Genomic DNA, 56,728 nt, shown 5'->3' with positions numbered 1-56,728 from the left:
TTCCTTTTTAGGCTAGCAAAGGTATATGCATGAAGGGAATTGACTAAACTTAATCCCCCAAGAATTACAACTGAGCCAGAGCTCATGCATTCATGAGCTCTTTCCAACCAGCCGTTTCGAAAACGATATACTCCGCTATAAATTTCTCCATCTCCTCCTTCTTCACAGGATGCAACACCAACTCTTCGAGTAAGGCAAACAACCATACCGTATTCAAGTGAATGAAAAAATTGGTTATTGCTATATTGATATGCGGATATTTCTGTTTCATTCCTTGAAAAAAGACAGAAATCGTACGCGTCATCAAATCCGTATATTCGGAACGGAAGTTCTCCAAAACAGAACCTTGTGCCTGAAAAAGCAGCAGCCGTAAACGGTCACGATGTTCAGAGACTAATCTGATATATTCCCGTACAGATGTTTTCTGGTAATCCGAATCCATAAAGACATCGATTGTCATCTGATCGGCATCATGATTATAAATCATAGCATACAGATCATTCAATACCGGTTTCAGAATCGTACGGAATATCTCATCTTTATTGGTGAAATAATGATAGATATTACTCACCGTCACCCCTGCCCTCGAAGCTATTTCACGCATAGAGGCATCCTTGTATCCCTTTTCCAGAAACACTTCTTCGGCTACCTTCAAGATTCGCTCTTGTATATCTCCCTTCAAAAACTGCATAGTATCACTGCTATTTATCCATTCATATTTGTAACCTGTCTGTTCACCATCCGGGCAAATATACCATTTTTCTTTTTCAATTCCTCCGGTGTTCCCATTTCAGCAACACTTCCATTCTCCAATACTACAATTTTGTCGGCATTGGCAACGGTTCGCATACGGTGCGCAATAATCAGTACTGTTTTGTTACGTACCAATTCCGATATGCCTGCCTGTATCTTGGTTTCATTTTCCACATCGAGCGAAGCAGTAGCCTCATCCAGCAAAACAATTGGAGCATCCTTCAACAAAGCGCGGGCGATGGAAATACGCTGCCGCTCACCACCTGACAATGTTTCCCCGTTCTCACCGATAATCGTCTGATATCCCTGCGGCATTTTAGTGACAAACTCATCACATTGTGCTAGGCGGGCAACTCTCCGGACTTCCTCATCCGTAGCATCCCGTTTGCCAATACGGATATTATCCATGATGGAAGCATTAAAAAGAACTACTTCCTGAAAAACAACGGAATAGTTCGTCAGTAACGTTTCAGGATCAATCCGGCTGATATCCTGTCCGCCGAGGGTAATCTTTCCCGACTGAATATCCCAAAAACGTGCTGCCAACCTGGCTGCCGTACTCTTGCCACTGCCCGAAGGACCCACCAAAGCTGTTTTTTCGCCTTGTCGGGCAGTAAAGGACAAGTTCTTCAATATTTGTTTTCCCTGCTCATAAGCAAAGTCTACCTGCTGAAACTCGATGTCATAGCCTTTAGGAGTAAAATCGGTAGTTCCATGCTGTACCGGCAATGCTTCCATCTCATTCATTCTGCTGATACGCACATCCAGATAGAACAAAGCGGCAATATTATTCATCACCTCGCTGATCGGAGCATATACACGCGAGCCGATCACCATAAATATAAGATAGGTAAACAAATCGATTGTCCCCGAAGCCAAGAGATTGGCACCGACGATAATGACGCTTGCCAAGCCAAGTTTCAATACACTTTGGGAACCGTTTACCAATATGCCGAGCACCAGTTCATTACGGGTCAGTACCTTTTCATAGGTATCGATGCTTGCATCCAATTTCTCCAGATAGTCCCTCTCCTGATTATAAGATTTTATCTCCTGAATAGTATCAAGTCCTTCTTGAATATGTTCAGTCACCATTCGCTTGTTCAGATAATTACTTTCATTGCTTTTCTGTATTTCCTTCTTCGAGAAAAGAAGAATTGCGGCGGCAAGCGGCACTACCCAGAACAAAGCAATCGTCAACTGCCAGTTATAAAATGCCATACCGACGGTAATAAGCAGAATGCTGATAATGGAAGCAAACAACTGGGGAACCGCATGCGAGAAAGTATGTTCGAGATCAGTGCAGTCATCCATAATCGTGGCGGTAAGGTCGGAAAGATTCTTTTCGCCGAAGAAAGCCAGAGGCAACTTGCGAAGTTTTTCCGCCAATGAGATACGCCGGTTCGCGCTCTCATCATAAACGGTGGTATAGGTGCTACGATATTGCAATACCGCAAATATATACATGACTATCATAAAGATAATACCGAGTATGCTATAGTAGAGAATACCATGCGTCACCGAAACCGAAGGCTGAAACACCGGACGAAGATATTCCTCAAGAAAGAGAAAAACAAATACCGCCGGCAACATCAATACAATATCTAGCAGTGTAGTGAAAAACACACCTTTACAGAAATCTTTTGCTCCTTTAGTTGAAAGGGCAAAACGTCTTTTTATTACTTCAATCATTAGAAACCTCCTTTCCTATTGTCCAGCGAACGGATTGCTGGTATTCATTCCACATATTATAATAGATACCTTGTTTTTCAAGCAGTTTGGCATGTGTGCCTTGTTCCGCAATCTTACCCTTGTCAATCACAAGAATATTATCGGCATCCGTGATGCTTGAAAGACGGTGGGCAATCATCAATACGGTTTTTCCTTTTGTCAGTTCTTTCAGGGCTTGCTGAATCAGATGCTCATTTTCGGGATCGGCAAAAGCAGTCGCTTCGTCCAGTACGATGATGGGGGCATTTTTCAGTATCGCACGTGCGAGCACGATTCGTTGTTGTTCCCCGCCGGAGAGATACGTTCCTTCTGTACCGATCTTTGTATTTAGTCCGAGCGGAAGTTTATTGATAATTTCCCGGCATTGTGCCATATCTACTGCCCGTTCCACTTCCTCCATTGTCGCGTTGGGATTACCATATTTGATATTTTCAAGCAAAGAAGTCTTAAATAGCTTTGTATTCTGAAACACAAAAGAAATATGTTTCATCAGTTCTTCAGGGGCGATTTCTCTTACATTGATGCCACCTATTAAAACCTTCCCTTCTGTTGCCTCCCAGAAACGGGGAACAAGACGGGCAATTGTCGTTTTCCCTCCGCCTGAAGCTCCGACAAGAGCTACTGTCCTTCCTTGCGTAATGGTGAAACTGATATCATCCACCGCCTTTTGATTAGCTCCCGGATAGCTGAAGGAAACCTTTTCGAACTGAATACTGAATTCCTTTACCGGTTGTGGATGCGCTACAACAGTCAGGTGCTCATAAGCAACCAGATTTTCAAGACGTCCGATGGCCTCACTCGCCTGCCCCAAAGCCTGATTGAGATACATACTTTTCATGATACTTTGGGAGAATACGGGAGTAATGAGAACAAATAGGAAGAAATTAAGTAATACCGATGCATAATTACCAGAATAACCGATCAGCAAAATAGCCAACGGAGCAAGGAAAAACACAAAGCCATTGATAATAACGGTATAGAGCGACATCGGCTTCTCCCACATTCGTGTATAGCCGAATACCATTTTATTATAATTCATGATACAGCGATGAAAGTTCTTGAAAGAGTAAATGGTCTGCTGGAAAACCTTCACTACGGGAATTCCTCTCACATACTCTACAGCTTCGGTATTCATTTCCTCCAGAGAAGTCATGTAGCTTTTCATAAACTGCCGTCCCTCCGCATTCATCATAAATCCCATAACCAGCATGGCAATAATTACAGGAACGATACATGCCAGACCGAGTATCCAGTCGAACATAAAAATCAGTATGACAGCTACCAACGGCACTAGAAAAGTAGCCGCAAGGTCGGGCAACTGATGTGCCAGAAAACTATGGGTAACCCCTGCATTGTCATCTATAATCTTACGGATACGTCCGCTCGTATTAATGTCAAAGAAACCGAGAGGCATACGCACTATTTGGCGCATGGCTTCTTTGCGCAAATTCGATTCAACCCGAAAAGCTGCAAGATGCGAAGACATCAAGGCGGCAAAATAAAGGACGATACTCGCCACGGCCATGCCTGCCGCCCACCAGGCATACGTCACCACATTACCGGAAGAGGTTATCTCTCCGTATTCAAGCAGTTCTCTCACAATCAGCCAAATAAGAATATAAGGCAACATGCCCGCCAGGGCACTTAGGGCAGACAGTAGCATTGCCGCAGGCAAAAGCACTTTCCGTTTACCCATGTAGTTCTGAAGTTTTTTCAATGTACTCATAACGTACGTTCAATCTATATTAAGTTCGACAATCATTTAACTTATCGCTTGTTTTCAAAAAAGAACAATATTCGAAATCGTTCAAAAAAAAAGAGAGCTTATATTTCTATAAGCTCTCTTCATCCCATTCAATCCGGTGCATGTGCACCTTTGATATATGATTAATCTCGACTCGTCTCTCACTGATTCGCATAAGTTTTCAATTATTTTCTGCAAAGGTACCGCTCACCGGCAAGACGAGCAATACCTAAAAATAATGAAATTTGCTATTCAGACTATAACGAATAAGTAATGATTAAAACAACAGAATAGTTATTCATGTTTCAGCCACGTACTTGGCAATACTTCTTTTTCACCTTTTTCATTCACCAGTTCCATCTGCAATACGCCTCCGTTACAATCGAAGTAACGCACCTCTATCGGATGAAGCCCGGCTTTCAATGCCTTCTGCACAATAATCTCCACCGGCGAATGTGCTCCATCATTATCTCCCAACAATTCACCGTCGAGCATCAATGTGCTACCGTCGTCCGAAAGAAGGGCAAATGTATAGATACCATCGGCAGGAACTTCCAGATAGCCGGTCAACACCAGACCGATATTTCCTTTCACCTCTTCGGGGATAGATACCGATTCCACCACATACTCCCCTTTGACAGGAGCTGCTTCAATATCCGCACAAAGATTACCACGAAAATCGTGCCATACTGCTTTCAAGCCGGACTGCAAAGCAGCCGGAGCAGTCACCGCCTCCGCATAAGGAGCCTTTACATACTTGGTACGCACCACATCCGATGGAGAACCATCCGGACGGAAAGTACGGAAAGCAAAATCGGTAGTCTCCTCCACTTCCAAAGCACCGTCATAAAGAGCTGATTCCTTGGTAGGCATACTTCCATCTGTCGTATAGCGTATTTCAGTGCCGGGCAACGGGCAAGTCAAGTCAACTGCTGTTTCATCAATAAATGCATTCACTTTATAGAATCCCTGCAAATCGGGCACACGATAATTTACCCTCATCACATCCATCCGTTTAAACTGCGGAACAAGCTGACGATAAAACTCTTCGAGACTTGGTTTAGCAGCCGGCTCTGCCCAAGCTATTTCGCTCAATGCAATCATGCGGGGAACAATCAGATATTCAATGCGTTTCATAGTCGGAATCCATTCAGCCCAGAGATTAGCCTGTACACCCCAGATGTATTTCTTCTCTTCCGGTGATAACCGTTCATCCGCACACGGATCATACGCCAGTATTTTCTTTACTGAATTCTGATCCTGCGCATAATCAAAATAGAAATGTTCATTCGGACAAGCAATCACTTTCTGCTTTTGTGCGGTCGCCGTAGGCAACGCGTCTTTCGCCCAACTTCTCCACCATGTAATAGCAGCATCGGAAGATAATCCGTCGGTTACCACTTCATCCCAACCAATAAGTTTCTTTCCGTTGGCAAGGAAGAATTTCTCCATGTCACGTACAAACCATGCCTGAAGCTCTTCTACTGAACCCAGTTTTTCCGTACGAATACGTTTCTGACAGAGAGGACATTTCTTCCAGTTGGCTTTCTCCACTTCATCACCACCCATGTGCACATATTCATAAGGGAAAAGCTCGAAAATTTCTTTGAACACATTCCTACAAAACTCCAGCGTTGTATCTTTACCCGGACAGATAGGAGAAGAGAATGTTTCCCCCCACCCGATTAATCCGTCGCACGCCAATTCCGGATATTGACCGATAGCCGCCAGGAAATGTCCCGGCATATCAATCTCGGGAATGACATCAATTCCTCTTTGTGCAGCATAGGCTACAATTTCTTTGATATCATCGTGAGTATAATAGCCTCCATACAGCGTATCTCCTTCCACAATGCGTATCTTATCTTCCGGAATCAGGAAATCGGTATTATCTTCCTCTTTCGCACGTGCCATACAGGTACGATCCTGCGTATTGAATTTACGCCAGGCCCCTTTTTCCGTAAGCAACGGGTACTTCTCGATCTCTATACGCCAACCTTGGTCGTCGGACAGGTGCCAGTGGAATTTATTGAGTTTATACAAAGACATCAGATCCAGTACATGCTTCACCTCATCTTTATTCCAGAAATGACGGGAAGCATCCAGCATAAATCCACGCCATTCAAAACGGGGGGCATCTTCTATTTGCACGGCAGGAATCGAATAAGTTTGTTTTTCTCCCTGTACTTCTATCGTTGCAGGAAGCAACTGGCGAATAGTAGTAATCGCAGAAATAAAGCCCGAATAGTCAGTTGCCTCTACCCGAACAGACTCCGGTGTAGACTCAAGTTTATAAGAGCCGGGCTTTCCACCGGTATCTTTCAACTGGAAATACATATCTACCTGATTCTGATCGGTAGTGACTTCAACAGAAGACGATATGACATTCCGAAGAATCTCCTGCAGATACCCGACAGCCGGAAACAAGGACTGATCGGAAACTCCAATCTTCATTCCGTCTTTTAAAACAAACGAGCCCGACTGCTCGGTCAGACTAACGGGGGTAGGTAGGATTGCAATCTCTTGCTTGACGGTGGGCGTACAAGAAGAAAAAACACAAGCTGATACAATGAGTAAAGAACTACTTAGTTTTTTGAACATGCGGTTAACTATTTAATAAATGATTTGTCCTGTCTTTAATTGACCATCTATATATAATACAACTAAAACATAGAAACTACTAAAAACCCGGAAAAAGTTTTTTTGCGACTTGACGTCACAGACTCCTATAAATGTTTATCTTTGCTAGCCAATCGCAATCAAACAATTAATTATAAAGAGTCACTTCAATGTCAAGAGAGAACATCTTAATCAAAACCTCATGGATTAGCACCATTGGCAATGCAATCCTGTCCGCATCAAAAATCATCATCGGTTTATGGGCCGGTAGTTTGGCGGTAGTGGGCGACGGTATCGACTCGGCAACCGACGTCGTTATCTCTATCGTTATGATTTTTACGGCACGCCTCATCAACCGTCCTCCTTCAAAGAAATATGTATTTGGTTATGAGAAAGCGGAAGGCATCGCGACAAAGATTCTGTCACTGGTGATATTTTATGCCGGTATGCAAATGCTGATATCTTCCATTCAAAGCATCTTTTCAGATGAAGTGAAAGAGATACCATCGGCTATCGCTATCTATGTGACTATATTCTCTATTGTCGGCAAACTGATGCTGGCTTCGTACCAGTACAAACAGGGAAAGAAAATAGACAGTTCCATGCTGACGGCGAATGCGATAAATATGCGTAATGATGTTGTCATCTCGGCCGGAGTTTTATTAGGGTTGATTTTTACTTTTATATTCAAATTGCCGATACTCGATTCGATAACGGGATTGATAATCAGCCTCTTTATCATCAAGTCGTCCATTGGTATTTTTCTCGACTCGAATGTGGAGCTTATGGATGGCGTGAAGGATGTCAATGTGTATAATAAGATATTCGAAGCTGTCGAGAAAGTGCCGGGAGCAAGTAATCCGCACCGGGTCAGGTCGAGAATGATAGGAAACCGGTATATAATTACGCTCGATATAGAGGTGAATCCGCAGATAACGATTACACAAGCGCATGAGATTGCCGGGGCGGTGGAGAAAAGTATTGAAAGCTCGATAGATAATGTCTATGATATTCTGGTGCATGTGGAACCTGCCGGGGAGTGTCAGACGGATGAGAAATTCGGGGTAGACAAGGATATGGTGTGACACGTGAAAATCTTCGGCAACAAAGAAAGCTATTCCGCTTCTTTTTCTTAACTTTGCATTCATCATTCACATTTTAATAAAAATTTGATATGGAAGAAGGAACATTCAGGCGCTATCCTATCGGGATACAGGATTTTGAAGATTTGCGCAATAATGATTACATATATGTTGATAAGACTGCACTGATTTATCAACTCGTCAATACAAATAAGATTTATTTCCTGAGTCGTCCCCGTCGTTTCGGGAAAAGTCTGCTTGTCTCTACGCTCGAAGCCTATTTTCTGGGAAAGAAAGAACTTTTCAACGGACTGGACATGGAGCAGTTAGAGAAAGACTGGACAGTGTATCCGGTGCTACATATCGACTTTAGCGGCAGTAAATATATGGAAGCAGAGTCACTTCGCGCATCTATCAATGTTCAGCTGTTACTTTGGGAAAACGTCTACGGACGTCAGGAAGGCGAAGACACATTTAGTTTACGTCTGGAAGGTATCATCCGCCGCGCTTATGAGCAAACCGGGCAGCAGGTTGTCGTATTAGTGGACGAATATGACGCCCCGATGCTGGACAGTAACAATAACCATGAGTTGCAGCATGAGATTCGTGGTATCATGCGCGACTTCTTCAGCCCCTTAAAAAAGTCAGGTAAATATCTTCGCTTCCTCTTCCTGACGGGCATCAGCAAATTCAGCCAGATGAGCATATTCAGCGAACTTAACAATCTTCAGAACGTCAGCATGAGCGATAATTACAGCACTATCTGCGGTATCACCGAACAGGAACTGCTGACACAGATGAAAATTGATGTCGAACAGATGGCACAAGCCAACGATGAAACGTATGAAGAGGCGTGTGCCCACTTGAAGAAGCAATATGACGGATATCATTTCAGTAAATCCTGTGTGGATGTGTACAATCCTTTCAGCCTGATTAATGCTTTTGCCCAAAAGAGTTATGAGAACTACTGGTTTTCTACCGGTACCCCTACCTTTCTGATAGAACTCCTGCAACAAATGAACTTTGACATCCGGCTGCTCGACCGTATGGACGCCAAGCCGGAAGACTTCGACAAGGCTACGGATTGTCTCACCGACCCTATTCCGGTGCTCTACCAAAGCGGTTATCTCACAATCAAGTCATACGATACTTTCTTTCGTACCTATACATTAGGCTACCCGAACGAGGAAGTAAGAATCGGCTTTATCGAGTCGCTCATCCCTTCTTATCTTTACCAACCTACGCGCGAAAGCAACTTTTATGTAGTGTCCTTTGTGCGTGATTTAATGAAGGGGAACCTTGAATCTTGCCTTGAACGCACCCGGTCTTTCTTCGCCTCTATTCCGAACGACTTGAACAATAAAGAGGAAAAACATTATCAAACTATATTCTATCTTCTGTTCCGCTTGATGGGACAATATGTGGATACCGAAGTCAAAAGCGCTGTCGGACGGGCGGACGTGGTTATCAAAATGCAGGATGCTATTTATGTACTTGAATTTAAAATGAACGGCACCGCAGAAGAGGCTTTGGCGCAAATTAACAGCAAAGGGTATGCGATTCCTTATGAGGCAGACCACCGGAAAGTGGTGAAGGTCGGCATCAACTTCGACAGTACCACGAGAACGATTGGAGACTGGGAAATCGAAACAGATTAACAGCGTACGCCACTTGCTTGAAGTAGACAAGGATATGATGTGACACATGAAAAAGGCAGCAGTTGCTCTCGTCTGTGAGTAACTGCTGCCTTTTTGCGTGTTCTGTGCTGTCGTAGCCGGGAAATTAGGGTGTATTGCCACAGCTTGCTGTGGTGCGTTTCCCTAACTTGTTGTGGCATGCTCCCCTTGCCTGCTGTGGCATGCTTCCCTAGCCTGCTGCGGCACGTCTCCCCAGCCTACTGCGGCACACATCCCTTTCCGCCGTTCCGGTTTTACGTATTCAATAGGCTGTTGCTTTGATACGCAGCTTGATGGCATTTTCGGCTGTATCCAGTACCAGTTCGCAGTTTTCAGAGGTTACAGAACTACCGGTGACGTCCATTTCCAATGAGGTGATTTTCTCAAGATCGAGTTGGGTTAAGGTGTATCCGTCTCCTTTCACCACCGTGAATCCACCTTCGGGAAAATGGGATGGCCGCATCTTCCATTGAGCCACAAACGTCAGTTTGTCCTTGTCAAGGGTGATTTTCTCTACCGGTGTAGAGTTGTCTTTGTCGTCGCCGCCGCAGGCGGTTACCAACGTTGCTGCCACAAGGCAGAGGAAAAAGATTCTTAGTTGTTTCATGCGTCTTTCTGTTTTCTTTAAAAGGGTAAATTATGAAAGGCTACCGCTTTTTTTGTTTGCCATGAGGGCGGATGCGCTGTCTGCAGCCGGACTGTCCGCCCTCATTCGTGACCTGCTTCTTTATGCAGCCGGGTCGGGGGCTTCCCCTCCTCCGGGGATTTCAGGGTCGGGCGCTTCGCCGCCGCCACCGCCGCCACCCGCGTTTTCGTCACCCAGCAGAATCGGGAAACGGTAAGAGCGTGGCGTTTTCAATGCCTTGTTGCTTCCGCTATATTGTGTCGTGACGCTTAGCGCATAGAGCTTTCCGGCTTCTATGGCAGGTAGCATGATGGTGAGTTGTGACGGTGCGTTGTGAACGATGACGGACACTTTCAACGGGACGGCTCCCTCTTCGTCTTTGGTGAGATAGATGCCGACCGAAGGGTCGTCACCGAGGATTTTAATGTTGCTTCCGCTGATAACGGCAGGACCGCCGGAAGTGATGACCTGGCTGATACTCTTCGTCACGGAGTCGGTGATGGAGTTGATGACCGGCCCCGTCTGTGCCAGCCCGTTGCAGATTACTTTTACGGCTTTGAGCTGGTCGCGCAGCAGTTGTCCCGGTGTGTAGGACACACCGAGCGAGTGCTTCGTGGCGTCAAACTGGGCGTTCTCCCCGAGGAACGAACCACGTACGGTGACGATGTACTGTCCCACACCGTCTACCACGCTCTTCCCTTCGGCGATGGCTTCCACCTTCTTCTGGTCGGCAAGGTCGAGGATGTTCTCGATGGTCTCCTGCCGGTACTCGGTACGCTCCTTGATGATGCGTGCTGCGATTTCTTTGTTGTGCAGACTGCCTGTGATGCGTGCGCGTCCGGTGTAGTCGCCTTTTTGCTCGGTCATGATGTTGTCGTAAAGGTCAACATTGAGCGTGATTTTTTCGTTTGTTGCCATGATAATGATTGTTTTAAGGAAAGTGAATATCTATTTATTAGTTACGTTCTGTGCTGCTTGTCATTTCGCACGCATCTTGATAGCATTACCGTCCAGATAAAGTTCGAAAAGACCGACATATGCCATGCCCCCAGTAGTATTAGTCATCAGATGGAACTTCATAAGATCACTGTCAGTCAAGGTGTAGCTGTCGGTTCCCTTAACAACGGTTTCGGCTCCTGGCCGGACAGTGGAACGACTCAACACGTAATCATATAGATCTAATCTAAAATCAGAATCCGCCGGAAGTTCGTTTTCAACCGTAACGGTGGGGATGGTCACTTGATTGCCATTAATCGCAGCTTGCAGACAGAGGCTCCGTTCACTCCCATACGTTCCCTCCTCCCTTGCTTTTATTTTTCCGCCTTTCAGTTGCAGTATTCCTGTAGGGGCAACAAGCACTTCCTGCCCCTTTATGCTTTTGGAGATTTCAGCATCGCCTTCCATAATGAGTGTGGCATTATCACCGACAGAGATACCAATTAGCTGGTCATTATCATTCCCATTGCCGGAAGATAGTTCGAAGCCGTTACCCAGCGTTAGTTTGCAAGACGCCCTAACAAATATGCAGGCGACATCAGCTGAATGGGCATCAGCATTTCCATAAATGTTGAGGTTGGTCAGCTTCAATGACGCGCCGTTTATAAGCTTAAAAAGGCTTTTGTCGCTAGCGGTACGGGAAATATTATAATTTCCGCCGATAGGACTATTTCCGCCGTCGATAGCAATGTGTTTGCCGTCTATTGAAAAGGCAAAATGCTCTGCATCCGCAGCAACCTCAATATATCCACCGAGGATGATTTGTGTTGGTGCATCCGCAGTGCCGTCTGCCGTTTCAATAGCGGTTTTCAGTTCGGCTACGGTAGTAACAAGCGTCTTGTTGCTGACCGTCACAAGGCAGGTGGCGGACTTTTCGCGTGCGGTGGCGGTGATGGTGGCTGTTCCTTCAGCTACGGCGGTCACCAGTCCGTCTTTACTTACGGTGGCTACGGAAGTTTTGTCACTGCTCCATACTACGGATTCGGCAGTCACCCGGTCGGGGACAATGGTGGGAACCAGCGTTTCGGTCGCTCCCGATTTCAGGGTCAGAGTCTCATGATTGAGGGTGATGCTCTCTACGGGCACGGAGTTGTCGTCATTGTTGTCGTCGCCACAGGCGGTTGCCAACGTTGCTGCCATAAGGCAGAGGAAAAAGATTCTTAGTTGTTTCATACTTCTTTTGTATTTCTAAAAGGGTGAATAAATCGTGTTCTCTTTTCGGACAAAAGTAATATGCAACAACGAAAAGGTATAGCCAAAATCCTGCATTGTATAGCCAAAATCCTGCAAATCTTGCAGGATTGCCGGAAATTCCATTGTTCGGAGAAACTTCTACCTATGCATTGATGGAAACAACAGCATTTGATGATAAAAGAGTATCGCCTTCTCCTTTAAAGTACAGACTTTTGTTGGCGGAACTCAGTAGGAGTCATTTTTACCAATTCGCGGAAATTGCGGTTGAAGGTGCGCATTGCCTTGAAGCCCGACGCTCCGGCAATGTCTTCGATTGTGTGGTTCGCGTAGTCCGGAAGCAGGAGCAAGTCCATGGCATGACGGATGCGCAGGCGGAGAAGATAATTTTGCAAGGTCAGTCCTGTGGCACGCCCCACAGCGGCGGAGAGATTACGCTCGTTTGTGCCAAGAGCTTTAATCAGGTCGTCACGCTTGAAGTTGTAGTCGAGGTACGGTTGTTCTTTCTGCAGATAGGCTTCGAGCTCTTCAAACAAGTGGTTGCTATCGCCGGATTGCAGGTAACAGATGAGGTCGCCCATATCGGCTTCGAGCGGTGGTTGGGTCAGTTTCCCATCCTGTTCGACGATAAAACGGCGTAGCATCTCGTAAGTGTAATGATAGTTAGTGTACAGCCATGCAAAAGCAGGATAGAAAACCACGATAAGGAAACTGAAACTAAACTCGGGTATCGGTCCCGGACAGACAAGTAAAACCCATGCGCCAATGCCGATACTCAACGCATAAAGGAAAGCGCGCATCGTCCACCGGAGTTCCAGTTTGGAGATACACTCTCCGGTCAATTCTTTTAAATGCGTGATGTAGTGGCGTTTTTTACGGAAAAAGAGGCGGATGTAAACGAACAGTTGTACGGTATAGGTGACACCGAACAAGGTCCGCACTGCCAACGGGAGATTGTGAACGACACACGCACGCCATTCTGCCAAAGAATATACACAGACGTCCGCTTCAATGCAGCAACTCACCACATACAGCAGAATGAAAACGAGCGAAGGCACCGCATGCTTCATCACATTGGCAAAAGTGACGTACCTGCTGTCGAACAGCAATATCAACATAAACGTGAACATCAACGCCTGCGAAGAAGCAAGCACCAACACCAATATTGAGAATAAGTCCAACGACCGGTATACGCCGAACCCGTCAACCAGCAACTCCGCCAAATGACCGGCAGCGATAATGAGAGAAGCAGCGATGAAGAAATGGCATGCACGCCTGTATTTGGGATTAATGGCGTGCGCCATCTGCTTGAAGCAGACAAGACCGAAAGATATAGACAGACATATTCCGATAATAATGCCGTTTGTTAGTGTGTGTAAAGCCGGTATATCCATTGCTTAGCATTTATTTTCCCGACAAAGTTAATGAATCTTGACGAGAAACCGACTAGTTACACCCTGTAAAACTCGACAAGTCTGCAAAATCGTATAGAAACAACCTAATAGCTAATCTTCACTCCGGCAAAGAAACTTCTCGGCAGAGAAGGCCCGTAAATATAGCCGGAATCCCGATTAGCTCCTCTATCAAAGTCCTTCTGATAAGACTCAAAGAGGTTCTGAACTCCGCCGTTTAGTTGCAAATCGACTGTTTTGTATAGCTTGAAGTCATAAGCCAGTTTCACTCCCAAATCGAAGAAACGGGGTGTACGGATGGCTTCCGCCTTTCGTTCGGGCATTGCGCCCAGTTCGGCGTTCTCGGCGGTGATATCCATGCGTTGCACTAACATTCTCCCGGTATAAGTTCCTGACAGGGCAATGGATAAAGGTTTGATGGGAGTATAAGTAGCTGTGAAGTAACCATATGTATCGGGAGTACGGAAAATTTTCTTTTCTGCCGGTGCGTCGTCATGCCATTTATGAGGTTCATCGTATCGGCTGCGTTGCAAAGTGAGTCCCGCTTGTATTTGCAGGATGGAAAGATAAGCCACTTTGCCCTCCAGCGTTAGCCCCATCACTTTCGCGCCGGGACCGTTACTGCGTGTTTTTACCAATATCCCATCGCCACGGTCATAAGGTTCGCCCAACACGAAGACATCTGTCAGTCTTGTATAAAAGCCCTCGATCAAGAAATTCGTCTGGAATACTCCGAAACGGTGATACATATCTGCGGACGCACTGAAACTTTGGGATTTCTCTTCTTTCAAGTTCTTCGCACGCTCAATCATTGCCACTGTTCCGCCCACATTTTCAATATGCATATCTTCATCAAAAGCCTGCGGAGCACGGAATCCGGATGAATAGCTCAAACGCAGGTTTATATTCTGTGTCGGGTTGAAACGCAAGTTGGCACGGGGGCTAAAGATGACATTATCTACCATGTTATGCTTATCCAGACGACCACCGATCAGAATGCCCCAACGGTCGTTCTTCCACTCGTTCTGCAGAAAAGCACTGTAAATATTTACCGTCTGATCCGTGTGGCGGTCATATCCCCACATATTATCTTTCAGACGATCACGGTTATATTCAAGTCCTGCCGTGAGGTCAGAAGGCATAAAAAAACACTTATCAAACGTATGTACATACTGCGCGCCGCCCATAGCGGTTAAATCCGTTGTTTTTCCATAGGCTTTCAGAGGATCGTTACCCGGTCCGTAATAACTGTCCCGATCTGTATTGGCGGCTGACGCAAAGATACTTAGACGGTTCTTTTCATCTGGCGAGAAATAATCGAACTTCAAACTTCCACCATCAATCGAATGTTGCAACTGCTCTGCAATATGGGCTTCGTGAGGAGGACGGTCCAACATATCCCCTCCCCGACGGAATTCCTGCATGTGGTGATATTCGAAGGTTAGTTTGGAGTAAGTGCTTGTTTTCAGATAAGAGCGGAAGCCCACTGTCTGATTCTTCAATTTAGGTAGTTCGGTGAATCCGTCTCCGTCATAATCATATCCGGACCGGTGACGGTTCTGACCAAAGATATACAGTCCGGCACGATGATCGTCCGTCACTAATGAAGCATTCAGGGAGGTATTGTTATCGAATGAGGAGCCGCCCCCTAAAGCAGTAAGGGTGTGCGACAGCTGGCCGGAATTGCGCAAAGGCTCTTTGGTGATTATATTGATGGTTCCTGCAATGGCCGAAGAGCCGAACAAGGCGGAACCTCCCCCACGCATCACTTCTACGCGTTCAATCATGCTGGCGGGAATCTGTTCCAGGCCATACACTCCGGAAAGGGCACTGAATACGGGACGGGAATCTATCAAAATCTGCGTATACGGTCCGTCCAGTCCATTGATGCGGACTTGCTGGAAACCACAATTCTGGCAGTTTGTCTCTACACGTACACCGGGCTGAAAGTTCAGCCCTTGCGATAAAGTGGAAGAGTTAGTCGTTTCAAATAGCTTCAGATCGACGACATTTACCAAAGTAGGAGCCAAACGGCGCGTCGTTTCACTGCGGTTGGCGGAAACCACTACCCCATCCAAAGCAATCGCGTCCTCTTCTATTTCAAAATCCTCTTCCAGTGTCTTTCCTTTTTTCAGAGTCACGTTGCGGGTCACGGTCTTGTAGCCGACCGAGCTAACCTCCAGTATAAAGTTACCTTCCGGCAAATTCTTCAAAAAATAATGTCCGGTAGCGTCGGTCACGGTTCCTATCGTTGTTCCTTTCAGTGCAATGGTGATGTAAGGAAGGTGCTCTTTCGTTTTCTTATCCAGTACATGGCCTATGATGTTCGCATCGGATTTTTTCAGTTCAGGGTAGTCCGGATGTTCAGCCAATGCGTATGACAGGACACAATACAGGCCGGCCAGGACTAAAAGATATTTCTTCATTGTCGTTAGTCTTTTAATGTTTAAAATCAAAAATAATAATAAGGGAAAGGGAAGCAGCGATCATTAATCGTTGTTCCTAACTGATGAATACTGTTCCCGAAAAGATAGACTAAGCGACAGGAGGTGCTCTAAGAGATATGACGCCCGGACAAGAACGGTGATATGGCTCAACTTGCGGGCGGATAAACAGGATACATAATAGAGATAAAGCAGCGACCGCGAATGTAGGTATTAATCCGCTGTCTGTCACCAATACATGATTCAACAGGTGAATGAGTTGGAATTCAACCGTCGTATGGCTATGTTCACTGCCTTTTTTAAATGGATGCGAATGGACAATCGTTACCCCGTTTACTACATGGGAGTGAGTAAATAAAGTGATTCCTGCCATGTACGAGATAAACAGTACAGGCAAAAACCACTTCATTATATGTAGGTACAATTGTTTCATCCGGTAATCTTGCACATCTATTCTGTGCAGTAAAGTCAGGGTTTAGTTTGTTTTTTTGCAAAGATAAGGATTGTCTCCATGCAAAACAATCCCTATTTATAACGATTTTAAATCTTAACCGAATCTTAATAACTGATCTTCACCCCGGCAAAGAAGCTTCTCGGAAGTGACGGACCATAGATATAGCCGGAGTCACGGTCAGCTCCTTTATCGAAGTCGTCCTGATAGGCATTGAAAATATTCTGTATGCCGGCATTCAACTGGAGGTTCATCGACTTGTAAAGTTTGAAGTCATAAGCAGCTTTCAAACCGATATCGAAAAAGTCTTTGGTATTCACCGTTATCGGATTTTCAAGGAATCCCGGAACCGGCTCGTGGGGAACCAGCATCGAACCGGTATAGGTACCGGAAAGAGCGATAGATAACGGTTTTATCGGGGTGTAGGTTGCTGTAAAATAGCCGTAAGTATTTGGCGTACGCATCATTTTCTTCACCGCCGGAGCTTCTTTGTTCCAGATGTGCGGTTTGCTGTAATGGCTCTGTTGCAGAGTGACTCCCGCCTGAACTTGGATTTTATTCAGGTAAGCCATCTTTCCTTCCAGTGTCAATCCCAGAACTTGCGCTCCTGATGCATTGTGACGGGTACGTGTCAGAATTCCATCCACTACCTCTCCGTCGGTAAGGGCAAAAACATCCGACAACTTTGTATAGAATCCTTCTACCAGGAAGTTAACCTGAAACGCACCAAAACGATGATAAATATCTGCCGAAGCACTCAAGCTCTGTGATCTTTCTTCTTTCAGATTATCCGCCAGTTCAACCATCGCTACATTACCGCCTACATTTTCCACATGCAAATCTTCGTCGAAAGCCTGCGGAGCACGGAAGCCGGATGAGTAACTAAAACGAAGATTGATGTTTTCTGTCGGATTATAACGCAAGTTGGCACGCGGACTGAATATCACATGGTCAATCAGATTATGCTTATCCAAACGGCCGCCAATCAGGAATCCCCAATGATCATTTTTCCATTCGTTCTGAAGGAAAGCACTACCGATATTCACTTTCTGGTCTACCGTGCGGTTGTATCCCCACATGTTATCTTCCAGTTTGTCCTGATTGAACTCTATTCCGGCAGTCAGGTCGGAAGGCATGAAGATGCATTTGCCGAAGCTGTAGACATACTGTGAGCCTGCCATCCAGTTCAAGTCAGTGGTGTTTCCGTAAGCATCCAAAGGGTCTCTGTCACCTGGACCATAATAGCTGTCGCGATTGATATGCTGTGCAGATGCAAACACATTGAAACGATGGTTCTCGTTAGGGGAGAAATAATCGAACTTCAGTCCTCCGCCATTGATTGAGTGTTCGGTCTGCTCCGCCACATTCGCTTCATGAGGCGGGCGGTTCAATAAGTCTCCTCCCCTGCGGAATTCTTCCATGTGGTGATATTCAAAAGTAAGTTTCGAATAAGTCGTTGTTTTCAGGAACGAACGGAAACCAATTGTCTGACCGTGCAATTTGGGTATTTCGGAATATCCGTCGCCGTCATGGTCATACGCAGAACGGTGGCGGTTCTGACCGAAGATATACAGACCTGCACGCTGGTCGTCCGTCACGAGAGACGCATTCAATGCCGTACTGTTGTCGAAAACGTCGCCATCGCCAATTCCCGTAATCGTATGAGATAACATACCAGAGTTGCGCATCGGTTCTTTGGTGATGATATTGATTGTACCGGCAATGGCAGATGAGCCGAACAGTGCCGAGCCGCCTCCACGCATCACTTCCACACGTTCTATCATGCTGGCAGGAATCTGTTCGATACCATACACACCGGAAAGCGCACTAAAAATGGGACGGGAATCGAGCAGGATTTGCGTATAAGGGCCATCCAGTCCATTGATACGCACTTGCTGGAAACCGCAATTCTGACAATTGGACTCTACACGAACACCCGGCTGAAAGCTCAAGCCTTGCGCCAAAGTCGTAGAATTGGTATTCTCAAAGATTTTCAAATCTACTACATTCACCAGTGTCGGAGCCAGACGGCGGGTGGTTTCATTACGATTGGCAGATACGACTACGCCATCCAAAGCAACCGCATCTTCTTCTATCTCGAAATCTTCTTCCAATGTACGCCCTTTCTTCAGCGTCACATTCCGTCTGACGGTTTTATATCCCACCGAACTGACCTCCAGCACAAAATTACCTTCGGGAAGATTCTTCAAAAAATAATGCCCGGTAGCATCGGTCACAGTTCCGATGGTCGTACCTTTCAAGGCAACTGTAATATAGGGTAAATGCTCTTTTGTATTTTTATCAAGAATATGGCCAACGATGTTGGCATCTGACTTACGTAATTCGGGATGATTAGGATATTCATGAGCTTGTCCTTCAAGGGCAGGCAGCAATGTGCAGCACAGGCAGACAAGCGAAAAGATGTATTTCTTCATTTTTCGTTTGTTATTCATTTTCGATAAGTATTCACATGGATAGACAGATAATGCCCTACCTCATGCAAGGTACGGTATCATCATTCAAAGAACAGAAAAACGAATAACCGGGGGTGCTCTAAGTCCCACTACCCCATGATACGGACAGTGATAGTGAGAGTGTTGCGAACGTCCGAGCAACAAGCACAATAAGAAAGGAATAAAAAGGGAAAGAGCAAAAACAACAGCCGCACCGTCTGCCGTTAAGTGAGACAGAAAATGAATCAACTGTAGTTCGACTGTAGAATGTTTATGTGCCGCCCCTTTCTTAAACGGGTGTGAATGGACGATTGTCACGCCATTGACCACATGCACGTGGGCAAAGAATGTAAAGCTTACCAGATACGATACAAACAGTATCGGCAAGAAGTAGCGTGTAATATTCAATAACAATCGTTTCACCTCATTTTTTTCTTTGAGACGACAAAGATACGAACTATTTATTTAACAATCAATTATTATATGAAATTCTGTTAATATACAGCCGAGGCTATTACTTGAATAAACAGAATTAAGAATACCATGGCAATCGGATAAACAGTTGCGTAAGCTACGCTCGGAATATTGCTATCCACCATCGAGTCAGCGGCAGCGAGTCCCGGAGTACTTGTCATCCCTCCCGTAATAGTTCCCAGCAAATCGAGCAGACTGATTTTAAATACGAAATGTCCGACAATGGCTGCAACAAGCATTGGCACCAATGTGATGGCGGCTCCTACTCCGAACATCAATAATCCGCTTTCCTGGAAGGTAGCTACCAGATTCTTACCGGCAGAAGTTCCCACTTCGGCAAGGAAAAGAAGCAGACCTAACTGGCGCAACAACTGATTGGCAGGTCCGGACATAGACCAGATAATGGGTCCTGTCTTACCTATCGCACTCAACACAAGAGCTACCATCAAAACTCCCCCGGTCAGTCCCGGTGAGAATGACAGGCTATCAGAGAAAGAGATATTTATTTTGCCGAATAACACGCCCAATACAATACCCATTGCAATGGGGAAAAAGTCCGTATCAGATAGTTTCTTCGCATTATTTCCCAACAGGCGGGCTACTCCTTTAAGTCCCTCTTTCTCACCGACTACCATCAGTTTATCACCAAACTTCAAGGCTAGATCGGGAGACGGAGATAAATCAATACCGCTTCGACGAACACGAGTCACTGTACAACCAAAGTTTTTCTGTAAGTTCAAATCACCCAGCTGTTTGTTTATCATGTCTTTTTTAGTCAACAACAAAGATTCTATTTCCTGTGTTTTATCCAAAGGCAGTTCACCTTCTTCTCTATTGCCTACCAACACAGCCAGTTGATCCAGTGACTCTTCGCTGCCTACGGCTTGTATGTAGTCTCCTTCATGTAACACCGTATGGGCGGTAGGAATGGATATTTCATCATTGTGTTTCAGACGTGAAATGACAGCACCTGTCATACCACGCGCATTAATTTGCACCAAGCTGCGATCGAACACATTCGCATTAGTGACGCGATAAATACAAGTAGTCAATTCCGGGAATTGTCCGCGACGTTCTATCTCCAGGCGACGGGCTTCTTTATCTAAATCCACCCGCATGATTTTAGGCAACAGCTTGACAAACAGAATCACGCCGATCACTCCAAACGGATATGCGATACCGTAAGCAATGGATGCCAGAGGAGAATTGGTACTGTCGATGGCAACAGCCAAACCCGGCGTACTAGTCAGCGCTCCGGCAATCAGACCGACAACACTCGGTGTATCGATATCAAATGCATATTTCAGTCCGACTGCAGTAAGACAGGCGGAACAAATAATAAGCATAGTGATGAGAATGAGCGTCTTTCCTTTGCTACGGAAAGAATCGAAGAATCCGGGCCCTGCCTGAATACCGATGGTAAAAATGAAGAGCACCAAGCCGAAGTTTCCTAATTCTTTAGGAATGATAACACCAAAATGCCCGAAAAGAAGGGCAATGAAAATAACTGCCGACACATCGAGAGATAACCCCTTAATTTTAATTCTTCCCAGCATAAATCCCAATGCGACAATCAGGAAAAGGGAAAAATAAGAGGAATGCAATAAGTCAGTAAACATAAAAAATAAAGGTTAGTTAGTTTAAGGGCGCGAAGGTACGGATTTTATTTAATCCTCACAACATTCCTTGCAGCAAGTAGTCCTTTCGTCTTCAAACTCCAAAGTGGCATGATGAATACCTGCCTCTTCGAGTGCTTCCTTTATATGCTGTTTCACTTCTTCCAACTGTGTGATATTGTCAATAACAATATGGGCAGTCAAAGCGGTTTCCGTTGTGCTTAACGCCCAGATATGCAGGTGATGGCAATTCTCCACGCCGGGTTGTTCCATGATAATTTGCTGTATCTTTTGAGCGTCTATCCCCACCGGTACTCCATCCAACGACAACCGAAGGCTATCGTGAAGCAATCCCCAAGTAGAGACAATAATGACAACAGCAATGCCAAGCCCGATAATCGGGTCAATAATGCTCCATCCTGTATAGGTGATAATAATGCCGGAAACAACTACACCGACAGCCACCAATGCATCTGCTGCCATGTGCAGGTAAGCCCCTTTCACATTCAGATCCTTATCTTTATCTTTCATAAAGAGCCAGGCAGTAAGCGCATTGATGACCACTCCCACCCCGGCTGTCCATGCGATGGCAGAACCATCTACGGAAACCGGGTGGAACAATTTATCTACACTCTCGGCAATAATAATGCCCACGGCAACCAATAATATAACTGCATTTAATAAAGAGACAAGAATCGTACTCTTCTTATATCCATACGTGTAGCGGCTATTGGGATGAACTTTCTGCAACCGGAAAGCCAACATGGCAAGCACCAGACTGGCTACATCACCCAAGTTATGCCCGGCATCAGAAAGCAATCCCAGAGAATTATAATAAAACCCTACTCCGAATTCTACGATAACAAAAGCAATATTCAGAGTAATGCCTATGATAAAAGCCTTATTGAGCGATGTCAACTGATGATTATGTTCGTGATGATGAGATTCCATATTATATATTGTTATTACATCTACTACCTAAAAAACATCTTATTGGGAGATTGGTTCATCCCCATTCCACTTTCGGCAATAGTAACGGCTCCCCTCCAGAAAAAACAAGCCACCGAAATGAATGAATCATCCCGATGGCTTATCCCCTTTAAACACCTTTAAACAAAATGAAAATATGCCTCATATACTAACTAAACTAACTAACCCTCGAGGCATATTTTAAAGAGGCTGTCGCATCAACCTCTTTTTATTATAGACAGCTTTCGCTCTCTAATCTTATTTACGAGCTTCGGCAATATAACCGAGCGCTTCTTCACATTTTGCAGTTACATAAGCCCAGTCTTCTGCTGCCACTTTATCTTTCGGGAACAACTTAGAGCCCATACCTACGCAGAATACACCAGCTTTAATCCATGCAGTCAGGTTTTCTTTAGTAGGTTCTACCCCACCTGTTACCATCAGCTTAGACCATGGCATTGGAGCCATCAAGCCTTTCACGAAGTTAGTTCCGTAAACATCACCCGGGAATACTTTGCAAAGATCGCAACCTACTTCCTGCGCAAAACCTACTTCTGATACAGAACCGCATCCCGGAGTATAAGCTACCGAACGACGGTTACATACCTTAGCAATTTCAGGATTAAACAACGGACCTACTACGAAGTTAGCGCCCAGCTGCAAGTACATAGCAGCAGTAGCCGGATCAACGATAGAACCGATACCGATTGCCATTTCAGGACATTCTTTTGCTGCGAACTTAACGATTTCAGCAAATACTTCCTGTGCGAAGTCACCACGGTTTGTGAATTCGAAAGCACGAACACCACCGTCATAACAAGCCTTTACTACTTTCTTTGCAACTTCTGCATCTTTGTGATAGAATACAGGAACCATTCCTGTAGAGCCGATCTTATTCAATACGGCTATTTTATCGAATTTTGCCATCTTAATTTCTTATTTTAAATGAATTGATTTTTCAAACTCTCAACTCTCCATTCTCAACTCTCAACTTATTTACCTCTGTACGCGACCGCTTGCGTCACCACCAGCCAATGCTTCTACTTCTTCTATAGAAACAAGGTTGAAGTCACCATTGATAGTATGTTTCAATGCAGATGCAGCAACAGCGAATTCAAGAGCAGCACCCTGATTAGGTTTAGTCATCAAACCGTGGATGATACCGCCGGAGAAAGAGTCACCACCACCTACACGGTCGATAATCGGATCGATATCATAACGTTTTGAAGTATAGAATTCTTCTCCGTTGTAGATCATAGCTTTCCAACCGTTGTGAGTAGCAGAGAAAGATTCGCGCAAAGTAGAAACTACATATTTGAATCCGAATTCTTTCATCATTTGCTGGAAGATACCCTTGTAGCCTTCAGCATCTGTGTGGCCAGCCTCAACGTCAGCATCCGGTTTGAAGCCCAAGCAAAGTTCTGCATCTTCTTCGTTACCGATACATACGTCTACAAACTGCATCAACGGTTTCATGATAGACTGTGCTTTTTCTTTCGTCCACAGTTTCTTACGGAAGTTCAAGTCAACAGAAACAGTTACGCCGTGACGTTTTGCAGCTTCACAAGCCAGACGAGTCAACTCGGCAGCCTTGTCAGAAATAGCCGGAGTGATACCAGACCAGTGGAACCAGTCAGCACCTTCCATGATAGCATCAAAGTCGAAATCAGCAGCGTCAGCTTCAGCAATTGCAGAATGAGCACGGTCATAAATAACTTTGCTAGGACGCATAGAAGCACCTGTTTCCAAGTAGTAGATACCTACACGGTCGCCACCACGGGCAATAAAGTCTGTCTTTACGCCATATTTACGCAATGCGTTAACAGCAGACTGTCCAATTTCGTGTTTCGGTAATTTAGTTACGAAATAGGCGTCATGTCCGTAGTTGGCACAGCTCACTGCAACGTTAGCTTCTCCACCACCATACACTACATCAAAAGAGTCAGATTGAACAAAACGAGTATTACCCGGAGTTGATAATCTAAGCATGATTTCGCCTAATGTAACGACTTTCTTTCCCATAATCTTATGTTTTAAATTCTAAGTTATTAATATTATGAACTTTCAATTTATCATTTCAGCCCTATTTTAGGGGTTAACACGCTGATAATATGTCTATTAATCTATAAAAAGACTAACATCACATACCTTTCGTGTGCGGGCACAAAGATACAACAATTTTCGTAATTACAAAAATTGTTATATATTTGTATCGAAAATATTAAGATTATTATTGTGTGCGAGCACAAAAACCTATATAAATAAAGGTTATCGTATGAATAAATTGCCCGAAAGGATCAGAATCAAAGACATCGCCCGTCTGGCAGATGTATCAGTGGGAACAGTAGACCGCGTTATTCATGGACGTAGCGGAGTGTCGGAAGCCAGCAAGAAACGCGTAGAAGAAATTCTGAAGCAGCTTGACTACCAGCCCAACATGTACGCCAGCGCTTTGGCTTCTAATAAGAAGTATACGTTTATCTGTCTGCTACCGGAGCATCTGGAAGGCGAATACTGGACAGCGGTAGAAACCGGTATCCACGAAGCTATTGCCACCTATTCGGATTTCAATACTTCGGTGAGAATCAACTATTACGATCCGTACGACTACCATTCATTCGAGAATGCCAGCGAAGCCATTCTGGCTTTACAGCCGGACGGAGTGATGGTAGCTCCTACCGCTCCGCAATATACGAAAGGTTTCACCGATCAGTTGCAGGCATTGGATATACCTTATATATATATAGATTCCAATATCAAAGACGTTCCTCCTCTCGCCTTCTTCGGTCAGAACTCACGCCAAAGCGGATATTTTGCTGCCAGAATGATGATGTTACTGGCACGGGATGAAAAGGAAATCGTTATTTTCCGCAAAATACATGAAGGAATTGTGGGTTCTAACCAGCAAGAGAACAGAGAAATCGGTTTCAGGCAGTACATGAAAGAACATCATCCGTCTTGTACTATACTGGAGCTCGACTTGCATGCCGAACGCAACGACGAAGACAATGAGATGCTGGATGAATTCTTCCGTACCTACCCGACAGTGAAGAACGGAATCACATTCAACTCTAAAGCCTATATCGTCGGCGAATACCTGCAAAGTCGCGGAAAGAAAGATTTCAATCTGATAGGCTATGACCTTCTGGAACGGAATGTCACCTGCCTGAAAGAAGGAAGCATCTCTTTCCTCATTGCCCAGCAACCGGAACTGCAAGGCGCCAATGGCATCAAAGCTCTTTGCGATCACCTTATTTTCAAGAAAGAAGTGACCTGCATCAACTATATGCCCATCGACTTGTTAACGGTAGAAACAATAGACTATTACCATAGCAAATAACAACAAAGTACAACTTTACAAGTACATTACATGGAAACAAAGTATTTAAGAATTAATCCTGCCGACAACGTTGCCGTTGCCATTGTTAACCTCCCGGCAGGAGAGCATCTTTCTGTAGATGACATTGAAATTACATTGAACGAAGACATTCCCGCCGGACATAAATTCGCATTGAAGAATTTTGCTGAAGGCGAAAATGTAATCAAGTACGGTTATCCTATCGGACATGCACGAATGGCAAAGAAACAGGGTGACTGGATGAACGAAACGAACATCAAAACCAACCTCGCCGGATTGTTGGATTACACTTACAACCCGATTCAGGTTTCTTTGGATATTCCTCATAAAGATCTTACATTCAAAGGTTATCGTCGCAAAAACGGTGATGTAGGGGTAAGAAACGAAATATGGATTATCCCGACAGTAGGTTGCGTAAACGGTATCATCGGTCAACTGGCTGAAGGACTGCGTCGCGAAACCGAAGGTAAGGGAGTGGATGCCATTGTCGCTTTCCCACACAACTACGGTTGCTCACAACTTGGTGACGACCACGAAAATACGAAAAAGATTCTTCGTGACATGGTGCTTCACCCCAATGCAGGCGCTGTATTGGTAGTAGGCTTGGGATGCGAAAATAACCAGCCGGACGTGTTCCGTGAGTTTCTGGGCGAGTTTGATGAAGACCGCGTGAAGTTCATGGTTACTCAAAAGGTAGGTGACGAGTATGAAGAAGGAATGGAAATCCTGCGTGATTTATATGCAAAGGCTTCTAAAGACGAACGCACCGATGTTCCTTTGTCCGAACTGCGTGTGGGATTGAAATGCGGTGGTTCCGATGGTTTCTCCGGCATTACAGCAAACCCGCTATTGGGTATGTTCTCCGATTTCCTGATTGCACAGGGAGGTACAAGCGTATTGACCGAAGTACCGGAAATGTTCGGTGCAGAAACCATCCTAATGAACCGTTGCAAAAACGAGGAACTGTTTGAACAGACCGTCCATCTGATTAATGACTTCAAAGAATACTTCCTGTCACACGGAGAGCCTGTCGGTGAAAATCCTTCTCCGGGAAACAAAGCCGGCGGTATCTCCACCCTGGAAGAAAAAGCACTGGGATGTACCCAGAAGTGCGGAAAGAGCTATGTATCCGGCGTGATGCCTTACGGCGAACGTTTACAGAAAAAAGGTCTTAATCTGCTTTCTGCTCCGGGCAATGATCTGGTTGCAGCCACCACCCTTGCTGCAAGCGGATGTCACATGGTACTTTTCACCACCGGACGTGGTACTCCTTTCGGTACTTTTGTTCCAACCATGAAGATTTCCACCAACTCGACGCTGGCTAAAAACAAACCGGGATGGATTGACTTCAATGCTGGTGTGATTGTAGAAAACGAACCGATGGAAAAGACTTGCGAACGTTTCATTGATTATATCATCAAAGTGGCAAGCGGTGAATTCGTAAACAACGAAAAGAAAGGCTATCGCGAAATTGCTATCTTTAAAACAGGTGTAACCTTGTAAATTGTTCTTTTTTTGATACAGTAACTTATACGAAGTTAAAAGGCACATCATTAACACCATAGAATTGCTATCCCCTACTCAACAAGAAGTTGAACGGGACAGCAATTCTTTTTTTGTATAATACCATATCAAAGCCTCATCATACCATTGAACTCTTTATTATCAAAATATTCAAGCAAAAAGTTTGTTCATCTGAAATCTTTTATTTTACTTTGCACTACAAAGTACTTTTTTATATGAATAAAGATAAAGCATTAGAATCGGTAAATGAGATAAAAGAGTTGATGGAAAAGTCCTCAAAGTTTATCTCTCTAAGTGGTCTCGCTGCAATCATGGCGGGCATTTACGCATTAGTTGGCGCATATATCGCCACACAAGTTATTACACCGGGCACTCATTTAATTGTTGCCCTTGAATTGATGGCTATAATAGCCTCGCTTGTATTGGTAGCTGCTGCGGTCACTGCCTGCATCCTGTCCTATTACAAATCCAAGAAGACAGGGCAAAAATTTTTCAGTCGCCTCACTTACCGGGCATTGTGGAATTTCTCTCTTCCGATGCTGACCGGAGGTGTTTTATGTATTTCCATCCTTATGCACGAGTATTATGACATTCTGGCTTCTGTCATGCTTCTATTTTACGGGCTGGCACTGGTCAACGTTTCCAAGTTTACTTATTCCAGCATCGTATGGTTAGGTTATGCTTTCATCTGTTTGGGCGTCGTAGACTGTTTCTGGGAAGGTCATTCATTATTGTTTTGGACCATCGGTTTCGGCGGTTTCCATATCCTCTATGGTATATTGTTCTATTTACACTACGAAAGAAAGAGATCATAAATGATAGAAGCATTCCAATATATTAATAAAGCATTCGAAAGCAAGGTCCGACTGGGCATCATGGCTATTCTGATGGTAAATGAGGAAGCTGATTTCAATTTTCTGAAAGAACAGCTCTCTCTGACCGACGGCAATCTTGCCAGCCATACCCGTGCCCTGGAAGAACTGGGATATATCGTATGCAACAAAAGTTTTGTCGGACGAAAACCACGGACTGTTTTTCAGGCAACCCCGCAAGGCAGAGAAGCTTTCAAATCGCATATTGAAGCCTTAGAGAAATTTCTAAAATCAAAATAAATAATTCATCAAAACACTACTGGCTTATGGACGCTTTCAATGAAAATTTAAATGAGCAACAGGCGCAGCAACCTATGGGATGCCTCCACCGTTTCTCCAAAACAATCAAGGTTGTCATCATCGGATTATTAATCCTTCTCCTGATGATCCCCATGTTTATGATTGAGAATCTTATTTCCGAACGGGGACGAACCCAGGAAGAAGCTATCGACGAGGTAAGCGAAAAATGGAGTCTTGCACAGACCATCACTGGCCCTTACCTGAATCTCCAGTATCCGGTTGTCACTGAAAACAACGGTGAGAAGAAGGTTTCCATCAAAGACCTGATACTTTTTCCTGACGAGCTTATGGTCAATGGACAACTGAAGACTGAAATCCTGAAAAGAAGTATCTATGAGGTCAATGTATATCAATCGGAACTGACATTGAAAGGTTCATTCAGTTCGGAAGAATTGAAAAAGAGCAGAATAGACATGGACCAGTTGCAGTTTGACAGGGCAGCTATTTGCTTGAACCTGACCGATATGCGGGGTATCAGCGAACAAATCAGCATCACCTTGGGAGATTCTGTTTATATATTCGAACCGGGTATGGACAACAGAGGAATAGCTAACACCGGAGTTCATGCGATCGCTAATTTGTCGGAGTTGAAGCAGAACAAAAAACTGCCATACGAAATAAAAATCAAACTGAAAGGTTCACAGTCACTCAACTTTATTCCATTGGGTAAAACAACCCGTGTAGATCTGAAAGCCAACTGGAATACACCGAGCTTCACCGGGAACTATCTGCCTAACAACCGGAATATTACGGAGAAGGAATTTTCCGCACAATGGCAAGTCTTAAACTTGAACCGAAATTACTCGCAGGTGATGGCTGACTACAACACCTCGAACATCAAGGATATTGAAAACTCCAGTTTTGGTGTAAACTTCAAAATTCCGGTGGAACAGTACCAGCAGTCCATGCGCTCCGCAAAGTATGCCATTCTGATTATCCTACTGACTTTCGGAGTTATCTTCTTCACTGAAATCATGAACAAGACCCGCATTCATGCCTTGCAGTATTTATTGGTAGGACTGGCACTCTGCCTATTCTACAGCCTGCTCCTCTCCTTCTCTGAACACATCGGTTTCAACCCTGCCTATTTGTTATCTTCTGCACTGACTATTATACTGGTAGGCGGATACATGTTCGGAATCACCAAGAAAAAGAAACCGTCATTAATCATGTCCGGTTTGTTGACTATACTCTATATTTACATCTTTGTGCTTATCCAACTGGAGACTTTCGCATTATTGGCAGGCAGCTTAGGACTGTTTATCATTCTGGCAATAGTGATGTACTTTTCAAAGAAAATAGACTGGTTTAATGAATAATCGGCTTTTCTTCTGAAACACTTGACAAATGGCTTTTTATTTTGTATCTTTGAGGAAACAAAAGTAATAAGAGGAATGAAAAATATAAGAAAAACAGAGACATAAAAAGCCTTTAAACTGATACATTTCAGTATTAGCACAGATATATTATAGGGCAATGATCTAACGTTCATTGCCCTATTTCGTTTATATTTTTACTTAATCCATTCTATCGAATCTCTAAAAACGCTCAAAATAGTTTTTAATAAACTCTGATACCGTTTATAATAAACTATCACAAAGTTTATTATAAACAGAAAGTACGTTTATTAAAAGTGAAGTCTTTAATTGTAAAAATTGAGAAACACGGTTTCATACAATAGGAGGCTATAAATAAACCGTTCATTCATACAGTAACATAAACGAACAAAATCCTTCATTCCACCCAAACGATTGAACTTCCTTCACTCACTACACACTAAAATGTTTTCTTCAAATATATCATATCCACCAACTGCACACCATCCTCATACATCGGATGATCGTAGTTGTCAGTAAAGAAATTCTTTATCCGGTGAGAAATCGCAAAACCACAATGTTCATAGAATGATCTGGAAGAAGGCACATCTCCTGTGCCCACCAACATTTCAGAGCACTTCCCCTGATAATATTCAAATAAAAACTCTATTAAACGTTTTCCGTACCCCTGTCGTTGGAAGAAAGGAACAGTAGCAATATTCTTGATTTCATAAACACCTTCTCCCTCACGTGTCACCACACAAAGAGCTTTCAACCCGTCATCATAAAGAACAAACATATCACCGCGTTCCAAATATCGGTCAATCATACTTTCTTGTTCATCAGCCAAGAGTAATAAATCAAGGAATTCTTTTTTATCTGAAGTTACTAGTTTTATCTCCATATTTTCTATTTTGTCACAAAATAAAAATGTTACCGACTCATTTTCCTATGGTCCAAAATAATATTCATATTCTCCAAAGCCCATCCCACCAGTCCTTCAATATGAGGAATCAAGGTACCACCTGTATCTGTCAGGCAATACTCCACACGAGGAGGTACTTCAGCATATACTTTCCGTTCAACCAATCCATCTGATTCCAAAGTACGCAATGTAACAGTCAACATTCTTTGAGAGACGTCTTCTATCGTTTTATGGATATCACTAAAACGCATAGTTCCATTTGCGTTCAGCGTAATAAGCACCAACATCGACCACTTATCTCCCAAGCGGCTAAGCACATCTCTTATCGGACAATTCCCCGTCGGATGAAAGTTTTTCATTCTTTAACGTTTTGTATTTTATTGAGTTTCAGCAATAGTTACCTCTATGTAACTTCCTTATTTTCAAGTACGTTATTGCATTTCTCAAACAAGAAAGATACATTTGCATCACAAAAGTAATAAACTTACTAATAATAACTATTGTTTCATTTAAATAATTATGATTATGGCAAAGAAAGTTGCAGTTTTAGCAGTGAATCCGGTAAATGGTTGTGGATTATTCCAATATTTGGAAGCATTTTTCGAGAATGGCATTTCATATAAAGTATTTGCCGTATCGGATACGAAGGAGATTAAAACAAATTCAGGAATCAACCTAACAGTGGATGATGTGATTGCTAATTTGAAGGGACACGAAGATGAGTTTGACGCACTCGTTTTCTCTTGTGGCGATGCAGTGCCTGTATTTCAGCAGAATGCCGATAAGCCTTATAATGTAGATTTGATGCAAGTCATTAAAACGTTCGGGGATAAAGGGAAAATGATGATCGGACATTGTGCCGGTGCAATGATGTTTGACTTTACCGGTATAACCAAAGGAAAAAAAGTAGCAGTTCACCCATTAGCCAAGTCAGCTATTCAAAACGGAACAGCTACCGATGAGAAATCAGAGATAGATGGTAACTTCTTCACCGCTCAAAATGAAAATACTATTTGGACAATGATGCCGCAGGTTACCGAAGCATTAAAATAATGCCGGCTGCGCAGATATAAAACAATAAATATAAACATTATTATTTAAATTCACGTATCCGAAGATGAAAAAGCACGTTCGTTTAAAAGGAACGGTGTGTTTCTCGGTGTGCAACGGGTCGTTTCTTTTAAAGGAGCGACCCATTGGTTTTAAAGGAAAAACACACCATTTATTATGCATTAGTAATCAATTACTTACAAGTTCGAAAAATTCTAAGACTGACTAACTTCCCCAAACAACGTTTTATTTAATAAATCCGTACAATTCCACCTCTTTATTTCTCAAAATACTGTTGTTAGTTAACTAAAATCCAACGGAAATATCATATATTACATTATCTTTTCGCACCAAGAAAAAGAAAAACGGAACATTACAAAAATCCGAAACAGCGTTCATCATTTTTAAAAAAGTCCGTATATTAGCAGCTTGAAGATTTGAAAGAGATAAACAGCATACTCCTTTCGAGTTTAAATAACCAAACAAGATGCCTAAAACAATATGACCAGAGAAAAAGAAAATTATAATGCATTTTTACTTCATTTTTTAGAAAGATTGAATGGCTGTGAATCTATTGAAAACAAAATCACAGAATCACTTACGGATATTTGCGAATACTATGGTTTTAAAAGAGGATTCATTTACCAAACTGATGGATTTCGCTACTTTTACCTAAAGGAAACTGTCGGAAATAGCGACAACATCCTGCGACAACGTTTTGAAATCAGCGAAATGACCAATCAACATGCTGCGCGCATAAATGGAAAGAACAAACCTTTTTATGCTTGCAGAAACCAAAATACTTCTTGGAATGATGTAGACATCGTGGATTTTTATAAAGTCGACTCATTACTAATCCGGCAAATCCAAGACTCCGAAGGGAAAATTATCGGATTCATCGGATTTGGAGACAGAGAACATGCAATATCCTTCACCGATGAAGAACTTCAAGTGATTCATCTCATTTTAGGCTCCCTCTCCAAGGAAATAGCAGTGCGGGAATATAAAGAAAGAGAAGTGCGGGCAAGCAAGACATTAAGCAGCATCATGAATAATATGGGAGTTGACATTTATGTGAACTCTTTTGATTCTCATGATATGCTATATGTCAATGAATCTATGGCCGCTCCTTATGGAGGCATCGAACATTTTGAAGGAAAAAAATGCTGGCAGGCTCTTTATAAAGATAAAACCGGAGAATGTGAATTTTGTCCTAAAAAACATTTGATTGACGAAAACGGGCAACCTACCAAAGTCTACTCCTGGGACTACCAACGCCCGTTTGACAAATGTTGGTTCCGGGTATTCAGCGCAGCATTTGCCTGGATTGACGGACAAATAGCACATGTTATAACCAGTGTCGATATCAACCATCAAAAAACGATTGAAGAAGAACTAAGAGTAGCCAAAGAAAAAGCAGAAAATCTGGACCGCTTAAAATCAGCCTTTCTCGCTAACATGAGTCACGAAATCCGCACTCCGCTAAATGCGATTGTTGGTTTTGCAAGTCTGTTGATTGAATCGGATGACAAAAAAGAACGTCAGGATTATGTTGACATTATGCAGGAAAACACAGAACTTCTTTTGCAGTTGATTTCCGATATTCTCGATTTATCGAAAATAGAAGCCGGAACACTCGACTTCACCATGGATCATCTGGATATCAAGAGCTTCTGCGAAGATATAATGCGCAATTATGATATAAAAGAAGATAAACCCGTACCCGTTTTGCTGGCTCCGGATTTACCTGAATATTATATTTACACAGACAAAAAACGTTTAATGCAGGTTATTACCAATTTCATAAATAATGCTCTCAAATTTACAAATGAAGGGCAGATTATGTTGGAATATCGCCATAAAGCAGAAAGTAATGAGATAGAATTCGCTGTCACAGACACAGGTATGGGGATTGCACCCGATAAAGTAGATCAGGTGTTCGACCGATTTGTAAAACTCAACTCTTTTTCAAAAGGCACGGGCTTAGGTCTATCTATTTGCAGAAGTATCATCGAACATCTTGGCGGCACTATCGGTGCCGAATCCGAAATAGGAGTCGGCAGCCGTTTCTGGTTCACACATCCCTTGCGCTTAAATCAATAAGAAATAATAAAAAGAACCTGCCCTACTTATCAATAGTAGGAACAGGTTATACTTTTTTTCTATGGAGTGTCTCCCTCATCTATAGAAAGATCAATGAAATAATGCCTTCTTTCGACTTCCTTTTTGCCACTTCCTGTGAAAAACACTACTTTTGCATCGCTATTTTGATTTTAGAATAAAACAAATACCCAACGTTCATTTATGACTGAAGAAAAAATACATAAAGACCGTCCCGGAAACTGGTGGGCATTAAGCCCGTTACTCGTATTCCTTTGCCTCTATCTGGTAACTTCTATCCTCGTCAACGACTTTTATAAAGTACCTATCACAGTGGCCTTCCTCGTCTCTTCCTGTTATGCCATCGCCATTACACGCGGCTTAAAACTAGACCAACGTATCTATCAATTCTCGGTAGGAGCTGCCAATAAGAATATCCTCCTGATGATATGGATATTCATCCTTGCCGGAGCTTTTGCCCAAAGCGCAAAGCAAATGGGTGCAATCGATGCCACCGTCAATCTGACGCTGCATATTCTTCCTGACAATTTATTGCTGGCAGGTATCTTTATTGCCGCCTGTTTCATCTCTTTATCCATCGGAACCAGTGTGGGAACTATTGTCGCCCTTACTCCCGTTGCCGTAGGACTGGCAGAAAAAACTGAAATAGCTCTCCCCTTTATGGTAGCCGTCGTAGTAGGCGGTTCTTTTTTCGGAGACAACTTATCTTTTATCTCCGACACCACCATCGCTTCGACAAAAACCCAGGAATGTGTAATGCGTGATAAATTCCGTGTAAATTCTATGATTGTCGTCCCGGCAGCCATCATTGTGTTGGGAATTTACATATTTCAAGGACTATCCATTACAGCCCCCACCCAAACACAGACCATTGAATGGATCAAAGTTATACCTTATATAATAGTATTAGGAACAGCCATTGCCGGAATGAACGTGATGCTCGTACTCATAATAGGTATATTGACAAGTGGCATCATTGGCATCGCGACCGGCAGCTTCGGGATCTTCGACTGGTTTGGTGCCATGGGAACAGGAATTACAGGAATGGGAGAACTGATTATTATCACCCTGTTGGCCGGAGGGATGCTCGAAACAATCCGTTATAACGGTGGTATCGATTTCATTATCCGGAAACTCACCCGCCACGTCAATGGTAAAAAAGGAGCCGAATTAAGCATCGCAGCCCTGGTAAGTATCGCCAACTTATGTACTGCCAACAACACGATTGCCATTATTACAACAGGACCGATTGCCAAAGATATTGCCGTGAAATTCCATCTTGACCGAAGAAAAACAGCCAGTATCCTCGATACTTTCTCCTGCCTGATACAAGGGATTATTCCATACGGAGCGCAGATGCTGATTGCAGCGGGACTCGCCAGTATCTCCCCCATCAGTATCATCGGCAATCTCTATTATCCGTTTACAATGGGAGCATGCGCCTTACTAGCAATCTTGTTCCGCTATCCGAAACGGTATTCATAAAAAAGATACGAAATGTTTGTCAATCAAAAGAAAAGCCGTATCTTTGTGCCCGCTATTACGAGATAATAGCATAATTCAAATCAATCATTAAAAACAATTATTTAAAATGGCAACTAGAATCAGATTGCAAAGACACGGACGTAAAAGTTACGCGTTCTATTCAATTGTAATTGCAGACAGCAGAGCACCACGTGATGGTAAATTTATTGAGAAGATTGGTACTTACAACCCTAACACCAATCCTGCTACAGTAGATTTGAATTTCGACGCTGCATTGGCATGGGTACTGAAAGGTGCACAACCAAGTGACACTGTACGTAACATCCTTTCTCGTGAAGGAGTATACATGAAGAAACATCTTCTGGGCGGTGTAGCAAAAGGCGCATTCGGAGAAGCAGAAGCAGAAGCTAAATTCGAAGCTTGGAAAAACAACAAACAGTCAGGTTTGGCTACTTTGAAAGCTAAACAAGACGAAGCTAAGAAAGCTGAAGCTAAAGCACGTCTGGAAGCAGAAAAGAAAATCAACGAAGTGAAAGCAAAAGCACTCGCTGAAAAGAAAGCTGCTGAAGCTGCTGAAAAAGCTGCTGCTGAAGCACCTGCAGAAGAAGCTGCCGCAGCTCCGGCTGAAGAAGCTCCTGCAACAGAAGCTGCTGCTGAATAAATTTCAGCAGATTCCGAACAAGAAATTAGGAAAAAGCAATAAATCCTCTCCGGTCCGCCGGAGGGGATTTTTTATTACTTTCTGCTATAAAACATATCAAATTATTTATTCCGTTCAGAATAAAATGCCTTTCTTTGCATCAGCATAGTTCAGCATAGTATTACTTATTTTTTGAATATGAAACGAACTGATAAAAAGGCAACATTCGGACAACAGGCAAGCAAGGTTACGCAACTAGCGGACGCACTTAGCCAGGCGATTTCCAGGAAAGAATTTCTTGAAGGAGATTCTTTGCCTTCCATCAATCAGTTAAGCGCTCAATACGGAGTATCACGTGATACGGTTTTCAAAGCTTTCCTTGATTTACGCGAACGAGGACTGATCGACTCCACTCCCGGCAAGGGCTATTATGTGACGAGCCAGGTGACCAATGTTTTATTGCTGCTCGACCAATATACTCCTTTCAAAGAAGCTTTATACAATAGTTTCGTCAGACATCTGCCTATCAACTATAAGGTAGACTTATTGTTTCATCAATACAACGAACGGTTGTTCAATACGATCCTCCGGGAATCCATCGGGAAATACAACAAATACATCGTGATGAATTTCGATAACGAGAAATTCAGCACTGTTCTCAATAAAATTAATCCTTCAAGATTATTACTTCTCGATTTCGGCAAATTTGAAAAAGAAAAGTATTCATATATCTGCCAGGATTTTGATGAATCTTTCTTTCAGGCATTGAATCAGCTCAAGGAAAAGTTGAAGAATTATCGCCAGCTCGTTTTTCTGTTTCCAAAAAGCCTGAAGCACCCCCAAAGCAGTAAGGTGTATTTTACCCGTTTCTGCCAGGAACAGGGATTTCTCTGTGAAATACAGGAGGATATTGAGAACCTGATTGTACGTAAGGGAGTTGCCTATATCGCCATCAAACAACAAGACGTAGTAAAGGTGGTGAAACAAGGAAGATTGGAAGGGCTGAAATGCGGAAAAGATTTTGGCCTGTTGGCTTACAATGATATTCCTTCCTATGAAGTGATTGACGAAGGAATAACCTCATTGAGTATTGATTGGGAAATGATGGGAAATGAAGCGGCCAATTTTGTTCTCAATAATGTACCGGTGCAGAAGTTCTTGCCGACGGAAGTTAGACTTCGAAAGTCGCTTTAATTTTTTTTTGCGAAGACATCAGCACAGTTCAGCACAGATATTAATTAATCCTTTAATAGATAGAAACCATGAAAAAGTATCCGAAAATCGGGATTCGTCCCACAATCGATGGTCGCCAGGGTGGCGTTCGCGAAAGCCTTGAAGAGAAAACAATGAATTTGGCAAAAGCAGTAGCCGAGTTAATCAGCAGCAACCTGAAAAACGGTGATGGCAGTCCGGTGGAATGTGTTATAGCCGATAGCACGATCGGACGCGTAGCCGAAAGTGCCGCTTGTGCGGAAAAGTTTGAAAGAGAAGGGGTCGGTTCTACCATTACTGTTACTTCCTGCTGGTGCTACGGTGCAGAAACAATGGATATGAATCCACATTATCCGAAAGCTGTCTGGGGATTCAACGGCACAGAACGTCCGGGAGCTGTATACCTTGCTGCCGTACTTGCCGGACACGCACAAAAAGGCCTTCCCGCATTCGGTATCTACGGACGCGACGTTCAAGATTTGGACGACAACACAATCCCTGAAGATGTATCGGAAAAGATTCTTCGCTTTGCACGTGCTGCACAGGCAGTAGCTACGATGAGAGGCAAATCTTACCTATCAATGGGTAGTGTATCTATGGGTATCGCCGGTTCTATCGTTAATCCTGATTTCTTCCAAGAGTATTTGGGAATGCGTAATGAGTCAATAGACCTCACAGAAATCATCCGTCGAATGGACGAAGGCATCTATGACCACGAAGAATACGCCAAAGCCATGGCCTGGACTGAAAAAAATTGCAAGACAAACGAAGGTGAAGACTTCAAAAACCGTCCTGAAAAACGTAAAACCCGTGAACAGAAAGATGCTGATTGGGAATTCATTGTAAAGATGACGATTATCATGCGCGACTTGATGACCGGAAATCCCAAATTGAAAGAAATGGGATTCAAGGAAGAAGCCTTGGGACACAATGCCATTGCAGCCGGTTTCCAGGGACAACGCCAATGGACAGACTTCTATCCTAACGGTGACTATCCGGAAGCTCTGCTCAATACTTCTTTTGACTGGAACGGTATTCGTGAAGCATTTGTCGTAGCTACCGAGAACGATGCCTGCAACGGCGTAGCTATGCTGTTCGGACATTTATTGACCAACCGCGCCCAAATATTCTCTGACGTACGTACTTACTGGAGTCCTGAAGCCGTGAAACGTGTAACCGGCAAAGAATTGAGCGGATTGGCAGCAAATGGTATCATTCATCTTATCAATTCCGGCGCAACAACTCTCGACGGTTCCGGCCAATCATTAGACGCGGCAGGCAATCCGGTTATGAAAGAACCATGGAACCTGACAGACGCTGATGTAGAAAACTGCCTGAAAGCAACTACCTGGTATCCGGCAGACCGTGACTACTTCCGTGGCGGCGGTTTCTCTTCCAACTTCCTGTCAAAAGGTGGCATGCCCGTAACCATGATGCGCCTCAACCTGATTAAAGGCTTAGGCCCTGTCCTGCAAATCGCAGAAGGATGGACAGTAGAAATAGACCCGGAAATCCACCAGAAACTCAATATGCGTACAGATCCGACATGGCCTACCACCTGGTTTGTACCGCGTCTGTGTGAAAAACCTGCTTTCAAAGATGTATATTCAGTAATGAATAACTGGGGAGCCAATCATGGAGCCATCAGCTATGGACACATCGGTCAGGACTTAATCACTCTTGCTTCCATGCTCCGCATCCCGGTATGCATGCACAATGTAGAAGACAACGAAATATTCCGTCCGGCAGCTTGGAACGCCTTCGGCATGGATAAGGAAGGAGCGGATTACAGAGCTTGTACCACTTACGGTCCTATCTACAAATAATTTTAATTCAGACAAAAGAACATAAGGACAAAAGATAAAACAACTTCAATAAATAGCTATAAATAATTCTATTAGCGCAGACCTTATGTTCTTTTGTTCTTATGTCTAAATAAAAGCAATTTCGACTCACTTAATTCTAATTTTTTTATCTTTGCAATTATGATTACCAACGAACATATCGAACAGTTCATCGAACAAGCACACCGTTACGGAGATGCAAAGTTAATGCTTTGCAGCAGCGGTAACCTTTCCTGGAGAATCGGCGAAGAAGCATTGATTTCCGGTACGGGTTCCTGGGTTCCCACACTTGGCAAAGAGAAAGTATCTATCTGCCATATTGCCAACGGCACTCCTACCAATGGTGTAAAACCTTCTATGGAAAGTACATTCCATTTAGGGATTCTCCGCGAACGTCCGGACGTCAATGTTGTTCTCCACTTTCAATCGGAATATGCCACGGCTGTCTCCTGCATGAAGAACAAACCGACAAACTTCAATGTAACAGCAGAAATTCCCTGTCATGTAGGTTCGGAAATACCTGTGATTCCGTATTATCGTCCCGGCTCACCGGAACTGGCAAAAGCCGTGGTAGAAGCCATGCTAAAGCATAACTCGGTTTTACTGACCAACCACGGGCAAGTGGTATGCGGAAAAGACTTCGATCAAGTATACGAACGGGCTACCTTCTTTGAAATGGCTTGCCGCATCATCGTTCAATCCGGCGGTGATTATTCAGTACTCACACCGGCAGAAATTGAAGACCTGGAAATCTACGTATTAGGAAAGAAAACCAACTAATATCCGGGCAATATACCATGAAAGATACCATCAAACACACTTATTTAGCAGCAGACTTCGGAGGCGGAAGTGGACGGATTATCGCCGGCTTCCTTCACCATGGCAAACTGGAGTTGGAAGAGGTATACCGCTTCTCCAACCGGCAGGTCAAACTAGGAAATCATATCTACTGGAATTTCCCGGCCCTGTTCGAAGATATGAAGACCGGACTGAAACTGGCTGCACAAAAAGGATATGCCGTAAAAAGTATTGGTATTGACACCTGGGGAGTGGATTTCGGACTGATTGACAAACATGGAAACCTGTTAGGAAATCCAGTCTGTTATCGGGATGCAAGAACAGAAGGAATACCGGAAGAAGTATTCAAGCTATTGGATGAACGCCAACACTATGCCGACACCGGTATTCAGGTGATGGCTATCAATACGCTGTTTCAACTTTACAGCATGAAACAGCATCAAGATGCACAGTTGAAAGTTGCCCGGCAACTGTTATTCATGCCCGACCTCTTCAGCTATTTCCTGACAGGAGTAGCCAATAATGAATATTGCATTGCCTCCACCTCCGAATTACTCGATGCCCAATCGCGGAACTGGTCAGTGGATACCATACGCGCCTTAGGTCTTCCCGAACATCTGTTCGGCGAGATTATTCTCCCCGGAACAATCAGGGGGACTCTGAAAGAGGATATTGCCCGCGAAACGGGACTGGGTATCGTAGACGTTATTGCTGTCGGCTCACACGACACAGCCAGTGCCGTCGCCGCTGTTCCTGCCGTAGAAAATCCTATCGCTTTCCTTAGTTCCGGCACTTGGTCACTACTGGGAGTGGAAGTGGATGAACCCATATTGACGGAAGAAGCAAGAAAAGCTCAATTCACCAATGAAGGAGGCGTAGACGGCAAAATCCGTTTCCTACAGAATATAACAGGATTATGGATTTTGCAACGCTTGATGAGTGAATGGAAAGCATGTGGCGAAGAACAAAATTATGATATAATCATCCCGCAAGCTGCCGAAGCACAGATTGCGACCATTATCCCTGTGGATGACGCAACATTCATGAATCCGGAAAATATGGAAAACGCTCTTATTCATTATTGTCGGCATCATGCTTTGCAAGTGCCGAAAAACAAAGCAGAAACCGTGCGATGTGTACTCCAGTCATTAGCTTTCAAATATCGGCAGGCGGTGGAACAGCTCAACCGTTGTCTCCCCTCTCCGATCCGTCAGCTAAACATCATCGGCGGAGGATCACAAAACCAATTACTCAACCAACTGACAGCTGACGAACTCGGTATTCCCGTTTATGCAGGTCCGGTAGAAGCTACTGCAATGGGAAACATTCTGACACAGGCTATGGCAAAAGGAGAAATAGCCGATCTCCGTGAATTGAGAGAGATTGTAACTCGTAGCGTTACCCCACAAGTATATTACCCTAAAAAATAAAAGTATATGGAAACACCCAAAACCGGTTATCAGGTTCAATCTTATGACGTTCCCGTCAAACGATATTGCCAAACCCTCGATTTACGCGATTCTCCGGAACTGATCGCTGAATATCGGAAAAGACATAGCCAGGCGGAAGCATGGCCCGAAATCCTAGCCGGGATCCGGGAAGTCGGTATTCTGGAAATGGAAATTTATATCTTGGGAACACGACTGTTTATGATTGTCGAAACTCCCCTTGATTTTGACTGGGACACAGCAATGGAACGCCTGAACACGCTTCCCCGCCAACAGGAGTGGGAAGAATATATGGCCATCTTCCAACAAGCCGCTCCCGGAATGAGTTCCGCAGAGAAATGGAAACCGATGGAGAGAATGTTCCATTTGTATAACACTTAAAAAATACCAGAAACAACCATGAAATACCCCAAACAGTCCATCCTCTCGAAAGATGGCATCAGTTATCTTATACCTTTTGTTCTCATTACCTCATGTTTTGCATTATGGGGATTTGCCAATGATATTACCAATCCGATGGTAAAGGCATTCTCCAAGATTTTCCGGATGAGTGCTACCGACGGAGCATTGGTACAGGTTGCCTTCTATGGAGGGTACTTTGCAATGGCTTTCCCGGCTGCCATATTCATCCGCAAATATTCCTACAAAGCCGGTGTTTTGTTAGGACTGGGAATGTATGCTTTCGGAGCATTTTTATTCTTCCCCGCCAAAATGACGGGAGAATATTATCCGTTTTTGATTGCCTATTTCATCCTGACCTGCGGATTGTCCTTCCTCGAGACAAGCTGTAACCCGTATATTCTTTCTATGGGAACGGAAGAAACAGCTACCCGGCGTTTGAACCTTGCACAGTCTTTCAATCCGATGGGGTCACTTCTCGGAATGTATGTAGCCATGCAATTCATTCAAGCGAAATTGCATCCGATGTGTACTGAAGACCGCGCATTGCTTAACGACAGTGAATTTCAGGCGATCAAAGAAAGCGACCTTAGTGTTCTGATTGCTCCTTATCTTATCATCGGACTGGTTATCGTAGCGATGTTGCTTCTGATACGATTCGTCAAGATGCCGAAAAACGGAGATCAGAATCATAGAATAGATTTCTTTCCTACACTGAAACGCATTTTTACCCAAACACGTTATCGTGAAGGGGTAATTGCTCAATTCTTCTATGTAGGCGCGCAAATTATGTGCTGGACATTTATCATTCAGTATGGAACCCGTTTATTCATGTCGCAAGGTATGGACGAGAAAAGTGCGGAAGTGTTATCACAGCAATATAATATTGTGGCAATGGTGATATTCTGTATCAGCCGTTTCATCTGTACATTCATTCTGCGCTATCTCAATGCAGGCAAATTATTGATGATTCTCGCTATCTTCGGAGGTGTTTTCACTCTAGGAACTATCTTCCTCCAGAATATCTTCGGACTTTACTGTCTAGTAGCAGTTTCCGCCTGTATGTCACTAATGTTCCCCACCATCTACGGTATTGCCTTGAAAGGCATGGGAGATGATGCTAAGTTTGGAGCTGCAGGCCTTATTATGGCTATCTTGGGAGGCTCTGTTCTTCCACCGCTACAGGCAAGTATCATTGACCTGAAACAAATAGCCTGGTTGCCGGCTGTCAATGTTTCATTCATTCTACCCTTCATCTGCTTCCTTGTAATCATCGGTTATGGTTACCGTACAGTGAAAAGAAACTGGTAAAAAACAAACTTAAAAATAGTGACGCTATCCCATCATGATACCGTCACCATCCCACCCATATAGTGACGGTATCCGCAGCGGATAGCGTCACTATTTTTATTTATCTTTTTTTCATAAACAATTCCCATTTTCTTCGCGTCTTAATTTTATTTGCCTACATTTGCCATTCGATTTCCAATAATTTGTTAACTCAATGACCACAAGCCAAGACAACATATTACTAGCAAAACAATTCGGAATGATATTCACAGAGTATTATTCGGTAGTAAAATATTTCGCTTTTATGTTGCTTAAATCCGAAGAAGACGCAGAAGATATTGCTCAAGACGTTTTCACGAAATTATGGACCCAGCCCGAAATATGGACAAAAGTACCCAATTTAAAACCCTATGTCTATACTCTTACCAAAAGCACGACCCTCAATTTTATCAAACACAAAAAGATAGAATTAGCCTATCAGGAGAAAGTGATAGAAAAAAGCCTTATTGAGGAACTTTCTCAAACAGAAGATCCTCTCAATGCCATATACTATAAAGAAGTTAAACTTATCATCCAATTAACCCTCGACCGTCTTCCCGAACAACGCAGAAAGATTTTTGAGATGAGCCGTTTCGAAAATATGAGCAATAACGAAATCGCTGAAAAGCTGAACATTTCAGTCCGAACAGTAGAGCATCATATCTATTTAACTCTACTTGAAATGAAAAAAATATCTTTTTTGTTTTTTTTCGCACTTTTCCTTAAGTAGTCTGTCTTAGTTAATTGAGGTATTAATGTAACAGATCTAATTAATATCTCAAAATGAAGAATTATTTTCAGAAAATACTAGCCTTATTTACCGGAAATGACTATCCGGGATCTACCCGACAGGAATTCTACAAATGGTTGGTAGACGAAGAACATGTTTCCGAAAAGGATGAAGCATTACAAACTCTGTGGGAAGAAGGATACAAATCAGGAACAGCTCCTAACTTGCATCAATCATACGAGCTATTAAGAAGAAATGCAGGCATTCCTTCCGTACGAGAAGAACGGAGAATCCGCCCGATCCATATCTGGCAAATAGCCGCTGCCGTATTCTTTATAGTAGCAGCTTCTTCCATCTATCTTTCTACCATAGGAAAAAAGGTGGAACCCAATTTATTGCAGCAATATATTCCGACAGCAGAGGTACATACTCTCACCTTGCCTGACGGAACCAAAGTACAACTGAACTCACAAAGCACCCTTTTATATCCACAGGAATTTACTGGTAAAGACCGTAGCGTATTTCTGATTGGTGAAGCCAATTTCAAAGTGAAACCGAACAAGAAGCATCCGTTTATCGTCAAGTCGAACGATTTTCAGGTAACAGCACTCGGAACGGAATTTAACGTAGCTGCATACCCCGAGAATCCGATCATAGCGGCAACCTTGATTTCAGGAAGTGTACTCGTTGAATATAATGATTTGAATTCTCAAATGATTCTGAAACCAAACGAGCAATTGGCCTATCATAAACACACCCGACAATACCATCTGGACACTCCCGATATGAATGACATCACAGCCTGGCAACGTGGCGAACTGGTATTCAGAGAAATGAATGTAAAAGAGATTATAACTATATTAGAACGTAAATATCCATATACCTTTGAGTATCGCCTGAAGAATCTGAAAGAAGATAAATACAGCTTCCGTTTTAAAGATAAAGCACCGCTGTCCGAAGTTATGGATGTAATAGTAAATGTAGTAGGTCAGATGGATTATAAAATACAAGGTGACTGCTGCTATTTAATCCCCAAATAGAAAAATATCCTGATAACAGGAAAAGAACAGATAACAATATTACTCATTTAGTTAACCTTATACGCCCATGCAAAAAAGTATCCGGAACAGAGGGCGAACTCTATCCCGGATATGAAATCAAATTTCTCAATATTAGAGTTCTACTCTATTAATCACCGTGAAATAATTTAGTTTATAACCTAATACTAAGAAAATGCTACAAATTTATGAATTTATAGTAGACCATACAGCAAAGGGAAGAAGTTTTTTACTTTTTTTCTGCTTGTTGCTCATTACAACAAGCTCCTTTGCGCAAACAGATGCCTCAATCACCATTCAAAAGAAAAATATATCTGTCATTGAAGCACTTAAAGAAGTAGAAAAACAATCCGGCCTATCTGTAGGTTACAACGACTCCCAATTAAAGAACAAGCCTGTATTAAATCTTGATCTTAGAGCTGTAACAGTAGAGAACGCCCTTACACAAATTCTCAAAGACAGTGGATTCACTTATGAGTTCAAAGGGAAATATATAATGATTGTTCCTGACAAAAAAACAGAAGTAAATCCAATTAAGAATGTGACTGGAAAAGTTGTTGATGAGAATAATGAACCTCTAATTGGAGTTAATATCAAAGTGGAAGGAAACTCCGAAGGAGCTATCACCGACATAGATGGCAATTTCACAATCGTGGTCCGCCAAGGTAATATATTAAGCTTTACCTATGTGGGATATACGTCCAAAACTGTGAGAATAACAGATAAAAACATCTATGCAGTAAAATTAGTAAGCGACACGAAACAACTCAACGAAGTAGTCGTGACTGCCCTCGGTATCAAGCGCGAGCAGAAAGCTTTGAGCTACAATGTGCAACAGGTGAAATCGGATCAACTGACAGAAATTAAAGACGCTAACTTCATCAACAGCCTGAATGGCAAAGTGGCAGGTGTCAATATCAACAGCAGTTCTTCCGGTGTAGGTGGAGCCAGCAAAGTGATAATGCGCGGTACGAAGTCTATTGAGCAATCCAGCAATGCCCTGTATGTGATTGACGGCATCCCGATGTTTAATTTCGGTGGTGGCGGCGGTACGGAAAACGGTTCCCAGGGAGTTACCGAAAGCATTGCCGACATCAACCCGGACGATATTGAAAGCATCTCGGTCTTGACAGGAGCGGCAGCCGCCGCACTATACGGAAGTAACGCTGCCAACGGAGCTATCGTCATCAACACGAAACGGGGTAAAGTAGGCAAAATGCAGGTTTCTGTATCTAGTAACACTGATTTTTCTAAGCCATTTGTGATGCCGCGCTTTCAGAACCGTTATGGTACAGGCAGTAAAGGAAAATCGGACGGTTCTTCTACAAATTTGAGTTGGGGACCGTTACTGAACGATGCATCCCGCAGGGGGTACGAACCACGTGACTTTTTCGACACAGGAATGACTTATACCAATTCCGTCACCTTATCGACAGGTACAGAAAAGAACCAGACCTTCTTTTCCGCAGCCGCAGTAAACTCGGAGGGGATTGTACCGAATAACCGCTACAACCGTTTTAATTTTACTTTCCGTAATACTACTTCATTCCTGAATGATAAACTGAAACTAGACATCGGAGCGAGCTATATTATTCAGAATGATCGCAACATGACTAATCAAGGCGCTTACTCAAACCCGATAGTTCCTGTTTACCTGTTTCCGCGTGGAGACGATTTCAACTTGATAAAAGTATTCGAACGTTGGGACCCGGCCCGCAAGATCAAGACCATGTACTGGCCACAAGGCGAAGGAGACCTGCGTATGCAAAACCCTTATTGGATAGCATATCGTAATCTACGGACCAACAATAAGAAGCGTTACATGCTGTCCGCCTCGTTAAGCTACGACATCACGGACTGGCTGAACGTCTCGGGACGTGTCCGGGTAGATAACTCCAATACCAAATATGAGCAAAAGCTGTACGCCAGTTCGAATACTACTCTCACTGAAGGTAGTACCCAAGGATTCTACGCCATTGCCAAGCCGGATGAATCACAAGTGTACGCCGATGTACTGGCAAACATCAATAAACGCTTTGGGGACTACTCACTTGTGGTGAATGTCGGAGCGAGCATCGTGGATAATAAGTATGACGAACTTAGCTATCGCGGACCGATACGTGACAATGGTATTCCTAATGTGTTTAATGTCTTCGATCTCGATAATACACAGAAGAAAGCTCGTCAGGATGAATGGGAGGAACAAACTCAATCCATTTTCGCGAGTGCGGAACTGGGTTGGAAAAGTATGCTCTACCTTACGTTGACCGGACGTAACGACTGGGCATCACAACTGGCAAACTCATCTTCCACCTGTTTCTTTTATCCGTCTGTGGGGCTTTCGGCGATCATCTCCGAAATGGTAAAACTACCTTCCGCAATTGATTACCTGAAAGTACGCGGTTCATTCAGTTCAGTCGGTATGCCCTACCCACGTAACCTGACTTCGCCTACCTTTGAGTACGATGAAACAACACAGACGTGGAAACCCAAAACGCATTATCCTATCGGTGACCTCAAGCCAGAGCGAACCAATTCATGGGAATTAGGACTGGACATGCGTCTCTTCAAGGACTTCAACCTTGGCGTGTCATGGTATCTGGCTAACACGTTCAACCAGACATTCGACCCGAAAATCTCCGTATCCTCCGGTTACACCACTATATATTTGCAAACAGGATATGTACGTAACCAAGGAGTTGAACTCTCTCTTGGTTATGGACACACATGGAAAAAAGACTTCCGCTGGCAAACGAACTTTACGCTCAGCCACAATAAAAACAAAATTATCGAACTGGTAAAGGATTACATACACCCGGAAACCGGTGAGCCTATCAATAAAGACCGGTTGGACGTAGGCGGACTTGGAAAGGCACGATTCATCCTGAAAACAGGAGGGTCACTCGGTGACCTCTACACTCAAGCCGACCTGAAACGGGATGATAACGGAATGGTGGAAATTTCCCCTGCAGGAGCATTGATAACAGTCAATAACCAACCTGATATCAAGTTGGGAAGCGTCTTCCCCAAATGTAACCTGGCATGGAGCAATCAATTCTCATGGAAAGGATTTAATGTCAGTGCTCTTCTCACAGCACGTATCGGCGGTATCGTTTATTCTGCCACAGCAGCGGCCATGGACCAGTATGGTGTGTCCGAAAGTTCGGCAATTACGCGGGACAACGGCGGTGTATTGATAAACGGACGTAATTTGGTGGACGCACAGACATGGTTCACTGCCATTGGTTCCCAACTGGGATTGCCACAATATTATACCTACAGCGCCACCAATGTACGCCTACAGGAAGCAGCTATAGGATATACTCTCCCCCGCAAATGGCTACATGATATATGTGACATACAGGTATCTGTCGTAGGACGTAACCTCTGTATGATATATAACAAAGCTCCCTTCGACCCCGAAGCCGTTGCCACAACAGGCAATTATTATCAGGGAATCGACTACTTTATGCTACCGAGTACACGCAATATCGGTTTTAACGTGAAAATCAACTTTTAACGGATAAAAAAAATAGTAATTATGAAACATACTACATCTATTATAAAGTTGTTCTCACTTGCACTGTTTGTTCTTATCGGAACTGCGTGTATTGACAACTTTGACAAGATCAACCAGAAAGATTATCAAGTAGACAAGGAAGAGTTAGGGCGTGAAGGATATAACGTAGGTGCCAGTCTTAAAGGATTACAAGGATTGGTCATTCCTACTGAAGAGCATCTTTACCAATTTGTCGAAGCACTAGGGGCAGGAGCATTTGCCGGATATATTGGCTGTACAGTAGAATGGAGTGCTAAATTTGAAACATACAATCCGCCTTCCGACTGGTTAGAAGCTCCTTTCTCCGATTTTATAACACGTGCTTACCCGTTCTATCGTGACTTGCTCGACGAAACAGAAGATCCAGTCGCGTTAGCATTAGGAAAACTACTGCGTGTTACCATCATGCACCGGGTGACAGACATGTATGGTCCTATTCCTTATTCTAAAATCATATCTAAGACCGGCGAAGTTTCTCTTACCGTACCATACGATTCACAGGAAGAGGTATATAAGCAAATGTTCAAAGAATTAGACGAAGTGAGTGATGTTCTTAAAGAAAACCTTAATTTGAGCGCAGAAGCCTTCCGAAAATTTGATGATGTCTATCAGGGGGATCTCTCCAAATGGCTTAAATTCACTAACTCTCTCAAGTTACGTATGGCAATGCGTTTGACTTATGTACCGGAGATGAAAGAAGAAGCCCGGCGAATAGCCGAAGAGGCTGTAACCGCAGGTGTCATTACCCAAAATGCAGACAATGCCTTCTTGAAAGTAGAGGAGAATCGTTCGGCAATGGTGTTCAACAACTGGAATGACCAGCGTGTGGGCGGTGATATCATCTCATACATGAACGGTTATAAGGACCCGAGACGGGAGAAAATGTTTACTACGGTTAAGGTTACTGACCAGGAAACATGGATGGAAGTGGATGGATATGCCGGAATACGCATCGGTATTGATGTGGTCAGTAAAGATGAAATGATAGGAGCATACAGTAAGCCAATCATCACAAGCGCCAGCCCCTATATGTGGATGAATGCCGCAGAAATCACTTTCTTACGTGCCGAAGGTGCCCTGCGCGGCTGGAATATGGGAGGTGAAGCCAAAGATTTGTATAACCAAGCCATAGTTTTGTCCTTTGAACAATACGGAGCGACGGGTGCAGATGCATATACCGCAAATACAACCGATATGCCGCAGGCATATGACGACCCCAAGTATGAATATACAGATTATGAAGGTCCGCGCAGTACTATTACTATTGCCTGGGAAGAAGGAGATAATTATTTTGAGCGGAACCTTGAACGTATCATCACTCAAAAGTGGATTGCAAATTTCCCTTTGGGAGTGGAAGCATGGAGCGAGTACCGGCGCACGGGATATCCGCATCTGTTACCCGTAATAAAGAATAAAAGCGGTGGTGCCATTGATACCGATCACATGATACGCCGATTATGGTACCCTCCTATCGAGTACTCCGAGAATCTTTCTAATATAAAACTGGCGATAGGCATATTAGGAGGCCCTGACAACGGAGGCACACGGTTGTGGTGGGATAAGAAACCTTATGCCAATCCATGAGAAATGAATGAGTATGATTAATACGAATGAAAAATAAGAAAAAATGAAAGCAATAATATATAACATATTTACCTGCACTCTATTACTCTTAGCGTGCGTTCTGCCTACGGCATGTAGTGACTGGAACGAACCGGAGCCGGTAGATGTGAACATAAATAGTCCAAAAGACCAGAATCCGGAACTTTGGGCAAGCTACATGCAGGTATTGAATACCTACAAGCAAAGTGAGCATTATATAGCTTATACGCGATTTGACAATTCTCCGGAGAAACCTGTAAATGAAGGAAGTTACCTTCGTTCATTGCCTGACTCACTGGACATTGTTGCCTTATGCAATCCAGGCAATATCAGCGATAATGACCGTGAAGACATTCCTCTATTACGTGAAAAGAGTACCCGGGTAATCTATCTTGTAGATTATGCTGCACAGGCAGCTACCTTTACTGATGCCGCTGCTTTGGGAACTTGGCTTGATAAAGCTGTTGCCGCAGCCACAGAATTGAACCTGGATGGTTTTGCCTTTACAGGCGTCCGTCTATATAGCGGGACAGATGCTGAAATGGCAGCCCGTAAAGAGGCAGCACAGCTTATCGTCTCTAAGCTATCCGCAGCAACGGGTGGTGGAAAGTTATTAGTATTTGAAGGTAATCCCGACTTTATAGAGTCTGCCGACCTTGAAAAGCTAAACTACATAGTGTTAAATACGGCTGACCTCACTAATGTGAGCGAACTAAATCTAATGATTGCCGGATTACCGGATAGTAATATACTGCCTCGTGAAAAAGTTCTATTATCTGCCCGTATAGATGACCAAATAGTAGACGAAAAGAATGAAAAACAAAGTGCAGTGTCTCTGATGACAGATCGTGTAGCTGCAATGGGGCCTCTTGGGGGACTTGCCATTAACAACATCGGCAGCGATTACTATAGTGCGAAGATGAATTATGAAACTACTCGTACGGCCATTCAGCAGATGAATCCGTCGAAATAAAAACGTGCGATTATGAAAAAGGAATTTATCATATATATTCTGTTCCCGCTCCTGATACTAGCGGTTGGAATATCTGCTTGCACCGAAGATACTATTTTGGCGGATGCAGGTAAATTGCCGGATGAAACGACAATGGGAAGTATTGGCAGTACGCTGCGTAGCAATTCGTCCTTCTCCGGAAAAGCAGTTATTGAACTGACCAATGACAGCGAAGATGAAATAGTTGTCGATGAAATATTCTATCAGTTAAGCCGTCCTGCGACAAGTGATGTGAAGGTAACGGTCAAATTGGAAACCGAGATGAGTATGGAGTTTGAAGCTGAAATAAAGGCAGATAATGCGAAGATTGAAGCATTTAATGAAAGTATGGTTGCAGCACATTGGAGACAAAAACCCTTGTTAAAATCAGCAGTTTTCCCAAAAGAGAATGTAATCTCGGGAGAAGGCATCCTGACTATACCTGCTGGAAAGGAGAAGTCATCAAGTATCAAACTTACGCTTTCTACACATAATCTACCTGCAGATTATGATGCTTATGAGCTACTCTTTGCCATAGAGCAAACTAATGCAGACGGTGAAACAGAGAAGCAATATCTCAGATACAGAGTCAATGTACGCCAAAAAGCAGGTGAAATAATTTCCGTAGATGGAGGTGATATCGCAACATTGGATACCCGTTTCCTTTCTGTGTTCTATCTCAACACCTCTACTTATCAACCTATACTTGCTGATATTTTTATATATGTAAGAACTAATGTCGAAAGCCGAGAAACTGAGGCGTTTAGTTTGGGAAATATTGTCAACCTGCGTATTGCAACGGTAGGTTATGATAAAGAATCCGGTCACGCCATACTAACATTGAATAATGATCTACGCTATGTATTAGAGAATGCAGCCACTTATATCCGCCCTCTTCAAGATCACGAACGCAAAGTGTGTCTGTGTATTGAAGGCGGTGGTAAAGGCTTAGGCTTCTGTAATATGAATGATGCCCAGGTAGCAGACTTTACCAAACAAGTAAAAGATGCAATAGAGTATTACCAGTTAGATGGTGTGAACCTTTGGGACGTAGGTAGTGGATATGATAAAGCGGGAATGCCTCCAGTAAATACCACCTCATATCCCAAACTTATCAAAAGTTTGCGTGACGCAATGCCTGGTAAAGTGCTAACTTTAGTAGATAAAGACGAGCCTACTGCATCCTTCTATGATCCTGCTTTATGTGACGGTATAGAAGTGGGAAAATATATTGATTATGCATGGCATGGTTATATTTCAGAGGAAGAAGAAGTGCAGATTGTAGAACCGTGGGAAACCGAACACCCTTACAGCGACTATACTCGTAAACCCATAGCAGGACTGACAGTCGAACGCTATGGAAGCGTAAATGTACCACTTTATCCCAAAAGTGCTGGTGGAATATTAAACGCCTCAAAGAAAAAGGCAATAACTTGGAAAAAAGAAGAAAATCGAAAAAAGAACAATATTATCGTATTTGGTAGTGATATGATTAGTAATGAACAGAATGAGTATGAGTATGGTATGGAAAATGGATATCTATCTTTCATTGGAGCAATAGCAAAGGATGGTCTAGAGTGGGGTAAAAATCCACGCCCTCCATTCATAGAGGGAGAAAAAAATGGAGAATACCACTATGGTATATCTGAAACTGCAACAGATGGACATCGAGAAAAATTTCATTCAGGATATCGCTATCTTGCCAAAGATTGGTGAGAACTAGCGGTCGAGATCAATAAAAAGAAAAATATAAAAAGAGAATATTATGAAAACGAAACATATTCATCGAGACATTCCATTATTCGTCTCTTTTGCAGGTTCTGTCATAATCTTACTTCTGTTAGTAGCGGCATGTGACAACAAGGATTATAGTAAAGCGTCTCCTTTTGACAATGCCGTATATATAGATGTGGCAAAAGTGAAGGATGTAGCTAATTTCACATTTAATAATCTCAAACAGACAGGGCAGCAAGAGCTTTCTGCTGTGTTGGCATACCCTGCCGAACAAGATATTGATGTTAATTTTCAGGTAGATCCTTCGTTGATAGGTTATTATAACGCGCGTCTCGGCACCAATTATACAATGCTGGACGCTAAATATTATAAGTTTTCTACACAACATGTCGTCATCCCCAAAGGAGACGTAAATTCGGAAGTCGTAACGATCGGTTTCTCCGACCTCACGGATTTGGACATTGACACTAATTTCCTGCTACCTGTCACTATTCAGCAAGCGTCAGGAGGTATGGGATTATTGAAGGGATCAAAAACTATTTGTTACATAGTACGTCGTTCCAGTGCCATTACTACAGCAGTGAGCCTTTCAAACAACTACTTTGAAGTTCCCGGATTCGAAAAAGACAGCCCTACAGCTGATGTAGTAAATGGGCTAACACAACTAACCTTCGAAGCCATTATCCGGGTAAATAGATTCGATCCTAAAAATGAGATTTCAACTATAATGGGTATAGAGCAATACTGTTTGTTCCGTTTGGGCGATTCAGGATTCCCCAAACAGCAATTGCAGTTTGCCGCCAACGAGATTAAATTCCCCAAGGCAGACGAAGGAAAATTGTTGCAACCAAGCGAATGGTATCATGTAGCCGTGACTTATGACACCGAAGCAAAAACTGCCGCTATCTACGTGGATGGCAAACTGCAGAGTACTATTGAGGACTACGGAACTGGTGAGCCCATTAATTTGGGCAAGCAAACCCGAGGAAAGGACTTTATGTTTAAAATAGGACACTCCTATGGTGAGCCAGAGGATATGACTCGTCAATTAGATGGTGAAATCTGCGAAGTACGAATATGGAACGTGATACGCTCACAAGAAGAAATTTACAAAAATATGTATGATGTCGATCCTCAAACTACAGGTTTAAAAGCCTATTGGAAGTTTAATGAAGGCAAAGGGGATATAGCGAAAGACTATACAGAAAACGGTAATGATGCAAAAGCATATGCTAAAGCTATTTGGCCGGAAGGCATTGAAGTGACACAGAAAAATAAGGAATAATAACGACCTAAAATTTCAATCTAAAACGCTGCCACATTTTTACTCCTACTTTAAGTTACATAAAAGGGAATAGTAAAATGTGACAGCGTTAATAATTAACTCTCTACTATAGAATAATTTAAATTGCCCCTGATGAATTTGCCAAATATGCACAGATTCATTCACTGAAAATATAAAGTCAAAGAGTAGCCATTATCTAAAAAAAAGTCGTAGCTTTGCAATAACCTAAAAATTAAATTGATATGGAACAACAAGACAAATATATACGCTTTGACTGGGCTGTGAAAAGGCTTCTCCGCCAAAAGGCAAATTTCGGCGTACTGGAAGGTTTCTTGACTGTCCTTCTCGGTGAAAACGTGAAAATCATAGAGATATTGGAAAGTGAAAGCAACCAACAAACAATCGATGATAAATTCAACCGGGTAGATATTAAAGCCAGAAATAGTAAGGACGAAATCATTATTGTAGAGATCCAAAATACACGGGAGCTCTATTATCTGGAACGCATCTTGTACGGAGTGGCAAAAGCTATCACTGAACATATTTCTTTAGGAGAACGCTACTATGCGGTGAAAAAAATATACTCTATCAGTATTCTATACTTCGATATCGGTAAGGGAGAAGATTATTTGTATCATGGACAAAACCATTTTATCGGAGTACATACAGGAGACAGACTGGAAGTAACTACTAAAGAAAAAGACGCCATCGTCCATAAGATTCCGGCAGAAATCTTTCCGGAATATTTTCTAATTCGTGTGAATGAATTCGATAAAGTGGCCGTCACTCCATTGGAAGAATGGATTGAATACTTGAAAACTGGTTGCATTCGCCCCGATACAACAGCTCCCGGTCTGGAAGAAGCACGCCGGAAACTTATTTATTACAATATGTCCAAGGAAGAAAGACATGCCTACGACGAGCACCTTAGTGCCATCATGATACAAAATGATGTATTAGATGGAGCAAAACTGGAAGGGCGCATGGAAGGACGTATGGAGGGGCGTATGGAAGGACGCATGGAAGGACGCATGGAAGAACGGCTCGAAATTGCCAGCAATCTGAAATCACAGGGAGTAGACATAACAGCTATCCAAAAGGCTACCGGACTTTCATTGGAAGAAATTCAAAAGTTATAAATAACCAGATATTACACAATAATGCATATAATCTAGAGTCGCATAAGAAAATCATGCGACTCTTTTTTTATCCCCATTGAAGACATTACAATCCGATATTGATAATTCTTCAATCAGAAATAGAAATATCAAATGGAAAAACGGTACACCTCTTTCACTCTTTTGTCACCTCACAACAACACAATCCTAACAAACCATAATTATATGTCACCGTTTATCGCTATAAGAACACCAAACAATAACAAACGATTAGACAACATTCATAACATCATCCACTTGTTACAACTTATCATTATTTTTACTTCGCAGGAATAAATCGTACTTCCTTTCTACCCATATATGAGAAAATATAAAATGGTACTCATCGAGATATTTATCGATAGTACCGAATATGCCACACGCTCTCCCCCCACCTGTATTTTCATACAGTATATAAAACATTCAATAAACAAGAAATAGATCTATTATTGTCACTTGGAGGAAATTCACCATTTCCGAAAGAATGATTCAAACTGTTAGAATTCAGACTCTATATATAGACTTCACCTTCAACTATTCCCCCTCAAGATATAAATAATTACGAGTTTATATTTTGAGTTTATGAATGTACAACTATGAGATCATAGTTACAGTGAATTTCCTCTTTTATCCCCAACAAAGGAAATTGGTGTATCTCATCCAAGTGGCGCTATTAAAAACAAATTCATATGAAATATTCAATAACAACGTCGCCCCTCGTTCCTGTCATCATGGCTATAACTCTTATTTATCAATTAAACTTTATCCCACTGTTCATTGTAGGAGGATTTTCTATTTATTGTATTTACTTCTATATCATTCTTATACAAAAAGAAAAAAATCTTTCAAAAGGATATACACATAAAAGTATATCCAAATACACTCCCATACAAATCATAGCCAATCAGGAAGAAACAAAAATAGACTCTTTATTCTGTAAAAAGTCTCATAAAAGAAAGTCTGTTAAACCCACTGTACTACTTGCTGACAGCAATATCGATTTCAGATCTTACCTAGAAACGCGTTTATCTGATCATTTTATTGTAAAAAGCTTCGGAAACGGTCTGGAAGCCCTAACATACATAAAGGAAGAATATCCAGACATTGTAGTCTGTGACACCATGCTGCATGGTATGTACGGCAATGAGCTTTCATCAAGATTGAAAACGTCCTGTGAAACTTCAATCATTCCCATTATCCTCTACGGCTCATATCTGAATGGAAGACAACGCAATACCAGAGAAACTTCTTTGGCCGATGTCTTTATAAATACACCTTTTCATATAGAAGACTTAAAAATAGAGATGAACGTCCTGATTAAAAACAGCCGTTTTCTCCGAAAATCATTCCTGCAAAAAGTATTCGGAGAACAATTTCTAAAAATAGAAGAGGAGGAGGATACTTTGAGTGAAAAAAATTACATATTTATCAACCTTGTAAAGGATTTCATTCTAAAAAATATAGATCAGGAAAATTTGACTATAGATGAAGTCGCATCCGAATTGTGCATGAGCAGAACCACATTCTTTAATAAATGGAAATCGCTGACAGGAGAAGCACCTAAATATTTTATATACCGGATTCGTATGGAAAAAGCCCGTGAACTGTTGGAGAGTGGAAGATACTCTGTTAATGTGGTTCCGGAAATGATCGGATTGAGGAATCTGAAAAACTTCCGCCACAAATACAAAGAATATTTTGGAATAACGCCAAGCGAATCTATAATGAAAAAACAATAATATACAAAATCTGCTA

43 protein-coding genes and 1 pseudogene are annotated in these 56,728 nt (G+C 43.0%); 26 read left to right on the top strand and 18 right to left on the bottom strand.

Annotated features, from left to right (window positions below; all coding sequences use genetic code 11):
- Window positions 1-82: 82 nt before the first annotated feature.
- The 4 genes from KFO40_RS16795 to KFO40_RS16780 all read right to left on the bottom strand — a co-directional run bounded on the left by KFO40_RS16795 (window position 83) and on the right by KFO40_RS16780 (window position 6,829).
- Window positions 83-691: a TetR/AcrR family transcriptional regulator gene (locus KFO40_RS16795; protein ID WP_004312534.1), complete on the bottom strand. Its 609-nt coding sequence runs from the start codon at window positions 689-691 to the stop codon at window positions 83-85.
- A gap of 14 nt (window positions 692-705) precedes the next feature.
- The gene (locus tag KFO40_RS16790) at window positions 706-2,445 is read right to left on the bottom strand and encodes an ABC transporter ATP-binding protein (protein ID WP_009040477.1); all 1,740 of its coding nucleotides are present in this window, start codon (window positions 2,443-2,445) and stop codon (window positions 706-708) included.
- Window positions 2,438-4,210 carry an ABC transporter ATP-binding protein gene (locus tag KFO40_RS16785; RefSeq protein ID WP_008019731.1) on the bottom strand — a complete coding sequence of 591 codons (1,773 nt, stop codon included), beginning with the start codon at window positions 4,208-4,210 and terminating at the stop codon, window positions 2,438-2,440. Before KFO40_RS16785 ends, KFO40_RS16790 begins: the two co-directional genes overlap by 8 nt.
- 312 nt (window positions 4,211-4,522) lie before the next feature.
- Entirely contained in the window at window positions 4,523-6,829 is a 2,307-nt protein-coding gene (locus KFO40_RS16780; protein ID WP_087318812.1) for a family 20 glycosylhydrolase, read from the bottom strand.
- A gap of 188 nt (window positions 6,830-7,017) precedes the next feature.
- Between KFO40_RS16780 and KFO40_RS16775 the strand changes: the two genes are divergently transcribed.
- Window positions 7,018-7,932: a cation diffusion facilitator family transporter gene (locus KFO40_RS16775; RefSeq protein ID WP_008022898.1), complete on the top strand. Its 915-nt coding sequence runs from the start codon at window positions 7,018-7,020 to the stop codon at window positions 7,930-7,932.
- Between the two features lie 89 nt (window positions 7,933-8,021).
- The gene (locus KFO40_RS16770) at window positions 8,022-9,587 is read left to right on the top strand and encodes an ATP-binding protein (protein WP_211146613.1); all 1,566 of its coding nucleotides are present in this window, start codon (window positions 8,022-8,024) and stop codon (window positions 9,585-9,587) included.
- A gap of 280 nt (window positions 9,588-9,867) precedes the next feature.
- Here the strand turns inward: KFO40_RS16770 and KFO40_RS16765 are convergent, their stop codons facing one another.
- The 12 genes from KFO40_RS16765 to KFO40_RS16710 all read right to left on the bottom strand — a co-directional run bounded on the left by KFO40_RS16765 (window position 9,868) and on the right by KFO40_RS16710 (window position 24,258).
- On the bottom strand, window positions 9,868-10,212 hold the full coding sequence (locus tag KFO40_RS16765) for a hypothetical protein (protein ID WP_004312540.1): 345 nt from the start codon (window positions 10,210-10,212) through the stop codon (window positions 9,868-9,870).
- Between the two features lie 120 nt (window positions 10,213-10,332).
- The gene (locus KFO40_RS16760; RefSeq protein ID WP_008022903.1) at window positions 10,333-11,148 is read right to left on the bottom strand and encodes a DNA-binding domain-containing protein; all 816 of its coding nucleotides are present in this window, start codon (window positions 11,146-11,148) and stop codon (window positions 10,333-10,335) included.
- Window positions 11,149-11,208: 60 nt separating this feature from the next.
- Entirely contained in the window at window positions 11,209-12,399 is a 1,191-nt protein-coding gene (locus KFO40_RS16755; RefSeq protein ID WP_211146612.1) for an Ig-like domain-containing protein, read from the bottom strand.
- Window positions 12,400-12,617: 218 nt separating this feature from the next.
- Window positions 12,618-13,811 (bottom strand): AraC family transcriptional regulator, encoded by a 1,194-nt coding sequence (locus KFO40_RS16750; RefSeq protein WP_211146611.1) that lies wholly within the window; start codon window positions 13,809-13,811, stop codon window positions 12,618-12,620.
- Window positions 13,812-13,915: 104 nt separating this feature from the next.
- Window positions 13,916-16,255 carry a TonB-dependent receptor gene (locus KFO40_RS16745; protein WP_004312544.1) on the bottom strand — a complete coding sequence of 780 codons (2,340 nt, stop codon included), beginning with the start codon at window positions 16,253-16,255 and terminating at the stop codon, window positions 13,916-13,918.
- A gap of 109 nt (window positions 16,256-16,364) precedes the next feature.
- Window positions 16,365-16,706, bottom strand: a complete 342-nt coding sequence (locus KFO40_RS16740; RefSeq protein ID WP_008770610.1) for a hypothetical protein — start codon at window positions 16,704-16,706, stop codon at window positions 16,365-16,367.
- 125 nt (window positions 16,707-16,831) lie between these two features.
- Window positions 16,832-19,159 carry a TonB-dependent receptor gene (locus KFO40_RS16735; RefSeq protein WP_004312545.1) on the bottom strand — a complete coding sequence of 776 codons (2,328 nt, stop codon included), beginning with the start codon at window positions 19,157-19,159 and terminating at the stop codon, window positions 16,832-16,834.
- Window positions 19,160-19,243: 84 nt separating this feature from the next.
- Complete coding sequence (locus tag KFO40_RS16730; RefSeq protein WP_141409367.1) at window positions 19,244-19,600, bottom strand: hypothetical protein; 357 nt, start codon at window positions 19,598-19,600, stop codon at window positions 19,244-19,246.
- Window positions 19,601-19,671: 71 nt separating this feature from the next.
- Window positions 19,672-21,270, bottom strand: a complete 1,599-nt coding sequence (locus KFO40_RS16725; RefSeq protein WP_009040471.1) for an aspartate:alanine exchanger family transporter — start codon at window positions 21,268-21,270, stop codon at window positions 19,672-19,674.
- A 48-nt stretch (window positions 21,271-21,318) separates the two neighbouring features.
- Window positions 21,319-22,218 carry a cation diffusion facilitator family transporter gene (locus tag KFO40_RS16720; protein ID WP_211146610.1) on the bottom strand — a complete coding sequence of 300 codons (900 nt, stop codon included), beginning with the start codon at window positions 22,216-22,218 and terminating at the stop codon, window positions 21,319-21,321.
- Window positions 22,219-22,494: 276 nt separating this feature from the next.
- Complete coding sequence (locus KFO40_RS16715) at window positions 22,495-23,163, bottom strand: bifunctional 4-hydroxy-2-oxoglutarate aldolase/2-dehydro-3-deoxy-phosphogluconate aldolase (RefSeq protein WP_004300153.1); 669 nt, start codon at window positions 23,161-23,163, stop codon at window positions 22,495-22,497.
- A 69-nt stretch (window positions 23,164-23,232) separates the two neighbouring features.
- Window positions 23,233-24,258: a sugar kinase gene (locus KFO40_RS16710; RefSeq protein ID WP_004313177.1), complete on the bottom strand. Its 1,026-nt coding sequence runs from the start codon at window positions 24,256-24,258 to the stop codon at window positions 23,233-23,235.
- A 253-nt stretch (window positions 24,259-24,511) separates the two neighbouring features.
- On the opposite strand from KFO40_RS16710, the gene KFO40_RS16705 reads away from it, so the two are divergent.
- The 5 genes from KFO40_RS16705 (at window position 24,512) to creD (ending at window position 29,609) form a co-directional block, all read left to right on the top strand.
- Window positions 24,512-25,576 (top strand): LacI family DNA-binding transcriptional regulator, encoded by a 1,065-nt coding sequence (locus tag KFO40_RS16705; RefSeq protein WP_118418936.1) that lies wholly within the window; start codon window positions 24,512-24,514, stop codon window positions 25,574-25,576.
- A 30-nt stretch (window positions 25,577-25,606) separates the two neighbouring features.
- Entirely contained in the window at window positions 25,607-27,097 is a 1,491-nt protein-coding gene (locus tag KFO40_RS16700; protein ID WP_117810281.1) for a UxaA family hydrolase, read from the top strand.
- A 236-nt stretch (window positions 27,098-27,333) separates the two neighbouring features.
- On the top strand, window positions 27,334-27,933 hold the full coding sequence (locus KFO40_RS16695; protein ID WP_008022928.1) for a hypothetical protein: 600 nt from the start codon (window positions 27,334-27,336) through the stop codon (window positions 27,931-27,933).
- Window positions 27,934-28,230 (top strand): winged helix-turn-helix domain-containing protein, encoded by a 297-nt coding sequence (locus KFO40_RS16690; RefSeq protein ID WP_004313179.1) that lies wholly within the window; start codon window positions 27,934-27,936, stop codon window positions 28,228-28,230.
- A gap of 26 nt (window positions 28,231-28,256) precedes the next feature.
- The gene (gene creD / locus KFO40_RS16685) at window positions 28,257-29,609 is read left to right on the top strand and encodes a cell envelope integrity protein CreD (RefSeq protein ID WP_211146609.1); all 1,353 of its coding nucleotides are present in this window, start codon (window positions 28,257-28,259) and stop codon (window positions 29,607-29,609) included.
- Window positions 29,610-30,066: 457 nt separating this feature from the next.
- Here creD and KFO40_RS16680 read toward each other — a convergent pair whose 3' ends face one another.
- Window positions 30,067-30,510, bottom strand: coding sequence for a GNAT family N-acetyltransferase (locus tag KFO40_RS16680; RefSeq protein WP_008022934.1), 444 nt, complete (start codon window positions 30,508-30,510; stop codon window positions 30,067-30,069).
- Between the two features lie 29 nt (window positions 30,511-30,539).
- Complete coding sequence (locus tag KFO40_RS16675) at window positions 30,540-30,890, bottom strand: winged helix-turn-helix transcriptional regulator (RefSeq protein WP_004313186.1); 351 nt, start codon at window positions 30,888-30,890, stop codon at window positions 30,540-30,542.
- 166 nt (window positions 30,891-31,056) lie between these two features.
- Here KFO40_RS16675 and KFO40_RS16670 point away from each other — a divergent pair, with 166 nt between their 5' ends.
- The 19 genes and pseudogenes from KFO40_RS16670 to KFO40_RS16580 all read left to right on the top strand — a co-directional run.
- On the top strand, window positions 31,057-31,584 hold the full coding sequence (locus KFO40_RS16670) for a DJ-1/PfpI family protein (protein ID WP_008022937.1): 528 nt from the start codon (window positions 31,057-31,059) through the stop codon (window positions 31,582-31,584).
- A gap of 498 nt (window positions 31,585-32,082) precedes the next feature.
- Complete coding sequence (locus KFO40_RS16665) at window positions 32,083-33,684, top strand: ATP-binding protein (RefSeq protein ID WP_117684284.1); 1,602 nt, start codon at window positions 32,083-32,085, stop codon at window positions 33,682-33,684.
- Between the two features lie 201 nt (window positions 33,685-33,885).
- Entirely contained in the window at window positions 33,886-35,187 is a 1,302-nt protein-coding gene (locus KFO40_RS16660) for a Na+/H+ antiporter NhaC family protein (RefSeq protein WP_211146608.1), read from the top strand.
- Window positions 35,188-35,293: 106 nt separating this feature from the next.
- Window positions 35,294-35,848: a 30S ribosomal protein S16 gene (locus tag KFO40_RS16655; protein ID WP_004300172.1), complete on the top strand. Its 555-nt coding sequence runs from the start codon at window positions 35,294-35,296 to the stop codon at window positions 35,846-35,848.
- A 177-nt stretch (window positions 35,849-36,025) separates the two neighbouring features.
- Window positions 36,026-37,021, top strand: a complete 996-nt coding sequence (locus KFO40_RS16650) for a GntR family transcriptional regulator (RefSeq protein ID WP_008640666.1) — start codon at window positions 36,026-36,028, stop codon at window positions 37,019-37,021.
- Between the two features lie 68 nt (window positions 37,022-37,089).
- Complete coding sequence (gene fucI, locus KFO40_RS16645) at window positions 37,090-38,865, top strand: L-fucose isomerase (RefSeq protein ID WP_008640667.1); 1,776 nt, start codon at window positions 37,090-37,092, stop codon at window positions 38,863-38,865.
- 159 nt (window positions 38,866-39,024) lie between these two features.
- Entirely contained in the window at window positions 39,025-39,663 is a 639-nt protein-coding gene (locus KFO40_RS16640) for a class II aldolase/adducin family protein (protein WP_117684283.1), read from the top strand.
- A gap of 17 nt (window positions 39,664-39,680) precedes the next feature.
- Window positions 39,681-41,111: a rhamnulokinase gene (locus KFO40_RS16635; RefSeq protein WP_117684282.1), complete on the top strand. Its 1,431-nt coding sequence runs from the start codon at window positions 39,681-39,683 to the stop codon at window positions 41,109-41,111.
- Between the two features lie 6 nt (window positions 41,112-41,117).
- The gene (locus KFO40_RS16630; RefSeq protein ID WP_004313194.1) at window positions 41,118-41,510 is read left to right on the top strand and encodes an L-rhamnose mutarotase; all 393 of its coding nucleotides are present in this window, start codon (window positions 41,118-41,120) and stop codon (window positions 41,508-41,510) included.
- Window positions 41,511-41,528: 18 nt separating this feature from the next.
- Window positions 41,529-42,839 carry an L-fucose:H+ symporter permease gene (gene fucP / locus KFO40_RS16625; RefSeq protein WP_117684280.1) on the top strand — a complete coding sequence of 437 codons (1,311 nt, stop codon included), beginning with the start codon at window positions 41,529-41,531 and terminating at the stop codon, window positions 42,837-42,839.
- 193 nt (window positions 42,840-43,032) lie between these two features.
- On the top strand, window positions 43,033-43,587 hold the full coding sequence (locus KFO40_RS16620) for an RNA polymerase sigma-70 factor (protein WP_049702543.1): 555 nt from the start codon (window positions 43,033-43,035) through the stop codon (window positions 43,585-43,587).
- A 53-nt stretch (window positions 43,588-43,640) separates the two neighbouring features.
- Window positions 43,641-44,627, top strand: coding sequence for a FecR family protein (locus KFO40_RS16615; protein WP_049702542.1), 987 nt, complete (start codon window positions 43,641-43,643; stop codon window positions 44,625-44,627).
- 193 nt (window positions 44,628-44,820) lie between these two features.
- Complete coding sequence (locus KFO40_RS16610; RefSeq protein ID WP_211146607.1) at window positions 44,821-48,165, top strand: TonB-dependent receptor; 3,345 nt, start codon at window positions 44,821-44,823, stop codon at window positions 48,163-48,165.
- A 21-nt stretch (window positions 48,166-48,186) separates the two neighbouring features.
- Complete coding sequence (locus tag KFO40_RS16605) at window positions 48,187-49,788, top strand: RagB/SusD family nutrient uptake outer membrane protein (RefSeq protein WP_211146606.1); 1,602 nt, start codon at window positions 48,187-48,189, stop codon at window positions 49,786-49,788.
- 43 nt (window positions 49,789-49,831) lie between these two features.
- Complete coding sequence (locus KFO40_RS16600; protein WP_211146605.1) at window positions 49,832-50,779, top strand: glycoside hydrolase family 18; 948 nt, start codon at window positions 49,832-49,834, stop codon at window positions 50,777-50,779.
- A gap of 12 nt (window positions 50,780-50,791) precedes the next feature.
- Window positions 50,792-52,513: a glycosyl hydrolase family 18 protein gene (locus tag KFO40_RS16595; protein WP_211146604.1), complete on the top strand. Its 1,722-nt coding sequence runs from the start codon at window positions 50,792-50,794 to the stop codon at window positions 52,511-52,513.
- A 49-nt stretch (window positions 52,514-52,562) separates the two neighbouring features.
- Window positions 52,563-53,816, top strand: a complete 1,254-nt coding sequence (locus KFO40_RS16590) for a DUF1735 and LamG domain-containing protein (protein WP_151935338.1) — start codon at window positions 52,563-52,565, stop codon at window positions 53,814-53,816.
- Window positions 53,817-54,058: 242 nt separating this feature from the next.
- Complete coding sequence (locus tag KFO40_RS16585) at window positions 54,059-54,955, top strand: Rpn family recombination-promoting nuclease/putative transposase (RefSeq protein ID WP_118407786.1); 897 nt, start codon at window positions 54,059-54,061, stop codon at window positions 54,953-54,955.
- An 881-nt stretch (window positions 54,956-55,836) separates the two neighbouring features.
- Window positions 55,837-56,712: pseudogene (locus tag KFO40_RS16580) on the top strand (helix-turn-helix domain-containing protein); the annotation flags it as partial.
- Window positions 56,713-56,728: the final 16 nt, after the last annotated feature.

The sequence above is a fragment of the Bacteroides sp. 1001302B_160321_D4 genome, from assembly GCF_015667765.1.
Lineage (GTDB): Bacteria > Bacteroidota > Bacteroidia > Bacteroidales > Bacteroidaceae > Bacteroides > Bacteroides xylanisolvens.
This window is presented reverse-complemented; position numbering and strand designations above follow the sequence as displayed.

Bases quoted from the DNA above. Each gene is read 5' to 3' on its own strand.
- KFO40_RS16795 (WP_004312534.1), bottom strand. From the start codon at position 691: ATGCAGTTTTTGAAGGGAGATATACAAGAGCGAATCTTGAAGGTAGCC.
- KFO40_RS16790 (WP_009040477.1), bottom strand. From the start codon at position 2,445: ATGATTGAAGTAATAAAAAGACGTTTTGCCCTTTCAACTAAAGGAGCA.
- KFO40_RS16785 (WP_008019731.1), bottom strand. From the start codon at position 4,210: ATGAGTACATTGAAAAAACTTCAGAACTACATGGGTAAACGGAAAGTG.
- KFO40_RS16780 (WP_087318812.1), bottom strand. From the start codon at position 6,829: ATGTTCAAAAAACTAAGTAGTTCTTTACTCATTGTATCAGCTTGTGTT.
- KFO40_RS16775 (WP_008022898.1), top strand. From the start codon at position 7,018: ATGTCAAGAGAGAACATCTTAATCAAAACCTCATGGATTAGCACCATT.
- KFO40_RS16770 (WP_211146613.1), top strand. From the start codon at position 8,022: ATGGAAGAAGGAACATTCAGGCGCTATCCTATCGGGATACAGGATTTT.
- KFO40_RS16765 (WP_004312540.1), bottom strand. From the start codon at position 10,212: ATGAAACAACTAAGAATCTTTTTCCTCTGCCTTGTGGCAGCAACGTTG.
- KFO40_RS16760 (WP_008022903.1), bottom strand. From the start codon at position 11,148: ATGGCAACAAACGAAAAAATCACGCTCAATGTTGACCTTTACGACAAC.
- KFO40_RS16755 (WP_211146612.1), bottom strand. From the start codon at position 12,399: ATGAAACAACTAAGAATCTTTTTCCTCTGCCTTATGGCAGCAACGTTG.
- KFO40_RS16750 (WP_211146611.1), bottom strand. From the start codon at position 13,811: ATGGATATACCGGCTTTACACACACTAACAAACGGCATTATTATCGGA.
- KFO40_RS16745 (WP_004312544.1), bottom strand. From the start codon at position 16,255: ATGAAGAAATATCTTTTAGTCCTGGCCGGCCTGTATTGTGTCCTGTCA.
- KFO40_RS16740 (WP_008770610.1), bottom strand. From the start codon at position 16,706: ATGAAACAATTGTACCTACATATAATGAAGTGGTTTTTGCCTGTACTG.
- KFO40_RS16735 (WP_004312545.1), bottom strand. From the start codon at position 19,159: ATGAAGAAATACATCTTTTCGCTTGTCTGCCTGTGCTGCACATTGCTG.
- KFO40_RS16725 (WP_009040471.1), bottom strand. From the start codon at position 21,270: ATGTTTACTGACTTATTGCATTCCTCTTATTTTTCCCTTTTCCTGATT.
- KFO40_RS16720 (WP_211146610.1), bottom strand. From the start codon at position 22,218: ATGGAATCTCATCATCACGAACATAATCATCAGTTGACATCGCTCAAT.
- KFO40_RS16715 (WP_004300153.1), bottom strand. From the start codon at position 23,163: ATGGCAAAATTCGATAAAATAGCCGTATTGAATAAGATCGGCTCTACA.
- KFO40_RS16710 (WP_004313177.1), bottom strand. From the start codon at position 24,258: ATGGGAAAGAAAGTCGTTACATTAGGCGAAATCATGCTTAGATTATCA.
- KFO40_RS16705 (WP_118418936.1), top strand. From the start codon at position 24,512: ATGAATAAATTGCCCGAAAGGATCAGAATCAAAGACATCGCCCGTCTG.
- KFO40_RS16700 (WP_117810281.1), top strand. From the start codon at position 25,607: ATGGAAACAAAGTATTTAAGAATTAATCCTGCCGACAACGTTGCCGTT.
- KFO40_RS16695 (WP_008022928.1), top strand. From the start codon at position 27,334: ATGAATAAAGATAAAGCATTAGAATCGGTAAATGAGATAAAAGAGTTG.
- KFO40_RS16690 (WP_004313179.1), top strand. From the start codon at position 27,934: ATGATAGAAGCATTCCAATATATTAATAAAGCATTCGAAAGCAAGGTC.
- creD (WP_211146609.1), top strand. From the start codon at position 28,257: ATGGACGCTTTCAATGAAAATTTAAATGAGCAACAGGCGCAGCAACCT.
- KFO40_RS16680 (WP_008022934.1), bottom strand. From the start codon at position 30,510: ATGGAGATAAAACTAGTAACTTCAGATAAAAAAGAATTCCTTGATTTA.
- KFO40_RS16675 (WP_004313186.1), bottom strand. From the start codon at position 30,890: ATGAAAAACTTTCATCCGACGGGGAATTGTCCGATAAGAGATGTGCTT.
- KFO40_RS16670 (WP_008022937.1), top strand. From the start codon at position 31,057: ATGGCAAAGAAAGTTGCAGTTTTAGCAGTGAATCCGGTAAATGGTTGT.
- KFO40_RS16665 (WP_117684284.1), top strand. From the start codon at position 32,083: ATGACCAGAGAAAAAGAAAATTATAATGCATTTTTACTTCATTTTTTA.
- KFO40_RS16660 (WP_211146608.1), top strand. From the start codon at position 33,886: ATGACTGAAGAAAAAATACATAAAGACCGTCCCGGAAACTGGTGGGCA.
- KFO40_RS16655 (WP_004300172.1), top strand. From the start codon at position 35,294: ATGGCAACTAGAATCAGATTGCAAAGACACGGACGTAAAAGTTACGCG.
- KFO40_RS16650 (WP_008640666.1), top strand. From the start codon at position 36,026: ATGAAACGAACTGATAAAAAGGCAACATTCGGACAACAGGCAAGCAAG.
- fucI (WP_008640667.1), top strand. From the start codon at position 37,090: ATGAAAAAGTATCCGAAAATCGGGATTCGTCCCACAATCGATGGTCGC.
- KFO40_RS16640 (WP_117684283.1), top strand. From the start codon at position 39,025: ATGATTACCAACGAACATATCGAACAGTTCATCGAACAAGCACACCGT.
- KFO40_RS16635 (WP_117684282.1), top strand. From the start codon at position 39,681: ATGAAAGATACCATCAAACACACTTATTTAGCAGCAGACTTCGGAGGC.
- KFO40_RS16630 (WP_004313194.1), top strand. From the start codon at position 41,118: ATGGAAACACCCAAAACCGGTTATCAGGTTCAATCTTATGACGTTCCC.
- fucP (WP_117684280.1), top strand. From the start codon at position 41,529: ATGAAATACCCCAAACAGTCCATCCTCTCGAAAGATGGCATCAGTTAT.
- KFO40_RS16620 (WP_049702543.1), top strand. From the start codon at position 43,033: ATGACCACAAGCCAAGACAACATATTACTAGCAAAACAATTCGGAATG.
- KFO40_RS16615 (WP_049702542.1), top strand. From the start codon at position 43,641: ATGAAGAATTATTTTCAGAAAATACTAGCCTTATTTACCGGAAATGAC.
- KFO40_RS16610 (WP_211146607.1), top strand. From the start codon at position 44,821: ATGCTACAAATTTATGAATTTATAGTAGACCATACAGCAAAGGGAAGA.
- KFO40_RS16605 (WP_211146606.1), top strand. From the start codon at position 48,187: ATGAAACATACTACATCTATTATAAAGTTGTTCTCACTTGCACTGTTT.
- KFO40_RS16600 (WP_211146605.1), top strand. From the start codon at position 49,832: ATGAAAGCAATAATATATAACATATTTACCTGCACTCTATTACTCTTA.
- KFO40_RS16595 (WP_211146604.1), top strand. From the start codon at position 50,792: ATGAAAAAGGAATTTATCATATATATTCTGTTCCCGCTCCTGATACTA.
- KFO40_RS16590 (WP_151935338.1), top strand. From the start codon at position 52,563: ATGAAAACGAAACATATTCATCGAGACATTCCATTATTCGTCTCTTTT.
- KFO40_RS16585 (WP_118407786.1), top strand. From the start codon at position 54,059: ATGGAACAACAAGACAAATATATACGCTTTGACTGGGCTGTGAAAAGG.